This is a genomic window from Amycolatopsis sp. M39 (assembly GCF_001651785.1).
Classification (GTDB): Bacteria; Actinomycetota; Actinomycetes; order Mycobacteriales; family Pseudonocardiaceae; genus Amycolatopsis; species Amycolatopsis rubida.
The window spans coordinates 57,672-115,342 of the sequence record NZ_LWSF01000003.1 but is presented as its reverse complement, the minus strand read 5'-3'; the positions used below and the strand labels follow the sequence as shown (position 1 = coordinate 115,342).

The following is a 57,671-nucleotide window of genomic DNA, read 5'->3' as shown; positions in this document are numbered from 1 at the left end:
CCGTACGTCACCTCGTACCACGGACCCAGCTGGTTCCACGCCCGAGCGCGACGACGCAGTTCCGGCGTGACCTCGTACTCCGTGGAGAACGCCGCGACGCACTCCGCCGAGGTCCAGTGCAGCAGCCACGCCAGGTCCCGCGCGGGGTCGCCGAGAGACACGTCGGTCCAGTCGATCACCCCGCTCAACCGGCCGTCCTGCCTCAGCAAATGCTCCGGGCCGAGGTCGGCATGGATGACGGTGTCTGCTGGATAACCCTGGACTTCCGCCAGCAGCGCCCGCCCGCGATCGGCCAGGGGGCCAAGCAACGGCGGAACGGCATCGAGCGCCACAACTTCGGGCTCAGCACCGAGTTCACGCGCCTTGGCCACGCCCGCACTGTGCAAGGCGCGAAGGAACCGACCGAGCACGCGACCGTCGTCAGCGGTCAGTTCACCCGGCTCGCCCGGCACCAGTTCATGCCGGACGACCAACGGATTTTCCCGCCACACCAACGGAATCGGCACCGAAAGCGGTAACTGCGGAGCCAGCCAGGGCAACACCCGCGTCTCGCGCAGCAGCCACGCGCGCACCTCGTCCCGTTTGGGCCGCCGCTCGACCCAGCGCCCGTCGACGAGAGTCGCGACGCTGTCCCAGCCCTCGCCCAGTTCCTCGCCGCTCACCTCGGAAGCCCAGCCGCGAACGCGATCTCCGAAACCGGCCCGCGGTCAAGGGAAAGCGTGTCCAGCAAGCCCGCGATCCGTTGCTGCTGCGCGGCAGTCGGCCGGAAATACATCGGCAGCACCTGCCGATCCCACGCCGCCCCGAACTCCAGGTCGGCGATCACCGCTTCCCATCCGCCGAGGCTCCGGTGCAACCACCATCCCCGACGCCGAATCACCGGGTCCGGGGAATCCTTCAGCACAGCCAAATCCGCCAGCGACCACAGCTGCGGACTGCTGCCGAGCACATCCCCGGCCAACCGGGCCACCGTGGGCTCCCCGCCGCCCATTTCCCGGAGCAGCCAAGGAACTTCCGCAGCGACCGCCTTGCCGCGAAGCAACGACAACCCGATCTTCTTCAAGGCCACATCCGCACTCCGCGCAACCTCGGCGATCTCCGCACGGTCCAGCTCGGTCCCGGTTTCCGCGAGGCCGGCGTACGCGCGAGCCCGCACCGCCGACCGGGCAGCAGAACGCGCGATCGCGGCATAAACCTCGACCGGGTCCCGTCCCATTTCTTGCCAGCGCAGCCGCGCCCACAACCGAACCAGCACCGACCGGTCGACCAGAAGTTGTTCCACGTCAACGGAATCGAGCTGCGCCGCGGTCAGCTTCACCAACCCCAGCACCCGGCTCTCCGCGGACCGCCCGCGAAGCAACGACCCGGCGACGACCTCCGGCGTACCCGAGTCCGCGATCACCTGGATCAACTTCCGCCGGACGACCTGGTCCCGTTCCCGCGGCAGCAACCCGACCGCGTCCGGCAAGCCGAGCAATCCATTCTCGAAGCTGTGCCGGAACGCGGTCCGCCGTACGTCGAAGTCCCCGGAACTCCGCAAGCACGCCCACACTGACTCCTCGCCCTGCGCGGCGACCAGCACCCGGAGATAGCGCCCAAGCACCTGCGAACCCCGCCAGCGCTGCGAAATCCGCTGCAGCAGCGGCACGATCCGCTCCGCCCGCGCCACCGTCGTACGCCGCAGCACCTCTTGTTCAGCCAGCTCGCGGACCACCTCGACATGGTCAGTAACCCGCACCGCCAGCGCCCGATCGCTCACCGCACCAACCGAAGCGCACAACACGCGAACGGCCTGCTCCCGGAGGCGACCGTCTGGGTGCATCGAAGCCAGCGCGGCGACAACCGGCGTGGCGTTCTTCAGCTTCCAGTCCTTCGCCCGTCCCAGCACCGGCACCGGGTAGCGGGCCTGGCGGGCGTAGTGGTCGATCCGCAGCAACTCGCGCGCAGTCGCCGACACGAGCCAGGCCTCGGTTTCGGCAAGGCCAGACTGAGCACGCCCGGTGGCGAGGCTCAGCTGCTCACGGATCTGCGCGGGGGTCTGCATACCGCTGATTCTGGCGAGAACACCGCCTGGCAGTCATCCGAAATACTCGAAAGGCCGGTCCGCAGCTGCGAACCGGCCTTCCGGGAAATGTGGGCCCACCAGGACTTGAACCTGGGACCTCTTCGTTATCAGCGAAGCGCTCTAACCGCCTGAGCTATGGGCCCGTCGAACGAGGAGAACTCTACCGGACTCCCCATCCGCCCTCGCAACCGGGTTACTCTCGCTCCGAGAGCGTGACCTCAAGGCCGCCCGCGAGGTCTGCCGACACGTTGTAGATGAACGCGCTCACCGTGGCCAGCGCGGACACCAGCACGATGTTGATCGCCCCGAGGATGGCCGCGATGCCGAACACACGACCGGCGCTGATCAGCGGTTCGGCGGACGCGTTCGCGCCCTCGCCACCGACCAGGGACGAGTACGTGCCGTTCAGCTTGTCCCACACGCCCATGCCGTCGAGCACCGTGTAGAGCACGCCGACCGCGACCAGCCAGACGAAGAACATCGCGACGCCGAGCACCAGTGCCAGCTTCAGCACCGACCACGGGTCGAAGCGCTTGATCTGCAGGCTCGCCCGCCGCGGGCCACGGCCGGGACGGCGCAGCGCGCTCGGCGTCGGCCGGGTGCGGCCCGCGGGCGGCACGTCGGCCGCCGGTGGCGGTGCCTCGCCTCCGAAGAGCCGGGGCGCCGCCGAACCGGTCACCGGGTAGTCGTTCTCGGCCGCGGCCGGTTCCGGAGCCGCAGTGGGCACGTCCTCGGTCGCGATCCGCGCCGTGGCCATGGCCTCGGAGTCGCCGCCGCCGTCCTTGGCGGTGCGCTGCCAGGGCGGGTTGGCCGACGCGTCGTCGGCCTTGTCGGATGGTGCCACGTTGAGTCAGTCCTTACCCGTGCGTGGGGCGCCGATCACTGCTCCGGCGCCGTGCCGTCTTCTGCTGTGGGCTCCTCTGGCGTAGCCTCCGCCGCTTCCTCCGAAACCGTCTCGGACGAGACTTCCGGAGTCTCCGAAGCCTCGGAAGCTTCCTCGGCGGAGTCCTCGCCACCATTGGCGACGTCCGAACCCTCGTCCGCGTTGCGTGCGACCGCGAGAAGAGTGGTTCCGTCACCAAGGTTCATCAGCCGAACGCCCTTGGTCTGCCTGCTCGCCTTGCGCACGTCCCGCGCCGGCGTGCGGATGACCCCGCCGCTGGACGTGATGGCGAACAGCTCGTCGTCCTCGTCGACGATGAGTGCCCCCACCAGCCTGCCACGTTTGCTGTCGTGCTGAATGGTGAGCACGCCCTTGCCGCCGCGGCCCTGTACCGGATAGTCCTCGATCGGCGTCCGCTTCGCATACGCGCCGTCCGTGGCGACCAGCAGGAACTTGTCCGGTTTGACCACGCTGATGCCGAGCAGTTCGTCGCCGTCGTTGAACCGCATGCCCAGCACGCCCGAGGTCGGCCTGCCCATCGGGCGCAGCGCCTCGTCGGTGGCGTGGAAGCGGATCGACTGGCCGCCTGCGGACACCAGCAGCAGGTCGTCCTCGGCCGCGGCCAGCACCGCGCCCATCAGCTCGTCGCCCTCGCGCAGGTTGATCGCGATGAGGCCGCCCGCGCGGTTGGAGTCGAAGTCGGTGAGCTTCGTCTTCTTCACCAGGCCGCGCTGCGTGGCGAGCACCAGGTACGGCGCGACCTCGTAGTTCGGGATCTCGATGACCTGGGCGATCTGCTCGTCCGGCTGGAACGCGAGCAGGTTCGCCACGTGCTGGCCGCGCGCGTTGCGGTTGGCCTCGGGCAGGTCGTAGGCCTTCGCCCGGTACACCCGGCCCTTGTTCGTGAAGAACAGGATCCAGTCGTGCGTGGAGCACACGAAGAAGTGCTGGACGATGTCGTCCTGCTTCAGCGTCGCGCCCTGCACGCCCTTGCCGCCGCGCTTCTGCGACCGGTACAGATCGGTTTTCGTCCGCTTGGCGTAGCCCGTGCGGGTGATGGTGACGACGACGTCTTCCTGCGCGATCAGGTCCTCGACCGACACGTCGCCGTCGAACGGGATGATCTGCGTGCGCCGGTCGTCGCCGTACTTGTCGACGATCTCCATCAGCTCGTCGCGGATGATCGACCGCTGCCGCTCGGGCTTCGCGAGGATGTCCTTGAGGTCGGCGATGTCCAGCTCGATCTCGGCCAGGGTGTCGATGATCCGCTGCCGTTCCAGCGCGGCCAGCCTGCGCAGCTGCATGTCCAGGATCGCGGTGGCCTGGATCTCGTCGATCTCAAGCAGCGACATCAGGCCCGGCCGGGCCTCGTCGGCCGAGGGCGACCGCCGGATCAGGGCGATCACCTCGTCCAGCATGTCCAGCGCCTTGACCAGGCCGCGCAGGATGTGGGCCCGTTCCTCGGCCTTGCGCAACCGGAACCGGGTGCGCCGCACGATCACGTCGACCTGGTGCTTCACGTAGTGCCGGATGATCTGGTCGAGCCGCAGCGTGCGCGGCACGTCGTCGACCAGCGCCAGCATGTTCACGCCGAAGTTCTGCTGCAGCTGGGTGTGCTTGAACAGGTTGTTCAGCACCACCTTCGCCACCGCGTCGCGCTTGATCGTGACGACGATCCGCATGCCGGAGCGGCTGTTGGACTCGTCCGCGATGTCCGCGATGCCGGTGATCTTGCCGTCGCGCACCAGGTGCGCGATGTTCTCCACCAGGTTGTCCGGGTTCACCTGGTAGGGCAGCTCGGACACGACCAGGATCGTGCGGCCCTTCGCGTCCTCTTCGACCTCGACGACCGCGCGCATCCGGATCGAACCGCGGCCGGTGCGGTAGGCGTCCTCGATGCCGGACGTGCCGAGGATCATCGCCTTGGTCGGGAAGTCCGGGCCCTTGATCCGCACGAGCAGCGCGGCCAGCAGTTCGTCGTCGGTCGCTTCCGGGTTCTCCAGCGCCCATACGACGCCTTCGGACACCTCGCGCAGGTTGTGCGGCGGGATGTTCGTCGCCATCCCGACCGCGATCCCGGAACCGCCGTTGACCAGCAGGTTCGGGAACCGCGACGGCAGCACGTCGGGCTCCTGGGTGCGCCCGTCGTAGTTGTCGCGGAAATCGACGGTGTCCTCTTCGATGTCCGCGAGCATCTGCATCGCGAGCGGCGCGAGGCGGGATTCGGTGTACCGCATCGCGGCCGCGGGGTCGTTGCCCGACGAGCCGAAGTTGCCCTGTCCGTCGATCAGCGGGTAGCGCAGCGACCACGGCTGGGCGAGCCGCACGAGCGCGTCGTAGATCGCCGAGTCGCCGTGCGGGTGGTAGTTGCCCATGACGTCGCCGACGACGCGGGAGCACTTGTTGTACCCGCGGTCCGGGCGGAACCCGGAGTCGAACATCGAGTACAGGATCCGGCGCGCCACCGGCTTGAGGCCGTCGCGCACGTCCGGCAGCGCCCGCGACACGATGACGCTCATCGCGTAGTCGATGTAGGAGCGCTGCATCTCCTGCTGGATGTCGACCGGTTCGATCCGGTCGTGTTCCGGCGGCAAGGTTTCCGTCATGGGGTCCTTCTCGGTGAGCAGTCCTGGGGAAGCGGGTTAGCAGGGGACGCCTACACGTCCAGGAAGCGCACGTCCTTGGCGTTGCGCGTGATGAACGAGCGGCGCGCTTCCACGTCCTCGCCCATCAGCACGGAGAACAGTTCGTCGGCTTGCGCAGCGTCGTCGAGGGTGACCTGCCCGAGCAGCCGGTTCGCCGGGTCCATCGTGGTCTCCCACAGCTCCTCGGCGTTCATCTCGCCGAGACCCTTGTACCGCTGGATCGCGTCGTCCTTCGGAAGACGGCGGCCGGACTCGACGCCTGCCTGGATCACCGCGTCGCGTTCCTTGTCCGAGTAGGCGTATTCCGGCTCCGCCCGCGGCCACTTGATCTTGTACAGCGGCGGCCGCGACAGGAACACGTGGCCGTGCTCGATCAGCGGCGTCATGAACCGGAACAGCAGGGTGAGCAGCAGCGTGGTGATGTGCTGGCCGTCGACGTCGGCGTCGGCCATCAGCACGATCTTGTGATACCGCAGCTTCGAGAGGTCGAAATCGTCGTGGATGCCGGTGCCGAGCGCGGTGATCAGCGACTGGACCTCGGTGTTTTTGAGGACGCGGTCGATGCGGGCCTTCTCGACGTTGATGATCTTGCCCCGGATCGGCAGGATCGCCTGGTACATCGAGTCGCGGCCTTCCTTGGCCGAACCGCCAGCCGAGTCGCCCTCCACGATGTAGAGCTCGCACTCGCCGGGGTCGTTGGAGCGGCAGTCCTTCAGCTTGCCCGGAAGGCCGCCGATCTCCAGCGCGCCCTTGCGCCGCACCAGGTCGCGCGCCTTGCGGGCGGCGAGCCGGGCCTGCGCCGACGAGATCGACTTGTTGATGATCGTCTTGGCTTCGCTCGGGTTGCGCTCGAACCAGTCGCCGAGCCATTCGTTCGACTGCTGCTGCACGAACGTCTTGGCCTCGCTGTTGCCCAGCTTGGTCTTGGTCTGGCCCTCGAACTGCGGTTCGGACAGCTTGATCGACACGATCGCGGCAAGCCCCTCGCGCACGTCGTCGCCGGTCAGGTTGGCGTCTTTCTCCTTGAGCAGCTTCTTCTCGCGCGCGTACGCGTTGACCACGCGGGTGAGCGCGGCCCGGAAGCCCTCTTCGTGCGTGCCGCCCTCGTGCGTGTTGATCGTGTTGGCGAAGGTGTACACCGACGGCGTGAACCCGGTGTTCCACTGCATCGCGACCTCGACCTCAAGGCCGGAGCCCTTGGCGTCGAAGGAGATGACGCTCTCGTGGATCGGGTCCTTGCTGCCGTTGATGTGCTTGACGAAGTCCTCAAGCCCGCCCGGGTAGCAGTAGACGACTTCCTTGACCCTGGCCTGCTTGCCCGCCGCGTCCTCTTCGGTCTCCTCGTCGGCGACGCGCTCGTCGCGCAGCGACAGGGTGAGGCCCTTGTTGAGGAACGCCATCTCCTGCAAGCGGCGCGAGATGGTCTCGAAGTTGTAGGTGGTGGTCTCGAAGATGCTGCCGTCGGCCCAGAAGGTGATGGTGGTGCCCGTGTCGCTGGCCGGGCCAAGGTCTTCCAGCGGGCCGGGAACCTGGTTCGTGTACTCCTGGCGCCAGCTGCGGCCGCCGACCTTGATCTCCGCGAGCAGCTTCGTGGACAGCGCGTTCACCACCGAGACGCCGACGCCGTGCAGGCCGCCGGAAACCGCGTAGGAGTCGCTGTCGAACTTGCCGCCCGCGTGCAGGATGGTGAGCACGACCTCGAGGGTCGGCTTCTTCTCCTTGGGGTGCATGTCCACCGGAATGCCGCGACCGTCGTCGACTACCCGCACCCCGCCGTCCGCGAGCAGGGTAACCTCGACCTTGGTGGCGTACCCCGCCATCGCCTCGTCCACGGAGTTGTCCACCACCTCCTGGACCAGGTGGTGGAGACCGCGCTCACCGGTGGAACCGATGTACATGCCGGGGCGCTTGCGAACTGCTTCGAGGCCTTCGAGCACGGTGATGGACGACGCGTTGTACTCGCTCTTGTTCTCGGTCACCGGCGTTGATTCTCCTCGTCTCGCCCGAGCGGACGCCCGCTACTACAACAGTGTACTTGCCCGCACGCGCTCACATGCGGCTAGGACACCCCTCAGCCGGTCGCAGAGGGACGAAATCACCCTCAGTTGAGTCATCTCGTATCTGAACCCGCGCGGCCCGGTTCTCGGGGAACTCATCCGCCAGAGCGCAACCCCCGTCAGCCGTACGTGTCACGCGGCCCGCGACCAGGCACATGCCGGGGCCCTTTCCGCCAGCTCGGAGCGGTCGGGCCCTGGATCCGCATCCGCTTGACCACGCCGTTCCCGACGCCCGCGGCGATCTTCGCCAGCAACTTGCCCTGCAGCAACCGCAACTGCGTCGCCCACGCGGTGGAACTCGCGCGGACGGTCAGCTCGCCGTCTTTCAACGCCACCGGCTGGGCGTGTTCGGCGACGTCCTCGCCCACGAGCCGGGCCCATTGCCCGAACACGCGCGCGTTGGTCATCGTGTCCTGCCAGCCGCTGTCGGAAATCAGCCGCGAGACGAGGCGACCGAGCGGCTGCGGGTCGCGCGGATCCGCGCCGGGACCGGACCAGCGCCTGCGCGCCCGGTTCTGCCCGCCGCCCCCGCTGATCCGGCCGCGCCGGAGGTTCGGCGGGGCTCCGCGCTCGCGGGCTTTCGCCTTCGCCGCTTCGAGCGCGGCGTGCGCGAGGTCGCGGCCGCTCGGTTTGTCCCCAGCGGGCCTCTCGTTCGGCCCAGTGGAACTGTCACGCTCCGTCGCGCCGCGCGCGGGATTTCCGGAAGTGTCGCCCGCTTCCGGGGTGTCAAGACCGCCATCCGGCCGGTTCGTCACGCGGGGCGATAACCCGGCTCCGGGTTTATCCACACTGTCCACAGGTTTGTCCCCAGATCGGTGGGCAACCCGCGTGACTCCGGTCACCCCGCGTGGTCGTCGTGGCTGTTCAGGCACGGTTCACCTCCCCGTCGGCCACCGTGAACCTCGCGCCGGCCAGCTCCTCGGGCACGTCCTCGGCCACCGCCGCGGTGATGAGGACCTGTTCGGCGCTCGCGGAGACCTCGGCCAGCCGAGCCCGGCGCTTGCGGTCGAGTTCGGCGAACACATCGTCTAACAACAAGACCGGTTCACCCGCTTCGGCGCGCAGAAGTTCGTAACTTCCGAGCCGCAACGCGAGCGCGAACGACCAAGACTCGCCGTGGCTCGCGTACCCCTTCGCCGGCACTTCGCCGAGAATCAGCTCCAGTTCGTCCCGATGCGGACCGACCAGGCTGATCCCTCGCTCCAGTTCCTGCCGCCGCGTGCCAGCCAACGCCTTCAGCAACAGCTCGCGCAGTACCTCTGTCTCAGCACGCTCGCCGCCAGGCACTCCGTACGAGGGCGGCAGCGCTTCGCCGAGCGAAGACTTGTACGCGATCTTCGCCGGGCGAGAGTCGGGCGCGACCCCCATATAGGCGTCGGCCGTGTACGGCGCGAGGTCTGCGATGAGGTTCAACCGCGCCGCCAGCAGCTGCGCGCCAGCCACCGAGAGATGGTCGTCCCACACGTCGAGCGTCGACAGTGCGTACGGGTCTTCGCGACCAGTACGGCGTTTGCCCGCGGTCTTGAGAAGCGCGTTGCGCTGCTTAAGCACCTTCTCGTAGTCCGCGCGCACGCCTGCGTACCGAGGCGCGCGAAGCACGAGCAGTTCGTCCATGAACCGACGGCGTTCGCTCGGATCGCCGCGCACGAGCGAGAGGTCCTCGGGAGAGAACAGCACCGTACGCAGAATGCCGAGCACGTCGCGCGGTTTGCCGACCGCACCGCGGTTCACTCGGGCACGGTTGGCGCGACCAGGCGTGATCTCGAGTTCGACCGTCAGCTCGCGGTCTTCGTTGACGACCGCGACCCGGACGAGCGCGCGCTCACAGCCGTGCCGGACGAGCGGGGCGTCCGTGGCGACCCGGTGCGAACCGAGGGTCGCCACATAGCCGATCGCTTCGAGCAGGTTCGTCTTCCCCCGGCCGTTCTGGCCGACGAGCACGACCGGCCCCGGTTCGAGGGCGAGGTCGGCCAGCGGCCAGGACCGGAAGTCGGTGACCTGGAGATGTCGCAGATACACGGGCAGGGACCGCGGGAGGCTAGCTCCCGGCCTTCTTCACAGCGTGGCCGCCGAACTGGTTGCGCAGCGCGGCGACGGCACGCATCGCGGCGGAATCCTTCTGCCGGGAGGAGAACCGGGCGAACAGCGCGGCCGAGAGCACCGGGGCGGGCACCGCGTTGTTGACCGCTTCCTCCAGCGTCCAGCGGCCTTCGCCGGAGTCCTCGACGTAGCCTTCCAGGTCGTCCAGGTCCGGGTCCTCGTCCAGCGCGCGCACCAGCAGGTCGAGCAGCCAGGAGCGGACCACGGTGCCGCGCTGCCAGCCCTTGATCACGGCGGGCACGTCATCGACGGTCTTCGCGGCTTCGAGCAGTTCGAAGCCCTCGGCGTAGGCCTGCATGATGCCGTACTCGATGCCGTTGTGGATCATCTTCGCGTAGTGCCCGGCACCGACCGAGCCCGCGTGCGAGAAGCCTTCCTCGCGCGGGCCTTCCGGACGCAGCGCGTCGAAGATCGGCATCGCACGCTGGACGTCCGACGCCGCCCCGCCGACCATCAGGCCGTAGCCGTTGTCCTTGCCCCACACGCCGCCGGAGACGCCGCAGTCGAGGTAGCCGACGCCGTGCGAGGCGAGCAGATCGGCGTTCAGCTTGTCGTCGGTGAACTTCGAGTTCCCGCCGTCGATCACCAGGTCGCCCTCGGACAGCAGCTGCCCGAGTTCGGTCACGGTCTGCCGGGTCGGCTCCCCGGCCGGGACCATGATCCACACGATGCGGGGACCGGACAGCTGGGAGACGAGGTCTTCGAGCGAGGTCGAGTCGCTCACGTCGGGGTTGCGGTCGTAGCCGACCACCTCGTGCCCGGCGGCGCGCAGCCGCTCGCGCATGTTGAAGCCCATCTTGCCCAGGCCGACGAGACCCAGCTGAACCATGAGATCCCCTTTGGATTGGATCGGTTTTCCTCGGTTGGACGCGCGGCGCTCAGCCCGGCAGCCGGACCGGCATGAGCAGGTAGAGATATCCGGGGACGACGTTGCCTTCGGCGTCGGCGGGCTTGATCAGCGCCGGGCGGTTGGGCGTGGTGAACGTCAGCTCGGCCCGGTCGCTGTGCAGTGCGCCGAGCCCGTCGACGAGGTAGCCGGGGTTGAACGCGATGGTGACCGGCTCGCCCTCGTAGTCGACCTGGAGTTCTTCCTCGGCGCTGCCCTCGTCGTCGCCGCCTGCGGACAGCCGCAGGGAGCCGTCTGCGAACTCGAGCCGCACCTGGGTGCCGCGCTCGGCCACTAGCGACACACGCTTGATCGACTCGGTGAGCGCGCTGACCTCGATGACCGCGCGCGAGGTATGGTTCGCGGGCAGCAGCTGGCGATACGGCGGGAACTCGGCGTCGAGCAGCCGGGTGGTCGTGTAGCGGCCGGCCCCGGACAGGCCGAGCAGCCCGTCGCCGGAAGCGAGCGCGAGCTGCACGGTGGTGCCCGCGCCGCCGAGTGTCTTGGCGGCTTCGGCGAGCGTGCGCGCGGGGACGAGCACCGCGGCGTCGGACAGGCCCTCGGCGGGCTTCCAGGTGAACTCGCGCATGGCGAGCCGGAACCGGTCGGTGGCGACGAGGGTGAGCGTCTCGCCGGAGATCTCCAGGCGCATGCCGGTGAGCATCGGGAGCGTGTCGTCCTTGCCGGCCGCGGTGGCGACCTGGGTGACCGCCTGGCCGAAGACGTCGCCGGTGAGCTCACCCGCACGCGCGGGCTGGGACGGCAGCTGCGGGTAGTCCTCGACCGGCATGGTCGGGAGGCTGAACCGGGCGCTGCCGCACGTGATGGTGGCGCGGGCGCCGTCGACGGAGATCTCCACCGGCTGCGCGGGCAGCGCCTTGGTGATGTCGGCGAGGAGGCGACCGGAGACGAGCAGCCGTCCGCCGTCGGCGATGGTCGCGGGAACGCCGACCGTGGCCGAGACCTCGTAGTCGAAGCCGGAGACCGTGAGCGCGTCGGACTCCCCGCCGGAGCCCGCGTCGAGGAGGACGCCGCCCAGGACCGGCACCGGAGGCCGGGAGGGGAGGCTTCTGGCCACCCACGCGACGGCGTCGGCGAGCCCGTCGCGCTCGACGCGGATCTTCATGCGCGCTTCCTTTCGACAGCCGAGCCCCTCGGCTCGTGAAGGGGTCGCCGGGCACCAGTCGTGAGCACCGCGCGCGACCGGGTCCCCGCCGGTCCGGTCCGCCCCGCGCGGGAACGGACCAGCTGCAGACATCCACGTTAGGCCGTCGCCGGGGGTGCCGTCACCTCGGCCTCCCCTTCACTTTGTCGACAAGACGACACGAATCTCGGGTTGTCCCCAGTTTCGTCCTCCGCCTGTTTTTGTTCTGTTCTTTCTAAGAAGAGAACAAAAACCAGTAGCAGTAATAGGGGCTGTGGATTGTGTGGATAGCGCCCGTTCGCGCTGGTCGTGGCGCGCGGCGGCTTGTGGGCAGCCCTGGTGGCGGATCGGTGGATGGTTCGGGCGATCCGTGGATGGTTTCGAGCCGTCCCCGATTCATCCACAGTCGGGCCCAGTTGTCCCCAGGGTTGTCCCCAGGTTGGGGCCGAGTTGTACCCAGGTTCTGGGGGCAGCCGAAGCGGCCGGGATCGCCCTGGTGAGTGACGACCCACAGTTGTGGATGACCTGTGGGCAACCTGGGGAATCCGCGTGGACAACCCTGGGGACAACCTGTGGATTCGGTGTGAGCGGGATGTGGATCGAATCCGGGTCATCGCAGCTCCGAGATCTGTTGGCACTGTGGGCAAACTGCCCACACCCTGGGGAAAACCCCTTGTGTATCAATAAGTTTGAGAAATTCTGTGTACACAGGCTGTGGACGTCTGTGGATGCGTACGCGTGCTTCGTTCCGCTGCCGACCCGTACGCACGCTTCAGCTGCGTACGCGCGAGAAGCCAGTCATGGCAGCAAAAAGGGCACCACGGAGGTCCGTGGTGCCCTTGGCGTCGAAACAGAACTGTCTACAAGAGAGTGTCCAAACGCGGCAGCCGGCTACTGCCGGGCGCGCTGCTTGATCCGTGAGGTCAGCTCCTGCACCTGGTCGTAAATCCGCCGGCGCTCGGCCATCTCCTTGCGGATCTTCTTGTCCGCGTGCATGACGGTCGTGTGGTCGCGGCCGCCGAACGTCTGCCCGATCTTCGGCAGCGACATCTCGGTCAGCTCGCGGCAGAGATACATCGCGATCTGGCGGGCCGTGGCGAGCGCCTTCGTCTTGCCAGGGCCGCACAGCTCGTCGAGCGTCACGTCGAAGAACTCGGCGGTGACGCCCATGATGGTCGGCGCGGTGATCTCCGGCGTGTGCGAATCCGGGATCAGATCGCGCAGCACGATCTCGGCGAGCCCGACTTCCACCGGCTGCTGATTCAGCGACGCGAAAGCGGTGACGCGGATCAGCGCGCCCTCCAGTTCGCGGATGTTCGCCTCGACCCGCGACGCGATGAACTCCAGCACCTCGCCGGGCACCGCGAGCCGGTCCTGCGCCGCCTTCTTGCGCAGGATCGCGATCCGGGTCTCCAGCTCCGGCGGCTGGATGTCGGTGATCAGGCCCCATTCGAACCGCGTCCGCAGCCGGTCCTCCAGCGTCTCCAGCCGCTTGGGCGGCCGGTCGGAGCTGACCACGATCTGCTTGTTCGCGTTGTGCAGCGTGTTGAAGGTGTGGAAGAACTCCTCCTGGGTGCCTTCCTTGCCCTCCAGGAACTGGATGTCGTCCACGAGCAGGATGTCGATGTCGCGGTAACGCCGCTGGAAGGCGACCTTGCGGTCGTCGCGCAGCGAGTTGATGAAGTCGTTCGTGAACTCTTCGGTCGAGACGTAGCGCACGCGCATGCCGGGGAACAGCCGCTGCGCGTAGTGCCCGACGGCGTGCAGCAGGTGCGTCTTGCCGAGCCCGGACTCGCCCCAGATGAACAGCGGGTTGTACGCCCGTGCCGGTGCCTCGGCCACGGCGACCGCGGCGGCGTGCGCGAAGCGGTTGGACGCGCCGATGACGAAGGTGTCGAAGTTGTACTTCTCGTTCAGCTTCGTCTTCGAGGTCTGCGGCTGCGCGGGAGCGGTATAGGGCTGGCCCGCGATCGGCTGCCCGGCGAACCGGGGCCAGATCTCGTTGGCGGTCGCCAGCGCTTCGCCCTCTTCGTCGACTTCCTCGTCCGGGTCTTCGAGGTCGTCGAGGCCCGGGTGCACCGGCTGCTGCGGAGGCGGTGGCGGCGGCTCGACGCGCGCGGGCGGAAGACCGGCCGCGTCGACCTGAGGCCGGCGCGGCGGCGGCATCGGCTTCGGGCGCTCCGCACGCACGTGGTCGGCCTGGCCGTTGTCCGTGTGCGGGCTCGCCTGCGGAACCGGCTCCGGCCGGGGGACATCGTTTTCCACCCGGGCGGGTGACGCCGCATAGCGGGGGGCGGGCGCGACCGGTTCGGCGCTGTCGACCTTCACCGCCAGCGACACCGGACGGCCGAGCCGCCGGGACAGCGCTTCGGTGATCGAGGTGCGCAGCGCGCGTTCGATGGCTTCCTTCGCGAAATCGCTCGGTGCGGCGAGCAGCGCGGTGCCGTCGAGGAGACCGATCGGGCGGGTCACCCGCATCCAGGCTCGTTGCTGCGGGGAGAGGGTGCCGTTGGACAGCTCCCGCACCACCTGCTCCCAGATGACGCCCAGATTGTGCTGGTGCTCCGACACCGGTCTGACTCCCCTCCCCTCGTCGGCGCGCACGCCTCGGACCCACCCCGAGCACGTCTTGGAAGCTCGCCTCGAGCCCGCGGTCCGGACTCACCCGCGCGACGGCACAGCGATATCCACAAAGTTGTCCACAGCTGTGCACTAATGTACGGCCGTCCGCAGCCAGGCGACCTGCGGGCTCGGCGTACTCCCCGGGCGCCTCCACACCCCCCGGCGCCGGCGAGGCCGGATCAGTCCTGGCCGGAGGCCGAGAGAGGCACGCTAACAAGCCCTGCTCGATGCCACAAGACGTGGTGCTGCGCAAGCATTTCACGGTGTACGGCGTGTTGCCATTCGGTGCCGCGCCGTGCCGGAAGGCAGTCTCGCCGGTCGGTCGCCGAGGGTGGCGGAGGGGCGCCTGCGGCGTTCACGACCGGGGTGCGTACCCTCGTAAGGTCTCCCGTATGCGACGGGTGCGTTTCGCGTGCCTACGTATGTCGTCGCTCGTCGTGACGAGGCCACCCGGTGGTAGGAGACAGCACGAACTTCCGTGCGACCCGCACGACACGCCGGGCGCCGGGGAATCCGCCGTCGCCCGACGGCCGAGACACAGGAGAAGCAGTGAGCAAGGGCAAGCGCACCTTCCAGCCGAACAACCGTCGTCGCGCGAAGACCCACGGGTTCCGCCTGCGCATGCGGACCCGTGCGGGCCGGTCGATCCTCGCGGCGCGCCGTCGCAAGGGCCGCGCCGAGCTGTCCGCCTGATCCGGCTCCGCGGGACCGCGTCGTGCTGCCCGCTGGCGCACGTCTGCGGCGGAGCGAGGACTTCCGGGTCGTCCTCCGCCGGGGGTCCCGAGCCGGCAGGCGCCGCCTCGTCGTCCATGCGTTGACCACGGACCCGTCCGTGGCCGCCTCGTTCGCGGCCAGGGCGGGTTTTGTGGTGAGCAAGGCCGTCGGGAACTCGGTGGTGCGCCACCGGGTGACCCGGCGGTTGCGGCACCTGGTTTCCGCGCGTCTCGGAACACTGCCCGCGGGCAGCTCGTTGGTGGTACGGGCATTGCCTCCGGCCGCGTCCGCGTCGAGCGCTGAGCTCGGCGCGGATCTCGACGCCGCACTGCGCCGGCTCGGCCTCGCGCCGTCCGGCCGCCCGGCCGGGGCCAATGCTCCCCGGCAGCCGCGCCAGCAGGGCGCGGCACCCGACCACGGATCAGCGGTGTAAACGGCTATGGACGCCACCTCCGAACACAGCACCACCGAAGTACCCGAGGAAGAGTCGCCGCCCCGGCCGGGACCGGTCGCGTGGGTGCTGCTCCTTCCCGTGCGGTTCTACCGCAAGGCGATTTCGCCCTTCCTTCCTCCGGCCTGCCGGTTCTACCCGAGCTGCAGCGCGTACGCAGTCGAAGCCCTGACCCGCCACGGCGCGGCCAAGGGCTCCTATCTCGCGCTGCGCCGGCTGCTTCGCTGCGGCCCGTGGACCCCGCCCGGCCGCGACCCGGTGCCCGAGAAGTTCTCGTGGCGGCACCGCACGCCTGAAACACCGATCGAGGAGTAGCTCAGTGCTCGATTTCATCTACTACCCCGTGTCCTTCATCTTGTGGTGTTGGCACAAGGTCTTCGGGTTCGTCTTCGGGGAAGCGACCGCGATCTCGTGGATCCTCGGCATCATCTTCCTGACGTTCACCGTCCGCGGCATCATGTTCAAGCCGTTCGTGAACCAGGTCCGGTCGATGAAGAAGATGCAAGACTTCGCGCCGGAAATGAAGAAGATCCAGAAGAAGTACGCGAACGACCGGCAGCGCCAGGCGCAGGAGATGCAGAAGCTCCAGCGCGAGCACGGCGTCAACCCGCTCGGCAGCTGCCTTCCGATGATCCTCCAGATCCCGGTCTTCATCGGCCTGAACCACGTGCTGCGCGCGTTCACCATGTCGCCCGCTGGCGGCGGTCCGAAGACCGAGAACTACTTCTTCAACGCGCAGGACGTGAACTCGTACGTCAGCGCGAAGCTCTTCGGCGTCAACATGGGCGAGGCGGTCAACAACGGCGTCGGCGCCGTCGCCGGGCACGTCGCGAACGGCGGGTGGCACTGGGAGGTCCTCCCGGTCGCGCTGCCGCTGATGATCATCGCCTCGATCGCCACGCACCTCACCGCACGGCACTCGGTCTCCCGGCAGAACGCGTCGGCCGCGGGCACCGCGCAGACCGCGATCATGAACAAGCTCACCATGTACGTCTTCCCGCTCGGCGTGCTCGTGTTTGGTGCCTTCTTCCCGCTCGGCCTGCTCTTCTACTGGCTGGCGAACAACGGCTGGACGCTCATGCAGCAGCGCCTCGTCTACACGAAGATCGACAAGGAAGAGGCGGCCCGCAAGGCGGAGGCGGCCGAGAAGCGCGCGTCGCTCGGCCCGAAGCCGGGCCAGAAGCCGACCGCGCCGAAGGTCGGGCAGAAGCCGGTGCAGCAGAAGAAGAACCAGCAGCAGGGCCAGCAGGGCAAGGTGACCAAGGCGGGTTCGGCGCACGGCTTCGCGCAGACCTCGTCGGCAGGCAAGTCCGGCGGCGTCGCTTCCTCGGAGAAGAAGGCGGCCGAACCGGCGGAGAGCGCGCCGGAGCAGACGTCGACCCAGAACGGATCGAAGGAGAACGGCACCGGGGTGCCCGGACTCCTCAAGGACTCGAACAGGAAGTCGGGCCGGAAGCGTCGCTGACGCTTCGGGTTCGGAGAGGAGACGAAAGATGTCGGAGACGGTCGACACGATCGACGCCGATCAGGAAGAGACGAGCGCACCGGCCGAGCCGAAGGCGGGCGGTGACGACGCTCTCGTGCAAGAGGGCGACATCGCCGGCGACTACCTTGAGCGTCTGCTGGACCTGCTCGACTACGACGGCGACATCGACCTGGACGTCGAGGCGGGCCGCGCGATCGTCAGCATCGACGGCGGCGACGACCTGGAGAAGCTGGTCGGCCCCCGCGGCACGGTGCTCGAAGCGCTGCAGGAGCTGACTCGTCTCGCGGTCCAGCAGGAGACCGGCTCGCGCAGCCGGCTGATGCTGGACATCGCCGGCTGGCGCGCGGACCGTCGCGAGGAGCTCCGCGAACTCGGCCGGTCCACCGCCGAGTCGGTGCTGTCGAGCGGCGAGCGGGTTCGCCTGCAGCCGATGAGCCCGTTCGAACGCAAGGTCGTCCACGACGCGGTCGCGACGGTCAAGGGCGTCACGAGCGAGAGCGAGGGCGAGGACCCGAAGCGCCGCGTGGTGATCTTCCCCGAGGACTGAGCCCTCGGACGCGATGATCCGCGTTGAGCACTGAGCCGAAGCGGCCCACCGGAATTAATCCGGTGGGCCGCTTTTTTTGTGCCTGCTTCCGACTCGTCGGCGGAGATGGGGCACGCCGTCTCAGCCGACTGTCTCAGCCGACTGTCTCAGCCGACTGTCTCAGCCGACTGTCTCGGTCGGTCCCGCTGAACGGCCCGGCCACTCGGCGCTGGCTTCCCTCCGGACCACTCCGTCTCCGGCCGCACCGCTCGGTGCCTCCATCGCTCGCCTCCGGCTTCGCGTACTCGGCCGGTGGCTGCGGTCTTCCGTTCGGTGGGTTCGTGCGCCGAGCTGGCTGATCTCGTTCGTCGTGCCGCAACTCGTCTGCTCCTCTCTCCCGGCCTCTCAGGCTTCCGGCGCGGGTGCCGCGGTGGCTCGGCGGCGGAGCGAATTACACGCGTGGCGTTTCACGTGAAACTCCCCGCCCTTGCCGCACCCGGGCGATCGCGTTTCACGTGAAACGACCTGTGGATCGCTCGGCGTCTGAGTGGAGTTGTCCACAGTTGCGGTCTGTCGGCTCGATTTGGCGTCGGCATCAGGGACAATCAAGCGAGCGCGTTTCACGTGAAACGCGCGGAGCGAGGAGTGGGAGTAGTGAGCTTGGACGGCGCCACCGGGACGGTCCGGACCGCGGCGGTGGAGGTGTTCGGGGAGCGCGTCGAGCAAGCCGCCGGGTACGTGGAGCTGCTGGCGACTCATGGGGTCGAGCGAGGCTTGATCGGACCGCGTGAGGTCGAGCGGCTGTGGGAACGGCACGTGCTGAACTCCGCGGTGATCGGCGAGCAGATCCCGTCCGGGGCGCGCGTGGTCGATGTCGGGTCGGGCGCGGGGCTTCCGGGAGTACCGCTGGCGATCGCTCGACCGGACCTCGATATCGTGCTCGTGGAACCCATGGCTCGCCGGATTGACTGGTTGGCCGAGGTCGCCGAGAATCTGGAACTCCCGATCACCATCGTCCGTGGACGCGCCGAGGAGCGGTCCGTACGCGAGCAGCTGAGTGGCGCAGACGTCGTCACCGCCCGCGCGGTCGCCCCTCTTGCTCGGCTCGCGGGCTGGTGCCTTCCCCTGGTTCGTCCCGAAGGTCGACTGGTTGCCCTCAAAGGCGCCAGTGCTGCCGAAGAGATCTCCCGTGACCGCGACGCGGTGCGCAAGGCTGGTGGTGCCGAACCACAGGTCGCGGAATGCGGGAAGGCGGTTCTCGAAGTCCCCAGCACGGTGGTCCTGATCCGTCGCCTGCCGCCGAAGCCGAACCGGCCACGCGGCAGACGGAGCTAGCGAACGACAACAGCCGCGCCGTTCCACGTGAAACATCGCGGTGTGAACGCCCCGAATCGTCTACCAGGAGGAGGTGTCGAGACCGGTGAATCCCCCGCCGTCCGACTCCGCGGAGGCCAGCCAAGAGATGGGCTGGACGCCGATCGCTGAAGAAGCCGTTCGCGCCGCGAGCGTGCTCCACCCCAAGGAAGGGGTACTCCCCCGGCCGTCTCGCCGCCGGGTGCTTACCGTCGCCAACCAGAAGGGCGGGGTCGGCAAGACGACGAGCACCGTCAACCTGGCCGCGGCGCTCGCCGTGCACGGGCTGAAAACGTTGGTGATCGACCTTGACCCGCAGGGCAACGCCAGCACCGCACTCGACATCGACCACCGTTCCGGGACGCCCTCGATTTACGAGGTGCTCATCGGCGAGGTCTCGATCGCCGAGGCCGCGCAGCAGAGCGAGCAGTCCCCCAACCTCTACTGCGTGCCCGCGACGATCGACCTCGCCGGTGCCGAGATTGAACTCGTCTCCATGGCGAACCGCGAGACGCGGCTCAAGGAGGCGCTGTCGTCCGGGGCGCTCGACGAGCTCGGCGTCGACTACGTCTTCATCGACTGCCCGCCGTCGCTCGGTCTCCTCACCGTCAACGCGATGGTGGCTGCGCAGGAAGTGCTCATCCCGATCCAGTGCGAGTACTACGCGCTCGAAGGTCTCGGGCAGCTCCTCAGCAACATCGAACTCGTGCAGCAGCACCTCAACCGCGAACTCAGCGTGTCGACGATTCTGCTCACCATGTACGACGGTCGCACCAAGCTGGCCGACCAGGTGACCAACGAGGTCCGGAACCACTTCGGCGACACGGTGCTGAAGACCGTCATCCCGCGCAGCGTGAAGGTGTCCGAGGCACCTGGCTACGGCCAGACTGTCCTCTCCTACGACCCCGGTTCACGTGGTGCCATGAGCTATCTCGACGCGGCGAAGGAGATCGCCGAGCGGGGTGTGAACGAGAGGAGCAGCACCACATGACTGAGCGCAGAGGAGGACTCGGCCGCGGACTGGCGGCCCTGATTCCCACCGGGCCGGCGACGTCTCCGGCCGCGAGCGACACCAGCGCGCCCGCGGCCGCAGAGGCGGCGCGCGAGGACAAGGGCTGGTTCGCGGCGAACGGCGCGGCGGGCCAGCCAATCGCGGGCGGCGAGGTCGCCGGCGCGGTCTATCGCGAGATCCCGGTCAGCTCGGTCAAACCGAACCCGAAGCAGCCTCGCCAGGTTTTCGACGAGGAAGCGCTCGCCGAACTCGAGCATTCGATCCGCGAGTTCGGGCTCATGCAGCCGATCGTCGTCCGAGAACTCGGCAACGACGAGTACGAACTCGTCATGGGCGAGCGTCGGCTGCGCGCCTCGCAACAGGCGGAACTAGAGGCGATCCCCGCGATCGTCCGGCAAACCGCCGACGAGTCGATGTTGCGGGACGCGCTGCTGGAGAACATCCACCGCGTGCAACTGAACCCGCTCGAAGAGGCGGCGGCTTATCAGCAACTGCTCGACGAGTTCGCGGTGACACATGAGGAGCTGGCCGGTCGCATCGGCCGCAGCCGTCCGGTCATCACGAACACCATCCGGTTGCTCAAACTCCCCCTCCCCGTGCAGCGGAGGGTGGCCGCCGGGGTCCTGTCGGCCGGGCACGCGCGGGCGCTGCTGTCGTTGGAGGATCCGGAAAGCCAGGAAGAACTGGCGGCGCGGATCGTCGCGGAGGGCATGTCGGTGCGTGCCACCGAGGAAGCCGTCACGCTGAAGAAGAGCGAGAAGCCGGCGAAGCCGAAGGCCGCCCCCCGCAAGCCGATGCAAGCACCCGGATTGCAGGAACTCGCGAACCGGCTGTCCGATCGATTCGACACCCGGGTGAAGGTCGACCTCGGCCGGCGCAAGGGGCGCATTGTTCTCGAGTTCGGGTCGGTCGACGATCTTGAGCGGATCGTCGGGATCATCGACGCGAATTCTGGGGAAAAATCGGCGAATCAGAGCGACGAAACCGATTAGGGATCACCCAGGGTCGTTTCGTCACGGTGATGATTGCGGATCGAGGCAGCCATGGTTACCCGGAGTGGCCGCTGGAATCGACCGGCGCGGGGAAGGGCGGCAGTCCGCCGCCCGCCCCCGTCCGCCTGGTTTTAGTTCGCGCGGGCGACGGCACGCGCGACGAGGTCCGCGAAAACTGAGCCGAGTGTGGTGCCGGCGGCTTCGACCGCCATCGGCACCGTCGACGTTTCGGTGAGACCCGGCGAGAGATTCACTTCGAGGAAGTGGACTCCCCCGTCCGGCGTGATCACCGCGTCGGTGCGCGAGATGTCGCGCAGCCCGAGCCACCGGTGCGCGCCGACTGCGAGTTCGCTGACTGCCTTCGCGGCCTCGTCGGAAATCCGGGCCGGGGAGAAGAAGTCGGTGAGACCCGCGGTGTAGCGCGCGGTGTAGTCGTAGACGCCGCTCTCCGGCACGATTTCGACCGCGGGCAGGGCCACGGCCCCGTTCTCCCCTTCGATGACCGTGACGGCCACTTCAACGCCGTCCACGAACCGTTCCGCGAGCACGGTGTCGCCGTAGGCGAAGCAGCCGACCATCGCCGCGGGCAGCTCCGCCGCTTCCCGGACCACCTGCGTGCCGAGCGCCGACCCGCCCTGATCCGGCTTGAGGATCAGCGGCAGGCCGAGCCGTTCCACCATCGCGTCGAGCACTGACTGCGCGCCCAGCTCGCGGAAAGTGCTGTGCGGCAACACAATCCAGTCCGGCGTCGAGAATCCGGCCTGCTGCACGAACGCCTTCGCGGTCGGCTTGTCCCAGGCGCGGCGGCAGCCTTGCGAGTGGGTGCCGACGAACGGCACGTCGAGCATCTCCAGCACGGTCTGCACCGAGCCGTTCTCGCCCTCGCCGCCGTGCAGGGCGACGACAACCGCGTCCGGACGCTGCGTGCGCAGCCGTTCCAGCAGCCCGGCGTCGGTGTCCCACTCCTCCACCGTGAGGCCCTCGGCCCGCAGCGCGGCGGACAGCCTGCGTCCGGAGCGGAGCGAAACGTCGCGTTCGTGGGAAAGCCCGCCGGCGAGCACGGCAACGGTACGGTCGACCACCGTGGGAACTCCTTAGTGTTGCTGGGCCGGTCAGACCGTGTCCGGAGACGGGGTCTCGGGCCCCGGGATGGTGCGCGCCTTCACGCTACCGAAGGTGCGGCTGAGGTCCATTTCGGACTCAAGCACCGCGGCGAGCCGGCGCACGCCCTCGCGGATGCGCTCCGGCGTCGGATAGCAGTAGGACAACCGCATCTGACGGGAGCCGAAACCGTCAGCGTAGAAACCGGTGCCGGACGCGTACGCGACCCGAGCGGTGACCGCGCGCGGCAACATCGCCTTGGTGTCAACGCCTTCCGGCACGGTGACCCACACGTAGAAGCCGCCGTCGGGGTTGGTCCAGGAGCAGCCGGGCGGCAGATACTGTTGCAGCGCCGACAACATCGCGTCGCGGCGTTCGCGGTAGTTCTCCCGGAACTTCTTGATCTGGCCCTTCCAGTCGTGCGTCGTGAGGTAGCGCGAGACGATCATCTGGTTGAAGGTCGGCGGGCACAACGTCGCGGATTCCGCTGCCAGCACAAGCTTTTCGCGCACCGCGTGCGGCGCGAGCACCCAGCCGACGCGCAGCCCGGAGGCGAACGTCTTCGAGAACGAGCCGAGGTACACGACGTTGTCCGGGTCGAGCGAGCGCAGCGCCGGGTAGGTCTGGCCGTCGAAACCGAGCAGGCCGTACGGGTTGTCCTCGATGATCAGCACGCCGTGCTCGCGGCAGATCTCCACGATTTCCGGACGCCGCTCGACCGACAGCGTCACGCCGGCCGGGTTGTGGAAATTCGGGATCGTGTAAAGGAATTTGACCCGCTGCCCGGCCTTTTCGGCTTGGCGCAAGGCTTCCCGCAACCCTTCGGGCACGAGACCGTGCTCGTCCATCGCGACATGCACGACGTTCGCCTGGTAGGCGGAGAACGAGCCGAGCGCACCGACGTACGACGGGCCTTCGGCGATCACGACGTCACCCGGGTCGCAGAAGAGCCGGGTCACCATGTCGAGGCCCATCTGGGAACCGACGGTGACCACGACGTCGTCGGGGTGCGCCTTGATCCCCTCCAGAGCCATGATTTCGCAGATCTGGTCACGCAGTGCGGGGATCCCGTGCGCAGACCCGTACTGCAGGGCGACGAGCCCCTCCTCGGCGATGATCTCGCCGACCTGAGCCGAGAGGGTGTCGAGCGGCAGCGCGGCGAGGTTCGGCATGCCGCCGGCGAGCGAGACGACCTCCGGCCGGCTTGCCACTGCGAAAAGCGCGCGGATCTCGGATGCGGTCATCCCGGCGGTACGTGCTGCGTACCGGTCGAGGTGCGGGTCGAGATTGTGGCGGCCGGTCTGCGGCTTTGCTGGGCGGTTCTCGGTCATCGGACACCTGAGGGCTCGGTGGTACCTGCTGGTAGATCCATCGAGTGTAACCGCGGCCTCTTCCGGCTCCCCGCTCTTCCGGCGCTTGTCACATCGGCCTATCCTCGGGATGGTTCTTCCGGCGCTGCCTGCGCTCTTGCGGGCGCGGATGCCGGAGTTGCGGGGTTCAGGGAGGTTTCAGGTGTCACGTCGCGTGGTGGGCGTCACCCTGGACAATCTTGAGCACCTGCCGAAGAGCTGCCGGCAGTGCGTGTACTGGGAGCTCGCGCCGCATCTGAAGGCCCAGGCCGAGGAGTACGGCTCCACCGAGGTCGAGAAGGAAGCCTGGGTGTCCAGCGTGCTGCTGGAATGGGGTTCCTGCGGCCGCATCGTCTACAGCGACACACTGCCGGTCGGGTTCGTGCTCTACGCCCCGCCGAACGCGGTGCCCCGCTCGCTCGCCTTCCCGACGTCGCCGCCGAGCGCCGACGCCGTCCTGCTCACCGCCTCCCAGGTCCTGCCGGAATTCCGCGGCGGCGGCCTCGGCCGGATGCTGGTGCAGGCCGTGGCGAAGGACCTGACCAAACGTGGCGTCCGCGCGATCGAATCCTTCGGCGACGCCACCCCTGACGACGAGGATCCGCTGGGCCAGCACTCGTGCGTGCTGCCCGCGGCTTTCCTGCAAAGCGTGGGCTTCAAAACGGTGCGTCCGCACCCCAAGTACCCGCGACTGCGCCTGGAACTGCGCTCGGCGATCAGCTGGAAGGAAGACGTCGAAGCCGCGCTGGAACGTCTGCTGGGCCAAGTGACGATCACGACCGCGGAACCGAGCCTCGGCCGCGCCTGACCGGAGCTTCGCGCCTGACCGGAGCTTCGCGCCTGACCGGAGCTTCGCGCCTGACCGGAGCTTCGCACCTGGGCCGGGCAGATCAGCCAGAATGACCTCGCTGACACCCACCATGAACGACCCGCCTGGCTAGCCCGCAGTGCCCCGCCACTCCCCGGCCGGCCGGTCACTCTCCGTGCCGACCGCCGCGCCAGCTACCGGGTCTCGTCCGCTTCATGCGCTCCGCAATCCACCCATTCCCGACCCGGTACGCAGCCGCTCGAACCGCATCGCCCGAGGTCAGCCCCAGCCTCTCCGCCGCCGACTCGGGTGGAGTTCCGTTGCAGCCAGACCGCGCCCGACGAGCTCTATACCACTTCCGATTCGCTCGGAAAACACCCACTCCCGGTACCTGTGCACAACTGTGGAAGAGTCCCCGAGTTATCCACAGATTGCAGATAGAGGCCGTGGAAAAGCTGTGGATGGATAGAATGGATCTGGGGACGCCCCCCCGGGAAGGGTGGGGGCTGCCCCCAGGTGTGGTGGGTGTTGTGGCGGTGGGGCGCAAGTTCTTGTGGCGCCGGTTAAGCGGTGTGGTGGCTCCGGTTGTTTGGTGTTCTGGGTGCGGATGGCGGGGTGTGGGGGTGGGGCTGGAGTCGTGGGGAGACTCGGCCGAGGGGGAGGCGGCTGGCGGTGACTGTGGGTAGTGGTTGGTAGAGGTGAGTGCGGGTCAGCACGGGTAAACGGGAGCAGGCGGGGGCTGAGCGGGCGGTGGGGCGTCGGGGCGCGCTGAGCGGGGCCCTGGCGGTATTCGCGGGCAAGGGCCGGGGCAGGGCGAATCAGGGCGTAGCTAGGGGCAGGGACGAACCGCGAGGGTGAATAGCGAGAGCTATTCGGCCTTGGCCAGTTCGTGGGCCAGGACGTCGGCGAAGGTGAACGTGCCGGTCGGCTGGTCGCCTTCGCCGAGGAGGTAGAGGCGCTTGACCGCGATGAGGATGCCCTCGGCCACGACGTCGCGGAAGGCGGGGTCGCCGAGGCGGGCGGCGTCGTCCGGGTTTGTCAGGTAGCCGATTTCCACGCGGACCGCCGGGCAGCGCGTGCGGGTGAAGATCTCCCACGTCTTGTAGTGCGTGCGGCAGTCCAGCAGGCCGGTACGGGCCGCGACCTCGCGCTGGATGAAGCCGGCCAGCAGTTCGCCGACGGTGGACGTCGTGCCGTTGCCGGTGCCGAAGTGGAAGCTCGCCACGCCCTGCGCGCGCGGCGACGGGTTGCTGTCGTTGTGCAGCGACAGGAACAGATCCGCGCCGGCGTCATTGGCGAAACGGGCGCGTTCGAAATCCGTCGGGCTGTGGTTCGGGCCCCGGCTGATCAGGGCCTCCATGCCGGTGGCCTGCATCCGGCCTTCAAGCCGGCGCGCCAGGTCCCAGGCGATGTCCGCTTCGCGCAGGCCGCCGGCGACCACGCCGAGGTCTTCGCCGCCGTGGCCCGGGTCGATCACGATGCGCTTGCCGCGCAGACGCGGGCCCGCCTGGCGCACCTGCTCCTGCTCGCGCAGGAAAACCGGGCGGCCGCCGCGGGCGCGCGGCGACGACAGGCGGTGCAGTTCGCGGATGGTGGCCGGGCCGCAGATACCGTCCGACGTCAGCCGCATGTCGCGCTGGAAGGTGCGCAGGGCGCGCTCGGTCTGGGGACCGAAGTAGCCGTCCGGGCGGCCCGCGTCAAAGCCCAGCTCGGTGAGCCGCTCCTGAAGAGTGAAAACGTCGTCGCCCTGCACCGGCGACGACAAAAGGTACTGGAGCGGGCGGCTCCCGAGGTGATAGCTGGCGCCCTTGAGCGCCTGGTACGTCGCCGGGCCCACCACCCCGTCGGTGATGAGCCCGCGGCGCTGCTGGAACGCGCGCACGGCCTGCTCCACCGCGACGTCGAACGTGTTGTACCGCTCGGTCCCCGCCACCGGCGGGAGCAGATCCATCCCGGCAAGGATCGACCTGATCTCGGCGACGTCGGGACCGGCGTCACCGCGGCGGAGTACCCGCATGCACTCCTCGCTCTTCCTCAGGCACCGAAACCGGCTCGATGCGAAACAGAAACCCGGGTAGGGGTGTACCCAGGCACCCATTGTGCCCTGTGAACTCTCGGTAAGGACGCAGGCCCGGTCGGTGCGCCATCGGAGGGGTGCGCGCCGGTTGCCGGGACACGCCGGGCGTACCTGCGCGCACACCCCCGCGCGGGTGGTTCCCGAACGAGCGAGAACCCGGACCGGCGAGTCGATCGCCGCTGGCCCGGGTTCTCAGCAGGTGGACCGCTCAGAGCACGTCGGCGAGATCGGACAGCAGCGCGGCCTTCGGCTTCGCGCCCACGATCTGCTTCACCGGCTTACCGCCCTGGAACAGGATCAGCGTCGGAATCGACATCACCTGGTAGTCACGCGCCGTGTTCGGGTTCTCGTCGATATCGAGCTTCGCGACCTTGATCTTGTCGCCGTTTTCCTTCGCGATCTCCTCGAGTACCGGGGCGACCATCTTGCACGGCCCGCACCAGGTCGCCCAGAAATCGACGAGAACGGGCTTCTCGCTGGTCAGGACGTCGTCCACGAACGACTTGTCGGTCACCTTCACGGGTTCGGACATCGCTTGCTCCTTCAACTCGGTGGAAAAGTCAGTGCTCGCCGACGCCGTAGCCGCCGCCGACCAGCTCCGGTGCTTCGTTCGCCTCGGTCTCGCCGTGCTCCGCGAGCCATCGTTCCGCGTCGATCGCCGCGCTGCAGCCGGAACCGGCCGCGGTGATCGCCTGCCGGTAAGTGCGGTCCACCAGGTCGCCCGCGGCGAACACCCCGGGCAGGTTCGTGTACGACGTGCGGCCCTGGGTGAGCACGTAGCCGTCCTCGTCCACGTCCACCTGACCGCGCACCAGTTCGCTGCGCGGATCGTGGCCGATCGCGACGAAGAACCCGCTCACGTCGAGCGTCTTCTCCTCGCCGGACTTCGTGTCGCGCACCTTCAGGCCGGACACCGTCCCGTCGCCCTCGACCCCGGTGATCTGCGAGTTCAGCTGCCACTTGATCTTCTCGTTCGCGCGAGCGCGCTCAAGCATGATCTTCGAGGCCCGGAACTCGTCGCGGCGGTGCACGATCGTCACGGACTTGGCGAACTTCGTGAGGAAGGTCGCCTCCTCCATCGCCGAGTCGCCTCCACCGGCCACCGCGATGTCGTGGTCGCGGAAGAAGAAACCGTCACAGGTCGCACAGGCGGACACTCCGTGGCCGAGCAGCTCCTGCTCGCCCGGCACCTTCAGGTACCGCGCGGCGGCGCCCATCGCCAGCACGACGGCGCGCGCGGCGTAGCGCTGGCCGTTCGCGACGACGTACTTCACCTCGCCGGTCAGCTCAAGCGACTCGACGTCTTCCGCGCGCAGCTCGGCTCCGAACCGTTCGGCCTGCTTGCGCATCTCCTCCATCAGGTCCGGGCCCTGGATCCCGTCGCGGAAGCCCGGGAAGTTCTCGACCTCGGTGGTCGTCATCAGCGCACCGCCGAACTGCGTGCCCTCGAACACCAGAGGTTCGAGCTGTGCGCGTGCCGCGTAGACCGCTGCGGTGTAACCGGCAGGACCCGACCCGACGACGATCAGGTTCCTGATTTCCTCGGCAGCCACCCGTCAACCCTCCGCTCGTCATGACCTGTGCTCCAGGCTCAACACGATCGTAGGTGGAGGTGTTCCCGGCGGTGACGCCCGCTACGTCCGGGCGCTACTTCTTGCCGACCACCTTGTCGAACAGCTTGTCCGGGTTCCCCGGCCCGCAGTCCGCGCCGAAGGCGACCAGCCGGAACTGCGCGAGCTTGCCGGTGGTGTAAATCGCCACCACGCCCGGCTTGCCCTCGACGGTCACCGGTCGCACGCCTTCCGGCCGCACCGCCGGATCCATGCCTGCCGCGGCGACGCACGCGTCGAAGCGTTTCGAGTCCTGCAACGGGCCGTAGTTCCGCACGCCGAGACCGCCGCCCAGCAGCGCTTCCGCACCGCTGCCGTCGCTTCCGACGGACGGGCCGCCGACCGCGGACGGTGCGGGAGCGGCGACGCCGGACGTGTCCGTCTTGGTCGCACCGGGAACTGTCAGGGTGATCGCTACCGCCGCGGCCGCGGCGGCGGTCAGGATCCCGGCGCCCCAGCCGAGCTGCCGGTTCCGCCGTTTCCGCGCCGCCGACAGGTCCACCACCGGCGCGACCGGCGGCTCAGCGGACTCCGGTGCGGCCGCCGGAAACGTCGCCTCCTGCCGGGCCGCCGACTCCGCGGCGAGCGCGGCGTCGAGCCTGGCCGCGAACTCGGCGGGCATCGGCGGGGCCGGTGCCGCGGCGAGCGCGGACAGATCGGCGGTGGTCGCCTCAAGCGCCTCGATGATCGCGCGCGCCTCCGGATCCGCGTTCACCCGCGGCCACAGCTGCGCTGCCTCCTGGTCGTCGAGGACCCCGGCGTGGAGGTCGGCGAGCAGGTCGACAGACCAGGGCGGTCCGATGGTTCCGCCTGCCCCCCGGCTCTCGTCCGTCATCGTCCCTCCCCGTTCCCCGGCGAGCGCTGGGCTCGCCCGGCACTCCGGGACTCCTCCGAAGTGGCGTGCTTGCGTTTGCTTTCGTTAGTTGGGACGTCGCCACCCCCGTCCGGGTTCCGCAGATGCCCGAGAACCTTCGCGAGTTTCCCCCGCCCGCGCGCGCACCGGCTCTTGACCGTGCCCTCGGCGATGCCGAGCATTTTCGCGGTCTCGGCCACCGAATAGCCCTCGACGTCGACGAGCAGGATCGGCGCGCGCTGGTCTTCGGGCAGCTCGTCGAGCGCCTTGCGGACCAGCAGGCTGGTTTCCTTCTCGGCCATCGAATCGCCGGGCGCGGCCGGTTCGTTGTACTCGCCGGTCTCGGGCAGCGGCACCGTCGGCCGGGCCTGCTTCCGCCGGATCCGGTCGAGGCACGCGTTCACCACGATCCGGTGCAGCCACGTCGTGACCTGCGACTCCGCGCGGAACTTGCCCGCCGCGCGGAAGGCCGAGATGAACGCCTCCTGCAGCGCGTCCGCCGCCTCTTCCGGATCGCGCAGCGTGCGCAGCGCTACCGCCCACATGCGGTCTCGATGCCGCCGGACCAGTTCACTGAACGCATGCGGATCGCCCGCGGCGTGTGCCGCGATCAGATCCGCATCCGTGGGAGCTGCAGCCGTCACCCGGCAGAGCCTACTGAGTCGTGCTCGCAGCTCACGCCGCAGGCAGGAAGCTCAGCTCTCCGANCTCCGATCTGGGTCAGGAAGCCGTCGCCGCCGTTGTCGCCCAGCTGGGTGATCCAGACGATGAAGTACTGGCTTTGCGTCGGCTGCTGCAGGGTGATCGTGGTGTCCGGCCCGTTCAGGTCGCCGCTCCCGACCACCTTGGTGTCGTCGAGCTGCGGATTCTTGCTGTCCGCCGACCGGATCTCGACCTTCGTGCCCGGGCTGTTCGCGCTGATTTTCACCTGCGCGAGGTTCACCGGGTTGTCGAACGAGACCGCGATGCCGACGCCGGGCTTCAGCGCGGGCAGCTGCTGCTGGTACTGGTCGGTCTTCCAGACCGTTCCCGGATCTCCGTCGATCGTGTTCTTCGCCCGGCCCGGGTTGTCGCCGGAGCCCTGCGGGTTGTAGACCGACGCCGACTTCGGGGCCACCGGGTCGCCGATCTTCGGGCCGGCCGGCGGCTGGTTCGACGGCGGTGGGGCCTGGTTGCCCGGGTTGGCCGGGGCCGAGCTGGGCGGTGCCGCGACGTTGATCGCGGGACCGGTCGGCTTGCCGTCGCCCTGGAACAGGTTGATCAGCATCAGCCCGCCCCACGCGAGGATCACCACGGTGGCGACCACCAGCACGGTGACGCCGAAGGCCAGCTTCCGCCGCCGCGCGACGTCCTTCACCGGCTTCTTCGTGGTCCAGATCGTGCCGTCGGTCTCCGCCGCCGCCTCGTCCTTGCCGACCGCGTTGATCAGCTGGGTGCGTTCCTCCTGCTCGGCGACCTGGCCGAGCACGCGAAGAATGGCCGAGCTGGTGCGGATCCCGCCGCTGCCGCCGTCCTCGATCGTGCGCACGGCCAGCGAGGACAGCTCCGGTGGCACCGCGGGCACCAGCGACCGCGGTGGCACCACGTGCCCCTGCGGCGTGAGCGGGGCCGCGGCAATCGCGGGCGGTCCGCCCGGCAGCGCCCAGCGTCCGGTGAGCAGCAGATACAGCACCGCGCCGAGCGCCTTGACGTCGTCGCGGAGAGTGGCTTCCGGCAGCGGGCCGGGGAAGGCGAGTTTGAGCGCGCCGCCCGGCGTGAGCCGTAGCCGCTGCGGGTGGTCGAGGCCGAGGACGAGACCGTTCTGGTGGGCATGGTCGACCGCTTCGGCGAGCGCCTGCACCATCCGCGCGGCCGCGGCCGGGGCCACCGGGCGCTGCGCGACCAGGTCCACCAGGTCGCTGCCCTTGGTCCACTCCGCCACCACGACGCCGAGCAGCCCCTCGCTGGAGGTGACCCCGCTGCCGAGGCTGAGCACGTCCAGCACCCTGGCGACGCCGCCGTGCCCGAACTTCGACGCGTGCGCGGCCCGTTCCAGGGTGCGCCTCGCCTGCCGCGCCGCCTCCGGATCGGCCGGATCGCCGACCAGCAGCGTCAGTGCGACGTCCCGTTTGAGCTGCCCGTCCCGCGCGCGCCACAGGTGCGCGGCGGCCCGCTCGTCTACCCCGAACTGGGCAAGCAGGCGGTACCGGCCGTCCCCTACGACGCGTCCGGGCGCGAGCGATCCGCCCCGGGCGCGAATGCCCGCGGCGTCCCCCGCCTGCTCGCTTCGTCTCGTGTCCACGCTCTCTCCCGCTTCGCTCCCGGCACCGAGGGTACCCGGATCATCAGCCGTAGAAGCGTCGTGAGTCGTGAATCAATCGTTACCCGCGCTTGATCAATCGGGTGAACCTCGATGTTACGGGCTTCAGCTCCTCGACCTTCAGCGCCATGAGCACCCCGAACGAGACCACGATCCCGACGACTCCTTGCAGGACGAGCTTGATCCAGGCGTGCGGAACCGGGCTGAGGGACGAGGGCACGATCAGCCCGACGACCCACGCGGCGCCGACCCCGAGGACACTCGCCACGACCGTGAACAGGATCACCCCGATCACCCGCTTGCTGCGCAGGTTGCCGAGCGTCACCCACAGCCACACCTGGCCGAGCATCGCGCCGATCACGTAAGTCAGCGCGTTCACCATCATGACGCCGAGCACGACGTTCTCCGGGTTCAGCAGCACCGGGCACAGGAACAGCAGCGGCACCTTGACCACGGTCATCACGATCATGATCAACGTCGGCGTGCGGGCGTCCTTCATCGCGTAGAACACCCGCATCTGGAGCATCACCAGCGCGTACGGCAGCAGCGCGAACGCCGTGATCGCCAGCGCCTGGCCCATCCGCTGGGCGTCTTCCAGCGTGCCCTTGCCCATCGCGAACAGCGCGACGCCCATCGAGGTGCCGACGATCGTCATCACCGCGGAGATCGGCACGAGGGTCACCGTCGAGATCCGCGAGGCATACGACAGGTCGCTGACCAGCTTCTTCGTGTCGCCGTCGGCGGCAGCGCGGCTCAGCCGCGGCATGATCGCGGTCAGCAGCGAGACCCCGAGCACGCCGTAGGGCAGCTGGAACAGCAGCCACGCGTAGTTGTAGGCGGTGACCCCGCCCGAGGTGCCCTTGGTGAGCACGCGGGTGGTGATCGTGAGGCCGACCTGGCTGACCGCGACATAGCCGACGACCCACAGGGCCAGCCCGCCGAACTCCTTCATCCGGCTGTCCAGGCCCCAGCGCCAGCGCGGGCGGAAGCCCGAGCGCAGCAGCGGCGGGATCAGCATGAGCGCCTGCGCGGCGATGCCGCCGGTGACGCCGAGGCCGAGGGTGAGCACCTTCGGATCGGTGATCGACGGATTGCCGGTGTCGATCGAACCGGGCATCAGCCACACCACGAGGATGGTGAAGATGACCACCAGGTTGTTGATCACCGGGGCCCACGCGGTCGGCCCGAACACGTGCTTGGCGTTCAGCATCGCCGAGACCAGCGCGAACACGCCGTAGAAGAAGATCTCCGGCAGCAGCAGGTAGGCGAACGCCGTGGTCAGGCCCGCGCTCGCCTGCCCGGACGAGTCGATGTAGAGCGAGGTGAACGCCGGTGCCGCGAGCACCGCGATCACGGTGCCGATGAACAGCACGGTGACGCCGGTGGTCAGCAGCCGTTGCGCGTAGGCCTGGCCGTGGTCCGGATCGTCTTGCGAACGCACCAGCAGCGGCACCACCACACTGGTGAGCACGCCGCCGAGCAGCAGTTCGAAGATGATGTTCGGCATCGTGTTCGCGACGTTGAACGAGTCGGTCGCGACCCCGGAACCGATCGCCGCGACCAGCAGCACCTTCCACAGGAAGCCGGTGATCCGGCTGATCAGCGACGCGATCGCCATCCGGCCGGATGCCTTGGCGACCGACGGACCCTCGTCCTTCGGCTGTTCGGGAGCCTCGGCCGGACGCGCGAGCGGCGCGTCCTTGATCCGCGGCATGACCTGGGTGGCCAGCGCGTCGTACGGGCGCAGCACGTCCGGGTCGGCGGTCGGCCAGCGCGAGGGGGCCGCCAGCGGGACGCCCGCGGTGCGCGGGATGAACCGGGTGGCGTCCGGGTCCCGCATCGCTTCTTCCTGCCACGGCCGGATCGGCGCGCCGGGACGCGGGCCGCGGCCGCGATGCACCGGCGGCTGCGGGCCCGGCACGTTCGCGGGCGGCGGGGTCGGTTGCGGAAGCTGGCCGCGGTTCGGCGGCTGGTTCGGCGGGATCGGCTGCGGGCCGGAGGGCGGGAGTTGCTGCGGACCGGAAGGCGGCCCGGACTGCCTCGGCGGGGGCGGCCTGCGCACTGGCGGCATGGCGGCCCTGGTCGGGGCCGGACGCTGGCCGTTCGGCGGTGGCGGCGGGACCCGGCGCGGCGCGCGGTCCCGAGGTTCGCGAGGATCCCGGTGATCACCGCCGCGCGGGTCGATCCGGCGCGGCTGGGCTCGGTCGGAAGGCGCCCGGTCGGCGGGCGGACGTTCGGCTGGCGGACGTTCGTCGGGCAACGGCATCCGGCGGGTGCCGCCCGGCGGCGGCTGCCTGCGGTCGGCGGCCGGCGGCGGCGGAGGCTGGCGACGGGCGTCCCGCACCGCGCGGCGAGGCTGGTCGCTCCGCCTCGGCGTCGCGCCGTCCCGCCGAGGACGACCCGCACGCTCGGGTGGTTGACCCGGCTCTTTGTCCAACGCGTGCCCAATCCTCGGCGGTCCCCTTGCCCCTGCCATTGTGGCAGCGCCGACCCAGGGTAATCGGGAACGGGCGCGAGCACCCGGCCCCTTCGGATGTCAGGGCGTGCCGCCGCGGCTTTCCTTGATCCGCCGGTAGATCCGCCGGGACGCCAGCAGCAGCAGCGCGCAACCAGCGACGACGGTGACGATAATGGTGATCGGGCCGTATTCGGTCGAGGTCAGCTCGAACCGCGCGGTCGCGCCGAGATCCGTGCCCGATGGGGTGGTCAAGGACACATCGACCGACAGGCGCCCGGCCCGCAGCGCCTCGATCTGCACGTACTTGGTCTGCCCGCCCTTCGCCGGGAAGAGCAGGTTCTTGTCCGCTTGTTCCGGCCGGACGCCCATGTTGTTCCTGAGCGCGATCTGCGCGGTGACGCCGACCGGCAGGTCGTTGTGCACGTACACCGGCAGCGGCGAGGATCCGGACGCGAGCGCAATCGTTTGCTTCGGCTGTTCGACGGTCACCTGGTCGCGGATCGCGGCGAGCTCCGCGGTGGCGTTCGCCGAGGCGGACGCCACCGCCGGCGGGCCGAACGCGGTCGAGCTTCCGCGGACCAGTGCGTCGCGCACCGGCCCGACGATGGCCTTCGGTTCGACCTGGTTGCGCGGGTCGATCTGCATCGCCGAGACCAGGCCGGTGGCGTCCTGGTCGAGGCCGGACAGCTGGCTGGCGACCGCCGCGCCGCCGTCCGAGCGGGTGTCCGCGGCCAGCGAAGCGCTGCCTTCGGGGGTGCTCCCCAGCAGGTCGTCGAGCGTCGAACCGGCCGTCACCCCCGCGTTGGTGAGCTTGCCGAGCCCGGACAGGAAGGCGTTCAGCTCGTCGGTGGTGGCGTCCCAGCGCCGCGGCGGAGCGACGAGAAGAGGCCCGCCGGTAGCTCCTTCGGTACGGCCGAGCCCGGCTTCGAAGGCGACTGCGGCGAGACCGTTCTGCGTCGAGACCGCGCGCTGCGACGCTCCGCTGTAGGTGGTCGGCGTTTGCGGGCTCGGGGTGAATCCGGTGAGACCGGCGGTGGCCATCGAGTTGGTCGGCTGCGCGCGCAGGCCGTCGGACAGGGTCGCCGCGCCGGTGACGGTTTCGTCGTCACCGCCCGCCCGCAGCTTGCCGCTGTCGGTGAGCACGGTCTGGAAGCCGCCCGACGAAATCGCCGACAATGCCTTCTCGTCCGGCGTCCCGCCCGGCCACAGCACCCCGCTCTTCGACTCGACGCCGAGCACCTGACGGATCGTCGCGGTGCCGTTCAACGCCGTGGTCATGAGGCTGGCATCAGGGTTGCCCTCGGCGCCGCGGATCTTGCCCAGCGTCGTGAGGTCGGCGTCGGCGAACGGCAGCGGGATCACGCATCGGCCGGTGACCAGCGCACGCAGCGCCGCCAGCCAGTTCGTCGCGGCGTCCGCGCCCTTGCCCGCCGCCCCGCCGCTGACCCGGTAGCCGTTTCGCATCGCGTCCACGGTGCGCAGCAGGTCCGGATCGAGGGCGAAACACAGCGAGCCGCCGACCTTCGGATTGGTCTCCTGCGCCGCTCGCGCCGCCGAGACCAGCGAATACAGCCGTCCGCCCGGGCTCAGCTCGTCGGCGAGCGAATCATCGGTGAGCGTCATCGGCACGCCGAACGGGGCGGACTGGATGTGCGGGGTGCTGTCGGTGACCGGCCACAGCACGGCCAGTTTCGCATGCCGCTGCGTCGCCTGGTTGCTCGTGTGCCCCGGCGTCGACAGCACCGGCATGAGCAAGCTCACCGCGGCGAGCCGGGCCGGACCGCCGTACTCCGGGGTGCCGTTCACGTTCACCAGCAGCGGGTACACACCCGGCCGGAGCGCCGCGCCGCGTGCTCCGGCGAGCGGCACGGTGATGGCCAGCCGGGCACTCTGGCCCGGCTCCAGTTCCTCGGCGAGCGAGGTGAACTCGGTGAGCGGGCTGTCCTGCACCGGGTTCCCGGCCAGCACCGAATCCATCGCGCGCGGGCTGGCGAGGCGTTCGCCGATCTGCAGCCGGGCCATCGGCTTGACGATCCGCCGGGATCCGGTGTTGGTCACCGTCCCGGTCACCGTGAGCGCCTGGTCCGAGCTGGTGATCACGCGCGGGTTCAGCTGGCCGAGGTCAAGCCGCAGCCGGGCCGGTTCCGGGGACGGATTCTCCTGCGCGCCCGCCGGCGCACCGAACAGCGCGGTGGCGGCGGCGATCAGCAAAGACAGCAAGAAGGCGGCGGGCCGCTTCACTCGGGTGCTCCCTCTCAGCCGCGCTCGTCGGGCGCGAAAAGTTCTGCTGCCCCGCGAACCAGCTTGCGCTCGTCCGCGTAGGCGAGGGTGGTCTCCAGCTCGGCCAGCGGGACCCAGGCGACCTCGGTCACCTCGACGTCCTCGTCCGACAGCTCGCCGCCGGTGGCTTCGAGCAGGAAATGGTGCACGGTCTTGTGCACCCGGCGCTGCTGCGCGACGAACCAGTAGTCGATGGTGCCCAGCGGGTGCAGCACGCGCGCGGAGATGCCGGTTTCCTCCTTCACCTCGCGCACCGCGGTCTGCTCCACCGTCTCCCCGTCCTCGATGTGGCCCTTCGGCAACGACCACAGCAGTCTGCCGTGTCGGTCGAGCCGCCCGATCAGCACCGCGCGTTCCCGCTCCGGATCGACGACCAGTCCGCCCGCCGAGGTCTCGTCGACCGTGGTCAGCCGCCTGCCGCGGTGGCGCCGTCGCCGCCGGCGCGGCGTCGGCGGCCCGGCGCGACCGGCGGATCCAGACATGCTGCGATGCTAGAGCAAACGGTCGCCCGGGTACTCTGGCTCTCCGTGTCCGTGTCCGGCGGCGTCCGCGGTGGTGGCGCCATTCTCGTGGTGGGATTCGAGTGAACAACCTGGTCGCCCAGCAGAACGCGGTGACGGAACTGATGCGAGTGTCCCCGTTGGCCGATGAGCTGGCCGAGCGCTTCGCCCGCGCCGGCCACAGCTTGTACCTGGTCGGCGGCAGCGTGCGCGACGCGCTGCTCGGCAGGACGACGAACGACCTCGACTTCACCACCGACGCGCGCCCGGACCGGGTGCTGCAGATCGTGAGCGAGTGGGGCGACGCGGTCTGGGACGTCGGCATCGCGTTCGGCACCGTCGGCGTCACCAAGAACGGGACGACGCTGGAGATCACCACGTTCCGCGCGGACAGCTACGACCGCGTCGGCCGCAACCCCGAGGTCACCTTCGGCGACACCATCGAGGGCGACCTGCTGCGCCGTGACTTCACCGTCAACGCGATGGCGATCGACCTGGTCGGGAAGACGTTCATCGACCCGCACGACGGCATGGACGCGCTCCGGCTGAAGGTGCTCGACACCCCGGCGCTGCCGCAGGAGTCGTTCGCCGACGACCCGCTGCGGATGATGCGCGCCGCCCGGTTCTCCGCGCAGCTCGGTTTCACCGCCGCGCCGCGCGTGGTCGAGGCGATGACGTCGATGTCCGAGGAGATCGACCGGATCACCGCCGAGCGGGTCCAGACCGAGCTGTCGAAGCTGATGCTGGCCCCGGACCCGCAACCGGGCCTTGAGCTGCTGGTCGACACCGGGCTGGCCGACCGGGTGCTGCCCGAATTGCCCGGTATGCGGCTGGCGATCGACGAGCACCATCAGCACAAGGACGTCTACCAGCATTCGCTGACCGTGCTCGCGCAGGCGATCGCGCTGGAGAAATCGCACGAACCGGCCAGCGGGCCGGACCTCGTGCTGCGGCTGGCCGCGCTGCTGCACGACATCGGCAAGCCGGCCACTCGCGAGTTCACCCCCGGCGGCGGCGTGAGCTTCCACCACCACGAGGTGGTCGGCGCGCGAATGACCCGCAAACGTTTGCGGGCACTGAAGTACTCGAAGGAGATCGTCGAGCAGGTCTCCCAGCTCGTGTTCCTCCACCTGCGGTTTCACGGGTACGGCGGCGGCGAGTGGACCGATTCGGCGGTCCGCCGCTACGTCACCGACGCCGGCGACCTGCTGACCCGGCTGCACAAGCTCGTCCGCGCCGATTCGACCACGCGCAACAAGCGCAAGGCGGCCGCGCTGCAGGCGACCTACGACGATCTTGAGGCCCGGATCGCGCGGATCAAGGAGCAGGAGGACCTCGACCGGGTCCGGCCCGATCTCGACGGCAACGAGATCATGCGGCTGCTCGGCCTCCCGCCGGGCCCGCAGGTCGGGCAGGCCTGGAAGTTCCTCAAGGAGCTGCGCCTCGACCGCGGTCCGCTGGAGCACGACGAGGCGGTCGCCGAGCTGAAGAAGTGGGCGGCGGCGGAGGGCCTCGGTTCGGGCCAGCCGCCGCAGAACTGAACCGCGGGATCGCGGACTTAACGGCGATCCCGCCGCGGCGGCGAAGCCGACGCCACATTAGAGCCACGATCCCCCTTTGGGCCCTGGATCATCGCCCGGGCAGCCGAGATACTCCCTGTCTCGAACCGAACAGGGGGATCGATGACGCGGCAGCAGGACGGGGACCGGCGCGGAGCCAGCTTTCTCGTCATGCTGCTGCGGCGCGGCACGCCCGCGCTGGCCACGGCGACGACCGGGCTGACCGACGAGATCGGCGATCCGACCCCGGTGCGCGCCTTGCAGCGGATCTCGCGGATGGCCGGTCCGGTCGACGAGCGGCAGCGCGACGGGCTGCTGCTGCGTGCGGCCCGGTATGTGGTGCTGGTTCCGCTTGTCTACCGGCTGCTGGTGGTGCCCGCGACGTTCGCGTCGTACGCGGTCAAGCACGGGTCGGCCGGGCTGGCGTCGGTCGCGGTCGTCGCGGTGTGCTCGGTGGCGCTGAGCGCGTTCGGCCTGTTCTGGATGATGCGCCGGGCCCCGTTCCGCAGCGATCTCGCGGGCCGGCTGCTGGTGGCCGACCTCGTGGCGACGCTCGCGTTCGAGCTGTTCATGGGTGCGACGGTGTCGCCCGCGGTGTTCCACGACGCGGTCGGCGTCGCGGACAAACACCTGCTCGGCAGCGTTGCCCTGGTCACCCTCGCCGTCGGCATCCCGTCCGGGATCGGACTGGCGGCGCTCAGCCTGCCGGTGCGGTTGCTGTCGGACCTGCTCAACCACGGCACCTTCGATTTCGCGCAGGCCGCGTCGCTGTACCCGACGATGTTCGGCGTCCTGTTCACCGCGGTCGGCGCGCTGATCCTGCTCGGGCTCGGGATCCGGCTGGCGCTGGCGTACGGGATTCGCAACGGGCGGCTCGCCGAACGCGCACGGCAGCACCGGATGCTGCACGACACGGTGCTGCAGACGCTGGAAGCGATCGCCCTCGGCGGTCCAGGGGATTCGGATCAGCGGCTGGTCGAGGTGCAGCGGCTGGCTCGCGCGCAGGCGATCGAACTGCGGCAGACGATCGAGACCGCCGCCGCGCAGCGAGCCGAGGAGGGCGCGCGGCCGCTCGGCGAGAAGCTCGCGGCGCTGGCCGCGGAGATGGCGCGGGACGGGCTGCGCGCGCAGCTGGTGATCGCCGAGCTGGACAACGACACGCTGTCCGAGGTCCGGCAGATCGCGATCCGCGACGCGGTGCGGGAAGCCATGCGCAACACGATGAAGCACGCGGAGACGGACAAGGTCGTGGTACGCGTGGAGGAACGCAACGGCGGGATCGCGGTGATCACGCGGGATCACGGCACCGGCTTCAGTCCGCAGGACCGGCCGGCCGGATTCGGTATCAGCGAGTCGATCACCGCGCGGTTGTCCGAGGTCGGCGGGACGTCGTTGGTCGAATCGAGTCCGGGGAGCGGAACGCGGGTGACGTTGTGGGTGCCGCTGTGAGCGGGGTGGCCGGAGCGCTGGCGGCGTACCGGGACGGCGATGTCGAGCGGGCAGGTGCGCTTGCCGCCGCGGCGGCAACGCCGTTGGGTGCTGAGCTGGCGACGTATCTCGCGGCGGGTCCGAGCGCTCCGGTGTACGACCAGCCGGCCGCGTTCACGGCGTTCATCCGCGGTGGCGGGAACGTCGAGTTGTACCGGCGGTTGAGCGAAGAACTGGCCGCGCGGTACGACTCCTGGCGTCCGGCCGCGTTGCTGGATCTCGGGTGCGGCGACGGGTCGGCGATCGAACCGGCGTTGGCGCGGGCCTCGTTCCGGCCGGAGCGGATCGACCTGGTGGAGCCGTCGGAGGCGCTGCTCGCGGACGTCGAAGTTCCTGGTGCGCGCCGGTTTTCGTTGACCGCGCAGGACTTTCTCGCCGCGGACGGTTCCACGTGGAACCTCACGCAGTCGACCTTCGCGCTGCAGTCGATCGAGCCTTCCGTCCGTGCCGCGGTACTGAGTGCGTTGCGGGGGCGGACGGAACGGTTGGTGCTGGCCGAATTCGACGTGCCGGACACCGCCGATCTGGAATCGCTCGTGCGGCGGTACGAACGCGGCGTCGCCGAATACGGCGAGCAGGCTTCCCTGGTGGCGCAAGGATTTCTGCTGCCGGTGCTGCTCGGCGTCGCCGCCGGGACGGCGCGGACGAACTGGGAGCATCCGGCCGCGCAGTGGACCCGGCAGCTCGCGGTTGCCGGGTTCGCCGACGTGACCGTGGAACCGCTGGCGGACTACTGGTGGGCGCCCGCCGTGCTGATCACGGCTTCACAGCCGGGATAGCGCTCCCTGTTCGAGGTGCTGCGCGATCGGCCGCGGCAGCAGGTACGCGGTGGCCCCGCCGGGCTGCTGGCCCCACGGCGTGGTGACGCCGGTCAGCACCCGGATCGTCCGCTGCACGCGGTACTCGTGCCGGTCGCGTTCGCGGTCCGGCGTCAGCGAGGTTTCGAGGAACCGCACCGCATTCGGGTGCACCAGGTTCCCGGCCTCGGGGCCGAACCGGACCACCGTCGTGCCGGCGGGCAGCGCGACGACCCGCTTGCCGCGGAAGAACGACAACGGCGGCTCGCCGCGCATCGGCAGGATCGGCCAGTCCGCGGGCTGATCGGATTCGTCCGGGGCCTGCGGCGGCAGCATCAGCAGCGTGCCGAGGAGGAACCGGGCCGCGTCGGCGAGATTGGCGAACGCCACCGGTTCCACCGCGGGCGGACGCGACACCTCCCAGCCGTTTTCCGCGCGGCGCAACGTCCACACGCCTTCGGCGGGCACCTCGTTCGCGCCGATCCGGTACGCCGACGACGGCACGCCGTGTTCGACGAGCCGCTGCTGCAACAGCGCCAACGTCTCGGCCCCGCGCAGCCCAAGGGTCGGCTCGCCGCGGACCGCGCGGGCGAGCGAACTGTCGTCCGGGATGTCGGCCTCGGTACGGCCCGGACGCGGTTTGCCGAGCACGTCCGCCTCGGCGGTCGCGCGCACCAGATCGCGCACGATCGGCGGCCGGAACCCGGCGGCGCGGATGTGCTCGACCAGCTCCGGCTCCGGCGGGACCCCGTATTTGCGCAGGTAGTGCGGTACGGCGGCGGGCCAGATCCAGGTGCCGTCGGTGTGGAAGGCCTGCGGCACGTCCGGCGGCGCGCCGGGCGCGAAGATGTCCGGCTGCGGTACGGGCCGGTGCAGCACGACGGGCGAGCGGAACAGGTAGTCGAGCACGCCGCGGACCTGGTCCGGCGGCACCGGCGGGCGGTTCACCACGGGTCGCTCGCCCTCGTTGTACGCGTCGACCGGATGCGCCTGGCGGAACCCGACGGTCAGCGGCAGCCCGGCCTTCGCGCCGAGCCAGTCCGGCAGGTGCTTGTCCGGGCGCGGGAACCGGGTCAGCTCCACGAGGTAGGACTCGCGGGCGGGCTCGCCGCCGGCGTTGGGCGGCAGCCGCCAGTCCGGCTCCTGGTCGGCGTCGAAGTCGAAATCGAACTGCGAATCGGCGTCGAGGGTGAAGGTGCCCTGGAACCAGGTGCCGGTCTCCGGCTGGTACATCGCGGCGCGCAACTGAGAGAACAGCGTGGTCAGCTGCGGCGTGCCGGGCAGCGCCACCGAAACCGGGCCGTTCTCGTCGCCGACCGCGCGGACCTCCAGCTCGGAGTAGTCGCCGATCTGCCGGAACTGCGCCGCCACCCGCGACCATCCGCCGGGCACCTGGCGCAGCGTGCGGCCGATCCCCCGCAGGATCCGGGTCTGGTCGCCGCCCTCGGTCTCGGCCTTCGGCTCGCCGTAGTCGTGCCGGGTCAGCCACAGCCCGGTGAGCTGCTTGCCCGGGACGCTCACCGAGAAATCGGTGAGCCCGAGCTGTGCCGCGCGCACCGGATCGTGCCGCGCCCAGCGCAGGGTCAGATTCGCCTGGTCGCCCGGCGCGACCTCGAACAGCTCGTCGTCGTACTCGACGTAGGTGCGCAGGTCGAACGTCGCGGGCACCTCGTTCGCGAGCACGACCCGCGCCGGCTTGCCCTCGTGCTCGCGGTCGAACCCCTCGGGCGCTTCCTCGTCGCCGACGACGGTCAGCAGCAGCGTGCCGTCGGTGGTGGAGCGTTGTGCCGCGAAAGTGCGATCGTCGAGCGTCGCGTACAGGCCGTCTGGGCGTTCTCCCGATTCCACCCGGTACCGCACGTCTGGTTCCTCCCCGAAGTCCCCCGTGTAGCCGCAACGAACTTATCTGACCGTGTCACGACCCGACCATCGGTCACCGGAGACGGGAGAATATGCGCCCACAAATACCTGCTCGGGTGACCGATCAGTGCCGTGGGTAGCGCTGGACCCAGGCGTCGCCGAGGGCGTTCCGCGCCGAATGGCGGTCGAAATGCCACAGCGCGTCGGTCGCCACCTGTTCGATCAGGTGATGCAACTCAAGCTGTTCGACCCACTTCCGGGGCAGCCCGGGAACGCCCACCCGCGCGCCGAGCAGCGCACCGGTCAACGCGCCGGTGAGCGCGCTGCGGCCGGAGTGGTTCACCGCGCGCAGCATGGCCTGCTCCGGGTAGTTCTCGAAACCGGACAGTGCGGCGAACGCGCGGCCGAGGACGGACAGTGTGCTGTGTCCGTCGCCGATCAGCTCCGGCATCCGCAGGTCCGGCAGGCCGTGCTCGCCGAAGAACGGCACCGCTTCGGCCACCAGATCGCGCACCGGTCCCCACTCCGGGCCGTCGTGCTCGTCGAGGACCTCGCGGGACAGGTTCCAGACCGGGTAGCTGAACGAATCCTTCGTGAGCGCCTTCTCGAACACCCACGCCAGATAGGTCGCGGCGGCCACGTCGTCCGGCTGATGCGTCACGCCGGCCAGATCGCGCACGACCTGTCCGATGCCGCCGCTGAACCCGGTGCCCGGACCCGCCGCGGTCAGCACCGCGGGCAGCGCGCCGAGCAGCGCGGCCGGACCCGACAGCGGCGCGGCCTGCGGATCGCCGGTGACCAGCGCGTGGTACGCGTTGAGCTCGGCGTCGTCGATCGCGCGGCGGGCGTGCAGTTCGGGCACCTTGACCAGGAAACCGTCGGCGTTCTGGATCGCCGCGCCCTGGGTGTGCAGCCAGCGGCCCAGCGCGCCGCGGACCACGCCGGGGAACAGTTTTTCGACGTCGCGCGACTCCGGCTGTTCGCGGTGCGGGCTGCGGATCACCGCCTCGGTCAGGAAAAGCAGCCGCTGCGTCATCGAACCGATCCGGCCCGGCTGGTCGAACGCGAGCGGCAGGTCGCGGACGCCGTCTGGACCGTAGGTCGAGACGATCTCGTCCAGCCGCATCCGGTCGACGGCCGATCCGAGCGCCTCGCCGAGCGCGAAGCCGACCCACGCGCCGGTGACCCGCTGCCAGCCGTAACGGAAGTTCTCCAGGCTGATCTCGGGATACTTGCCGAACGTGTCGAGCTTCGGGACGATCCGGCCGCCGTTGTCCCAGGACGGCACGAGCCCGTTGGCGCGCAGGTCGTTCGGTCGCGAGCGGCTCGGCTCGGGCTGGTCGAACCGGCGCAGCCACGACCGGCCGAGGACGGTCTTGCGGCATTCGTCCGCGGTCAGCTCGAACCCGTGCCGCCGCGCGCGTTCCGCGGCCGCCTTCGGCACGTCGACCGGCTTGTCCAGCCCGATCCGGGCGGCGGTTTCGACGGCGAACTTCTCCAGGTCTTCTTCGATTTCCGGGCAGCGGCCGTTCTCGTCGACCCGCGGTTCTTGCCGGGGGAACCGCTTCGCGATCGTGGTCAGCTCGGCGCCGGCGACGTCCTCGAAGGTCGCCGGACCGCCGTTGATCACCAGGTTCGGCGGGTGTTCGAACTCGGCGAGTGTCGCCAAGTCGACCCGCCACCAGGCGTGCTCGCGGGCGGGCAGATGCCGGGTCGCGCTGAAGACGCGCAGCTCGTTGCGTTCCTCGGAGAAGTAGAACCGGTCGGTCGCGCCGGTTTTGAGGTCGAACGGCACGAAGACTTCGCAGCGCAGCAGGCCGATCAGCAGCTGTTCGCGCGAGAGCCAGCCGACGCTCGCGAACGCGAGGAGGGTTTCCAGCGGGTTTTCCGGCTTCGGGTAGCCGCGGCGGATCGGACCGGCCTTGTACTCGGGGTTCTCGCGTTCGTCACCGGTCTGGTGGCCGTCGTTGTCGACCTTCACCCAGCCCGCGACCGCGGGCAGCGGCACGCCGAGTTCGCCCAGCCCGGCCTTCGCGTACTCCGGGTCGACGACCTCGCGCCAGCTCTCCTGGCCCGGGTACGCGACCGGGGTGCTGAGCCCGCCCGGATGCGGGTGCGCCTGGCGCAGCTCCCCGTCCGGCTCGCGCACGAGCACCGACGGGGCGGGGAACAGCTCCTTGTCCGGACGGCCGTCGTCGAGGAACGCGACGGTGTTGTAGGGGATCGACCAGCCCTCGGGGACCCGCAGCACGCGGTCGCGGTCGACCCGGAGGCCGCCCGGCCCGGAGACCTCGGGGCCGTGCACGGCGCGCAACCACTTCCCGACCTTCTCCACCGCTTCCGCCGCTTCCACCTACTCGATCCTCTCCAGGCTTCCGTCGGACTCGTGTTCCGCGATCGGCTTGGGCAAGACGTACGCCACCGCGCCCCCGGGAAGGTTCGCCCAGGGCACCGTCACCCCGGTGATCACCTGGAGTGATCTTCGGAGGCGAAAAGTGCTGGTCATGCGCTCCCGTTCGAGTGGCAGGGACGTCGTCGCGAACCGTACCGCCTGGTGGTGGACCAGGTTGCCGGGTTCTTCGCCGAATCGCAGAACGACGGTACCTTCCGCCAACCGAGTGAGTCTCTTGTTCCGCAGCAGCGTGAGGGGAGGGTCACCCGGCGCGGGCTGGACCGGCCAGTCGGCGACTTCCCGCGCCGTTTCCAGCGGAGTTTCGCGGCCGCCGGTCGCGCGGGCAGGATGCATCAGGAGTGCGCCGAGCAGCTGCTGAGCGGCGTCTTCGAGGCGGGCGAAGGTCTGCTCGCGACCGTCCGGTGCGACGACTGCCCAACCGGCTTTGACCTGGTAGAGGCTCCATTTCCCGGCTTCCCGGTCGCCGAGGCAGCGGACGTCGGGCCAGATGCCGAAGGAGTCGAGCCGGTGGCTGAGGTGGGTCAGGAGGTCGGTGTCGGACAGGACTGGGTCCGGGTTGGTCTCCCGCTCCGCGGCGACGTCGCCCGCAGTCCGCTGGAGGTCCTTCGAGGCCGGTCGCGGGCGGGGCTTCCCAGCGAGGTCGGCTTCCGCCGTGCGGCGCACCAGATGGTCGACGTACGGCGGGTGAAAGCCCAGGTCGCGAATGTGCTGGAGCAGTTCGGGCTCGGGCGCGGTCCCGTGTTCGCGCAGCTGCTCGGCCACCTCGACCGGCCAGATCCAGGTGCCGTCGGTGCGGTGTCGTTCGCCGACCTCAGCCTCGCGTTCGAGGTACCGCAACACGAGGGGCAGTTCTTCCTCCGGCAGCCGTTCTCCGGTTCCGGAGGTGGCGTGCCGGAATTCGACGCCGAGCGGGAGTCCGACGTGCAGCCGCCACCAGTCGGGAAGGTGCTCGTCGTCGCGGGGAAAGGTGGTGAGTTCGGCGAGGTAAGCGGACGAATCGGGCGGCGTCGTCCACGGGGGCTCATCGTCGGTGAAGTAGTCGAAGTCGAACGCGCCGTCCGGGGTGAGCACGTAGCGCGCCTGAACCCAGGTGCCCCGGCCCGCTTGATACATCTCGGCGCGCAACGCGGTGAGCCGCTGGACCACCTCGGTGCTGGCGACGGTATTGCGGGCCTGCACCTCGAAATGGTCGCCGAGCTGGGCGAATCCGATCCCGGCCGGCGCGTCCGGATCGGCCCGGTGCGCCTTGATCAGCCGACCGATCTCGACGAGCACCCGCTGACCGGTACCCGTTGGTTCCACGTGAATCATTTCGTCCGGAGCGGACGACATCAGGACCCGCGACGGCGGTTCTGCGGAACCGTTCCGCGCGGACGGACGCGGCGCGGGGTCGGCCGCGGGGCAGGCATCGAGGAGCTGTGCTGCGGTTCGGGTGCGTCGGCCAGGTGCTGCACGAGCGCCTGGACGGTCAACGCGAGCTGCGCGGGGGTCGTCCGCTCGAAGGCGTCCGGGGCGAATTCGAGCCGCCCGAGCGTGCCGGCCGGTCCGGCGGTCGCGCGGACGAGTCCGTCCGGCGAGGTCAGGACAGCTGGAGCGGCGTCGAGACGGGCACGGTCGTCGCCGATGGTGCTCACGGTGGCCCCCCGTGTCGGTTGCGCGTGCCGAGATTAACTCGACCGGGTCACAAGTCACCCTAATGCCAGACGGTGAGTTACTCCCCCGTTTGGGTTCAACGGTTTGCGGCAGCGAATCGCCGGGACGTCGGCGGGCCAGCAGATATCCGGCCCCGCCCAGCAGATAGAGCGCGGTCGCGACCACCAGGAGCTCAGGCGAGTACTCGTTGTCCTTGACGAAGAGCGCCGCGAGCGAGACCGCCACCACCTGGGTGATGTTGAACAGCGTTCGTACAGCGCGAAGACCCGCCCCCGAGCCTCGTCCGCGACATCGAGCTGCACCGACGAGTCAACGGACAGCTTCACGACCTGCCCGGTCCCCACGATCAGGAACGACGCGATCAACGCCAACGGCAGCAGCATCGGCAACCCCAGCGCGGCCTGCGCGACCGCCGAAACGAGCAGCGATGCCAACACCGCCCGCGTCCGCCCAACCGACCGAATCAGCCGAGCCGTCACCAACCCCGCGACGAGAATGCCCGCCCCCGCACAAGCGACCAGTTGCCCAAGCCCAGGCAACCCCGCGCGGAAGATCCCGTCGTCGGCGAAGTAATTGCGCATCAGCAACACTGAGCAGCAACGAAATCCCATACGCCGCCCGGTGCGCGAACAACGCCACAAACCCAGCCGTGACCCGAGGCGCCCGCCACGCATGCCGAGCTCCGTCAGCAAGCCCCCGCGCAACCGCCACCACCGGATTGGCCGGCTCATCAACAACAGCCGGCCCCAGCGCTCCCTTGGCGAACCGATGCGCGAGAAACGCCGACCACAACGCCCCTGCCGCCGCGAACGCCGTAGTCTCCGCCGACCCGACATTCCCGGACCCGAACACCGCTCGCAACCCGATCGCGCACCGACCGCAATCGCCGACCCGAGCGTCGCCGCGACCGCATTAGCCGAAACCACCGCCGACGGCTTCACCCCATGCGGCAAGGCAGCAGACAACCCAGACCCGATGAACCGGCTGATCCCCTCGGCAAGCAACGCAAGCGAGAACAACCCGATCCCGCCTGCTCCAGCCCCCACCGCGACGACCGACGCCAAGATCGCCACCGCCCGCCCCCAGACTGGCGAGCACCAGCACCCGCCGCACAGTCGCCGACAACTGCACCCGCAAGAGACCCGAACGCACCACAGCGCCCCAACGAGACCGCAGATCGACAGGCGAGTGCACCGGATGTGGTGAGTTGTTGCTGACTAGCGGACCCGGACAATCGCAGCGCCCCGAAGCAACCAACGCCCACCCGCACCCGTGCAGGTCAGGCCGCTGGCCGCCAAGCCAACAGCGCCGCCCCGAAGCAACCAACGCCCACCCGCCCCGTTCGGGCCAGGTCGCTGGCCGCCGAGCCAACAGCGCCGCCCGAAGCAACCAACGCCCACCAGCGCCCGTGCAGGTCAGGTCGCTGGCCGCCGATTTGCCCTGCCGAACCAACAACGGAACCGACGCAACAAACCTCCACCAACACCAGCTCCCCAACCAAAGGGGCTTCCGCCCCCCGCCCACCCCGAAAGCCAAAAGGGGGCTCCGCCCCCACCCACCCCGAAAACCGCACCAAAGGCACCGCGGGGGCTCCGGGGGCTCGGCCCCCGGGCAACATGGCGCCGGTGACGGGGAAAGGTGCCGAAGGCACCGAACAGGAGGAGTGAACACCGGCGCACTCGTTTCGCCTCTCGGCGGCTTGGCGCAGTGCGGCTCCGGCCGGACCGGTATTCCACAAAGGCGGTTCTTCAGTGAGCCCGGGGGACACGAGTGCGCCGGCTCACTGTTCTCAACGGGGCGGGTGGTGCTGGTGTTCCCGTGCCGGGAGGATTTCCCGTGGCGGGTGATGGGATCATGGGTGGCGTGCCAGCGGACGCCGAGGTTGAACCGGGAACGCTCCTGGTCGCCGCACCCACGATGTTCGACCCGAACTTCAAGCGGACCGTGGTGTTCGTGATCGATCATCGGGCGGAGGGCACGCTCGGGGTGGTCTTGAACCGGCCGTCCGATGTTCCGGTGAACGACGTCCTGCCGGGGTGGGGCGCGCACGTCGCGGAGCCGCAGTCGGTGTTCGTCGGCGGGCCGGTCGACAAGAAGACCGCGCTTTGTCTCGCCGCGTTGCGGACTGGGGAGACCGCTTCCAGCGTGCCGGGAGTCGTCGCGGTGCGGGGGCCGGTCGCGCTGGTCGATCTGGACAGCGATCCCGAGGTGCTCGTGCCGAAGGTGCGGGGCGTGCGCGTGTTCGCGGGTTATGCCGGGTGGGATTCGGGGCAGCTCGCGGGCGAGATCGAGCGCGAGGACTGGGTGATCGTTCCCGCGTTGCCCAGCGACATTCTCGCGCCGCCCAGCCGTGATCTGTGGGGGCAGGTGCTGCGCCGCCAGGGGGTGCCGCTCGCGTTGCTGGCGACCCATCCTGGCGATTTGCAGCGGAACTGAGTTACGACTCGCTAGAGCTCCGCAGCACTCCGCAGCCGCCCGCGCCGCACGCGCAGCCGCTGCACCCGGCCGGTACCGGCGACGGAGCGGGCACGGTCAGGGCGGCTCGCGCACCCATCCGGGCTCCGGCGACGACCATCACCAGCAGGCCGAGCAGTCCGACGACCGCGGCGGCGACCAGGCCCGCGGTGGCGGGGATCGCGAGTCCGGCGAGTCCGCAGACGACCGCGGCCGCGCCTCCGGCCAGGGTCGGGATGCCTGCCACCCGGTTCGCCAGTTTGAAGGCCTCTTCGCTGCGCATCGAGGCTTCGGTCCGGACTCCGGCCCCGCTGGCCCTGCTCAGCCGTCCGCGCACGCCGAGGAAACCACCCCAGCCGACGACGACACCAAGGACGATCGGAACGAGCGCGATAGCGAACACCTCCTGAGGATAAGCGTGACCTCGCGGCAATGTCCCGGATACCCTCGTCGGCTGTGCTACGGGCCATGTCTTCGTCCACGCGACACCGGCTGCTCGCCGCCGCCGGGATCGTCACGCTGTCCTTGTTCATCCCCGCAACCGCGGCCGCCGCGCCGCGGCCGGTCCGGCTGCTCGGCGAGCAGCGGGTACCGCACAACTTGCAGTTCCAGCGCACCACCGTCGGCGGGTTGTCGTCGATCGACTTCGATCCGCGCACCGGCGGTTACGCCTTCGTCTGCGACGACCGGTCCGCGATCAACCCGGCGCGTTTCTACACCGCGAAGTTCGACGTCAGCGCGAAAGGTGTGGGTCCGGTCACCTTCACCGGCACGCATCCGCTGCTGCGCCCGGACGGCACGCCGTACCCGCCGCTCGCGAAGAACGACCCGGCCGCTCCCCAGAACGAGCAGACGATCGACCCCGAGGAACTGCGCGTCGACCCGAGGACCGGGCATTACGTCTGGTCGCAGGAAGGTGACCGGCTCGCCGATCAGCACCTGATCCAGCCGTCCATCCGCGAGGCCACCCGCGACGGGCACTACGTCCGCGACCTGCCGCTGCCCGCCAACGAGCGGATGACGCCGGAGGCCGGTCCGCGCCGCAATTACGTCCTCGAAGGTCTCGCCTACACCGGGTTCGGCACGCTGCTGGCCAGCGAGGTCGAGGCCCCGCTGCTGCAGGACGGGCCGCCGCCCACACCGACGTCGGGCGCGTTGTCGCGGATCACCCTGCAGAGCCGCTTCGGGCCGGTGCTCGCGCAGTACGCGTATCCGCAGGAGAAGCTTTTCGCCGAGCCGAAGCCCGCCACCGGGTTCGCCGACACCGGGGTTTCCTCGATGCTCGCGGTGAACCAGGCAGACCCGACGAAGTTCCTGATGATGGAGCGGTCCTTCGTCACCGGCGTCGGCAACAAGGTGCGCATCTTCGAAATCGACACCACCGGTGCGACGAACGTCCTCCACGCCTCGTCGCTGGCGACCGCGAAGCACGTCAAGCCGGTCAAGAAGAAGCTGCTCGCCGACCTCTCCGACCTTCCTCTCTCCACTGTGGACAACATCGAGGGGATGACCTGGGGCCCGGCGCTGCCGTCCGGGGAACGCAGTCTCGTGCTCGTGAGCGACAACAACTTCTCCGAGTCGCAAGTCACCCAGGTCGTCGCTTTGGCGGTCCCGTCGGAACGGCTTTGACCAGCGCGTTACGATGAGTGCGTGAACATGGCTCGGCTGCTCCTTGGCCTGCCGCGCTGACCTGGTCCGATGACCGGCTCGGCGCGGCGACCCCTCATGCCTTCTGGCTTGGGGGGTCGAGTTGTTTCTGGAGTGGCTCGACACGGAGGAAGACGGCGATGACAGGGTCTGACGAGGCCACCGGGGCCGCGGCGAAGAGTGCCGCGGACGCTGAGCACGCCCCGCCGTTCCGCTACACTGCGGAGCTGGCCGGGCAGATCGAGCAGCGCTGGCAGGACCACTGGTCCGACCATGGCACCTACCACGCGCCGAACCCGGCCGGCCCGCTCGCGGAAGCGGGCGAGCCGGTGCCCTCGGACAAGCTGTTCGTGCAGGACATGTTCCCGTACCCGTCCGGTTCCGGCCTGCACGTCGGGCACCCGCTGGGCTACATCGGCACCGACGTCTACGCGCGCTACCACCGGATGATCGGCCGGAACGTGCTGCACACGCTGGGCTACGACGCGTTCGGCCTGCCCGCCGAGCAGTACGCGGTGCAGACCGGCACGCATCCGCGCACCACGACCGAGCAGAACATCGCCACGATGCGCCGCCAGCTGAAGCGGCTGGGACTGGGCCACGACGAGCGCCGGTCGATCGAGACGATCGACCCGGACTACTACAAGTGGACCCAGTGGATCTTCCTGCAGATCTTCAACTCCTACTACGACTCCGACGCCCGCAAGGCGCGTCCGATCGAGGAGCTGGAGAAGGCGTACGCGGCGGGTGAGCGCGCGACGCCGGACGGCCGTCCGTGGGCCGAGCTGAGCGCCGTCGAGCAGCGCAAGATCATCGACGACCACCGGCTGGTCTACATCTCCGAGGCACCGGTGAACTGGGCTCCCGGCCTGGGCACCGTGGTCGCGAACGAGGAGGTGACCTCGGACGGCCGCAGCGACCGCGGCAACTTCCCGGTGTTCCGCAAGAGCCTGCGCCAGTGGATGATGCGGATCACCGCGTACGCCGACCGCCTGGTCGACGACCTGGACCTGCTGGACTGGCCGGACAAGGTCAAGTCCATGCAGCGCAACTGGGTGGGCCGCTCGCAGGGCGCGCGGGTCTCGTTCGCCGCGGGCTCACCGGAAAAGACTGAGAAGATCGAGGTCTTCACCACCCGTCCGGACACGCTGTTCGGCGCCACCTACATGGTGGTCGCGCCGGAGCACCCGCTGGTCGAAAAACTGACCGCGGCGCAGTGGCCGGGCGAGCACCCGGAAAGCTGGACCGGCGGTGCGGCCACGCCCGCCGAGGCCGTCGCCGCCTACCGGGCCGCCGCCTCCCGCAAGTCCGATCTGGACCGGCAGGAGAACAAGGAGAAGACCGGCGTCTTCACCGGCAGCTATGCGGTGAACCCGGTCAACGACAAGGAAATCCCGGTCTTCGTCGGCGACTACGTGCTGATGGGCTACGGCACCGGCGCGATCATGGCGGTGCCCGCACAGGACCAGCGCGACTACGACTTCGCGAAGAAGTTCGAGCTGGAGATCGTCCGTACGGTCGACCCCGGCGAGGGCTTCGAGGGCGAGGCGTTCACCGGCGACGGCCCGGCGATCAACTCCGCCAACGACACCGTCGACCTGAACGGCATGGGCGTGGCCGACGCCAAGAAGACGATCATCGCCTGGCTGGAGGACCGCGGCGCGGGCGAGGGCACCGTGCAGTACAAGCTGCGCGACTGGCTGTTCGCCCGCCAGCGCTACTGGGGCGAGCCGTTCCCGATCGTCTACGACGAGAACAACCTGCCGATCGCGCTGCCCGAAGACCAGCTGCCGGTCGTGCTGCCGGAGGTCGACGACTACTCGCCGAAGACCTTCGACCCAGACGACGCCGACTCCGAGCCGTCGCCGCCGTTGTCGCGTGCGAAGGACTGGGTCGAGGTGACCCTGGACCTGGGCGACGGGCCGAAGAAGTACCGCCGCGACACCAACGTCATGCCGCAGTGGGCCGGTTCCTGCTGGTACCAGCTGCGCTACGTCGACCCGACGAGCCAGGACGTGTTCTGCGCGCCGGAGAACGAGGCGTACTGGCTGGGCCCGCGCCCGGCCGAGCACGGCGGGGACGACCCGGGCGGCGTCGACCTGTACGTCGGCGGCGTCGAGCACGCGGTGCTGCACCTGCTGTACTCCCGGTTCTGGCACAAGGTGCTGTACGACCTGGGCCACGTGTCCTCTAAGGAGCCGTACCGCCGCCTGTTCAACCAGGGCTACATCGAGGCGTTCGCCTACACCGACAAGCGCGGCGTGTACGTGCCTGCTGAGGACGTCGTCGAGCGCGACGGCAAGTTCTTCTTCGGCGACGAAGAGGTCAAGCAGGAATACGGCAAGATGGGCAAGAGCCTGAAGAACGCCGTGACGCCGGACGAAATGTCGGACACCTACGGCGCGGACACCTTCCGCCTGTACGAGATGTCGATGGGTCCGCTGGACATGTCGCGGCCGTGGGCGACCAAGGACGTCGTCGGCGCGCACCGGTTCCTGCAGCGGCTGTGGCGGCTGCTGGTCGACGAGCAGACCGGCGAGCTGCGGGTTTCCGCGGACGAGGCGACCGAGGTGGACCGGAAACTGCTGCACCGCACCATCGCCGGGGTCCGCGAGGACTACGCGGAGATGCGGTTCAACACCGCGGGCGCGAAGCTGATCGAGCTGAACAACCACCTGACCAAGGCGTACGGCTCGGCCGCGGCGACCCCGCGCGAGCTGGCCGAACCGCTGGTGCTGCTGCTGGCTCCGCTGGCCCCGCACGTCGCCGAGGAGCTGTGGCACCGGATGGGCCACGCCGACTCGCTGGTGCACGGGCCGTTCCCGGTCGTGGACGAGAAGTACCTGGTCGAGGACTCGGTCGAGTACCCGATCCAGGTCAACGGCAAGGTCCGCTCGCGGATCACCGTGGCCGCGGACGCGAAGAACGACGCGGTGCGGGCGACCGCGCTGGCGGACGAGAAGATCGCCGCGCTGGTCGGCGACAAGACGCCGCGCAAGGTGATCGTGGTGCCGGGCCGGCTGGTCAACATCGTGCTCTGAGCTGACTCCGCACACCCGGCCCGGGACCGCACAGTCCCGGGCCGGTCGTGTCTCCCCGACCGTCACGGCCGAAAGACGCCAGCTTCGTCCGTCCCACCCCGCTTCTATTGAGGGGCAAGGGAAACACACCGAAAGGACGGACATGGACCTCGACGGCAAAGTGGCGCTGGTGACTGGTGGGAGCCGCGGAATCGGTGCGGCGACGGCACTGCGGCTCGCCGAGGCTGGGGCGGACGTGGTGCTCACCTACGCGGTGAACGCCGAGCAGGCAGCGGGCGTGGTCGACCGGATCAAGGCGCTCGGCCGGCGCGCGCTCGCGGTCGGTGCGGACAGCGCGGATTCGGCGGCGGTCGAAGCCGCGGTGGAAGCGGCGGTCGCCGAGTTCGGGCGGCTGGACGTGCTGGTCAACAACGCGGGTGTCGGTTTCGTCGGGCCGCTGGAGCAGACCGGGATGGACGATGTCGACCGCGTGCTGGCGGTGAACGTGCGCGGCGTGCTGGCCGCGACCAAGGCGGCGGCCAAACATCTGCGCGAGGGCGGCCGGGTGATCACCATCGGCAGCTGCGTGACCGATCGCGTGCCGGGGCCGGGGATGGTGCTGTACGCGGTCAGCAAGTCCGCGATGGTCGGGCTGACCAAGGCGCTGGCCCGCGAACTGGCGGCGAACGGCGTGACGGTGAACCTGGTGCACCCGGGGCCGACCGACACCGAAATGAACCCGGCCGACGGCCCGTACGCCGCGGACCAGGCGTCGATGACCGCGGCCGGCCGGTACGGCAATCCGGCGGAAGTCGCTGCCGCGGTGGCCTTCCTGGCCTCGCCGGACAGTGCCTACATCACCGCCGCGACCCTTTCGGTCGACGGCGGGCACGCGGCCTAGTCCGAGTAGAGGCCGACGTCGCGGGCGAGGTCGGTGAGCATGGCCTCGAACAGGACGTCCGGTTTGGACACCGGGATCGGGTAGTTGCCGAACACCTCAAGGGTGACGTGGCCGTAGAGCCGCGCCCAGAAGGTGATCATCAGGTAGGTGAGCCCGAGATCCAGCTTCTCCGGCGGGATTTCCCGCCCGGACTCCTTGAGCACCGTCAGCAGATCCTGCTGGAACGCGGTGAGGTCGTCGCGGAGTTCGGGCGGGACCACGTCGTTCGGCGGCATGACCAGGTCGTGCTGGGCGAGCACATGTCCGGCCGCGGCGAGGAAGATCCGGCCGAACGGCTCGTCGAGCCTGTGCAGCGCGCTGCCGGTCGCGGTGCCGGTGGCCCCGGTCGGCGACGCGAACACCAGGGTGAATTCCTTGGTGTGGGTCAGTGCCCAGCGGCGGAACCCTTTGCAGATCTGGAACAGCTGCAGCAGGCCCTCGTCCTTCAGCTCCGCGATGTCCTCGGCGATTTCGGCGGCGAGGTCGGTGCAGACGTCGAGGCGGAGGCTTTCCAGCAGGTCGTCGCGGGATTCGTAGTAGCGGTAGAGAGCCGGTGCGGTGATCCCCAGCTCCCGGGCGATGGCCCGCAGCGTGACGGCTTCCGGGCCCTGGCCGACCAGCAGGTTCCGCGCGGTCCGGCGGATGTCGGATTCGGTAGCCGCTCGCGCGCGACCCCTGCGTGTGGGGCTGCTCATCTGGGCAGTCTAGGTGGTCTGGACACCGATTTCGGCACTTGGCGCGAGAACCGGGGCGCCGCCGACGCCGATCACTCGGGGGGCTACGTGATCGGCGCCGGCGACCCGATGCCCTCTCCGGTGCGCTTCCGGTCGGGGCAACGTCATCGGCTCAAGTCCGGTGACGCTCGAAGAAGAGCGAAGCCCGCCGCAGAAGTGACGCCTGGGGGATACGGATCCCCCGATCGAGTGACGGACAGCCGCTGTTCCGCCTGATTGTCGCACTGAGCGCCAAGAAAGTTACAAACGCTTTCACTTTCGGGCACAGATGGCGGAAAGGACGGGTCGTGGCAGAGTGGCGGCCATGAGTGCTGCGGTGCTGGTGGTCGGGTCCGCGAATGCTGATTTGGTGGTGCCGGTCGACCGTCGTCCTGGCGGCGGCGAGACCGTGCTGGGCGGCGACACCNGGCGACACCGCGTTGTCCCCCGGCGGCAAGGGCGCGAATACCGCGGTCGCGGCGGGAAAACTCGGTGCGGACGTCGCGTTGCTCGGTGCGGTCGGCGACGACCCCTATGGCCGATTGCTGCGGGATTCGTTGTCGAATGCGGGTGTCGATACGCAATTCGTTCGGACTGTCGATCGGCCTACCGGAATCGCCTACATCACCGTGACTCCGGACGGGGAAAACTCCATCCTCGTCTCCCCCGGCGCGAACTCCGCGCTGGAACCCGGCGACATCACCGACGAAGCACTGGACGGCGTACGCGTGCTCGTCGCCTCGCTGGAAGTGCCGCTGCCGACGGTCGAACGCGCGGTGGTGCGGGCGCGGGAAAACGGCGTGCGGGTGCTGCTGAACCTCTCCCCGGCGGCCGAGGTGTCGCCGGAAACGCTGGCCGCGCTGGACGTCCTGCTGGTCAACGAGCACGAGGCCGCCTACCTGCTCGGTTCGGAAGACGCTGACCCGCGCAAGCTGCTCGAACTCGGCCCGCGCGCGGCCGTGGTCACGCTCGGAGCCAAGGGCGCGGCGGTGCTTGAAGGTGACAAGTCGACAACCGTCGAGTCGCCCAAGGTGGAAGCGGTCGACACGACGGGTGCGGGCGACGCGTTCGCGGGTGCGCTGGCGGCGGCCCTCGCTGATGGCGCTGACCTGGTCGAATCCGCTGGGCGGGCGGTGAAGGTCGCTGCGGTCACGGTGACCCGCCGTGGCGCCCAGCCGTCGTATCCGACCGCCGCCGAGCTGGAATGAGTCACGTCCAGGCCGTGTTGCAGATCACGTGGGCGATTCGTTCGGTTCGGCGTGGTGGCAGGGGTACGCGACCCGGTTGCGGAGGATCGCGGCAGCGCGTGATCCGCTCGCGTTGATGCCGCTCGACGAGACGCTCGCCGCGTTGGGGCGGACAGCGGAAACCTACGAGGGGCTCCGCAAGGTCCCGGTCGAGGGCGTCGTGGGATCTCTCGCGCGTGCCGGGGATTTCGACCGGTTGTTCCGGCCCCGCAACCGCGCGCTGCGGGTGCGCTGGCGAGCGATCGCCGACGCCGTCGGGGAGCTTCCGCCGGTACGGCTGGTGCGGTTGGGCGACATGTACTTCGTGGAGGACGGACATCACCGGATCGCGCTGGCCAGGGCGCGCGGGGCGGAGGCGGTCCTCGCCGAGGTGCGGTCAGTCTGCACAGTCGCGTTCGCGATGCGCTGCCTGACGCTGGCGGATCTGCCGTCGAAGCGGGCCGAACGGATGTTCCTGGAGCGGATCCCGCTCGCCGACGCCGACCGGACCGACCTGTGGCTGGACGACCCAGCGGACTGGTTCCGGCTCGCGGACTCGGCGGAGGCATGGGGTTTCCGGCAGACTTTGCGGGGCCGGGTGCTGCGCGACCGCGCGGAACTGGCCCGCGCGTGGTGGCACGAGGAGGTCCGGCCGGTGGTCGAACGGGTGCGAAATCGGGAAACGGGTGCGGTGCCCCGGGAGATCGCCGTTTACGTGAGCTATGGTCTAGACCATGTCTGAGAGTGCCGCCGCTCCGGCCGAGTCCGCTGCCGGTTCCTCGCTGACCGGGGTCGCGGTGAGCCCCGGACGCGCGAGCGGACCCGTCGTACGGGTCGCCGAGCCGCTCGGGGAACCAGCCAGCACGCCCGCGCCCGACGATCCGGCGGCGGAGGCGGCCAGGATCGAACCCGCCGCGCAGGCGGTCGCCGCGCGGTTGGAAGCGCAGGCCGAGGCCGCGACCGGCGAAGCCGCGACGATCCTGATCACGACCGCCGCGATGGCCGCCGACCCGGCGCTCGCCGCTCAGGCTCACCAGCTGGTGACGGCGCGGAACCTACCCGCGGCCCGCGCCGTCTACCAGGCCGCCGAAGGGTTCGCCGACGCATTGGCGGCCGCCGGCGGGTACATGGCCGAGCGGGTCCGCGACGTCCGGGACGTGCGCGACCGGCTCGTCGCCGAACTGCTCGGCGTCGCCCCGCCCGGGGTGCCCGAGCTGACCTCGCCGAGCGTTCTCGTCGCCCGCGACCTTGCCCCGGCCGACACCGCGGGGCTCGACCCGGCGAAGGTGCTCGCGCTGGTCACCGAGGAGGGCGGACCGACGAGCCACACCGCGATTCTCGCGCGGGCGCTGGGGATTCCGGCGGTCGTCGCGGTGCGCGGGCTGCTGGCCTCCGACGCCAAGGCGCTGGCGGTCGACGGCGACACCGGCGTGATCGAGGCGGTAGACCCGTCCGCGCCGATCGTCACCGCCGCCGCTTCCGGGCCTGCTGAGTGGAACGGCGTCGGCGAACTGTCCGACGGGCACCGGGTGAAGGTGTACGGCAACGTAGGCTCCCCGGCCGACGCGCAGGCCGCCGCGGACGCGGGCGCCGAGGGCGTCGGGCTGTTCCGCACGGAGTTCTGCTACCT

The 57,671-nt window shown here is 69.6% G+C and carries 45 protein-coding genes, 1 tRNA gene and 2 pseudogenes (2 of these 48 cut by a window edge); 19 read left to right on the top strand and 29 right to left on the bottom strand.

Features of this window, described 5'->3' with window-relative positions; all coding sequences use genetic code 11:
- The 11 genes from A4R44_RS09310 to dnaA form a co-directional block, all read right to left on the bottom strand.
- On the bottom strand, positions 1–662 hold the 5' portion of the coding sequence (locus A4R44_RS09310) for a phosphotransferase (protein WP_067578338.1). The gene continues 109 nt to the left of window position 1, outside the view; 662 of the gene's 771 nt are visible here — the first part of the coding sequence; the start codon lies at positions 660–662; its stop codon lies beyond the left edge, outside the window.
- Positions 659–2,044, bottom strand: a complete 1,386-nt coding sequence (locus A4R44_RS09305; RefSeq protein WP_067578336.1) for a hypothetical protein — start codon at positions 2,042–2,044, stop codon at positions 659–661. The genes A4R44_RS09310 and A4R44_RS09305 overlap by 4 nt, the downstream gene beginning before the upstream one ends.
- Before the next feature lie 90 nt (positions 2,045–2,134).
- Positions 2,135–2,208: transfer RNA gene (locus tag A4R44_RS09300), tRNA-Ile, on the bottom strand.
- Between the two features lie 50 nt (positions 2,209–2,258).
- Complete coding sequence (locus tag A4R44_RS09295) at positions 2,259–2,909, bottom strand: DUF3566 domain-containing protein (RefSeq protein WP_067578334.1); 651 nt, start codon at positions 2,907–2,909, stop codon at positions 2,259–2,261.
- A 35-nt stretch (positions 2,910–2,944) separates the two neighbouring features.
- Positions 2,945–5,554, bottom strand: a complete 2,610-nt coding sequence (gene gyrA, locus A4R44_RS09290; RefSeq protein WP_067578332.1) for a DNA gyrase subunit A — start codon at positions 5,552–5,554, stop codon at positions 2,945–2,947.
- Between the two features lie 50 nt (positions 5,555–5,604).
- On the bottom strand, positions 5,605–7,572 hold the full coding sequence (gyrB, locus tag A4R44_RS09285) for a DNA topoisomerase (ATP-hydrolyzing) subunit B (RefSeq protein WP_067578330.1): 1,968 nt from the start codon (positions 7,570–7,572) through the stop codon (positions 5,605–5,607).
- A gap of 197 nt (positions 7,573–7,769) precedes the next feature.
- Positions 7,770–8,405: a DciA family protein gene (locus tag A4R44_RS09280; RefSeq protein WP_067578328.1), complete on the bottom strand. Its 636-nt coding sequence runs from the start codon at positions 8,403–8,405 to the stop codon at positions 7,770–7,772.
- A 109-nt stretch (positions 8,406–8,514) separates the two neighbouring features.
- Positions 8,515–9,669, bottom strand: coding sequence for a DNA replication/repair protein RecF (gene recF, locus A4R44_RS09275; RefSeq protein WP_067578326.1), 1,155 nt, complete (start codon positions 9,667–9,669; stop codon positions 8,515–8,517).
- Between the two features lie 19 nt (positions 9,670–9,688).
- The gene (gene gnd / locus A4R44_RS09270; protein ID WP_067578324.1) at positions 9,689–10,579 is read right to left on the bottom strand and encodes a phosphogluconate dehydrogenase (NAD(+)-dependent, decarboxylating); all 891 of its coding nucleotides are present in this window, start codon (positions 10,577–10,579) and stop codon (positions 9,689–9,691) included.
- 49 nt (positions 10,580–10,628) lie between these two features.
- A complete protein-coding gene (dnaN, locus tag A4R44_RS09265; protein ID WP_067578322.1) occupies positions 10,629–11,762 on the bottom strand; it encodes a DNA polymerase III subunit beta in 1,134 nt (377 codons plus the stop codon).
- Between the two features lie 909 nt (positions 11,763–12,671).
- Entirely contained in the window at positions 12,672–14,351 is a 1,680-nt protein-coding gene (dnaA, locus tag A4R44_RS09260) for a chromosomal replication initiator protein DnaA (RefSeq protein ID WP_067578320.1), read from the bottom strand.
- 600 nt (positions 14,352–14,951) lie between these two features.
- Here dnaA and rpmH point away from each other — a divergent pair.
- From rpmH to A4R44_RS09220, 8 genes are all read left to right on the top strand, one after another.
- Positions 14,952–15,095, top strand: a complete 144-nt coding sequence (rpmH, locus tag A4R44_RS09255; RefSeq protein WP_067578318.1) for a 50S ribosomal protein L34 — start codon at positions 14,952–14,954, stop codon at positions 15,093–15,095.
- A 22-nt stretch (positions 15,096–15,117) separates the two neighbouring features.
- Positions 15,118–15,549, top strand: coding sequence for a ribonuclease P protein component (rnpA, locus tag A4R44_RS09250; protein WP_067578316.1), 432 nt, complete (start codon positions 15,118–15,120; stop codon positions 15,547–15,549).
- 6 nt (positions 15,550–15,555) lie between these two features.
- The gene (gene yidD, locus A4R44_RS09245) at positions 15,556–15,882 is read left to right on the top strand and encodes a membrane protein insertion efficiency factor YidD (protein ID WP_067578314.1); all 327 of its coding nucleotides are present in this window, start codon (positions 15,556–15,558) and stop codon (positions 15,880–15,882) included.
- Positions 15,883–15,886: 4 nt separating this feature from the next.
- A complete protein-coding gene (gene yidC / locus A4R44_RS09240) occupies positions 15,887–17,032 on the top strand; it encodes a membrane protein insertase YidC (protein ID WP_067578312.1) in 1,146 nt (381 codons plus the stop codon).
- Between the two features lie 28 nt (positions 17,033–17,060).
- Positions 17,061–17,600 carry a R3H domain-containing nucleic acid-binding protein gene (locus tag A4R44_RS09235; protein ID WP_067578310.1) on the top strand — a complete coding sequence of 180 codons (540 nt, stop codon included), beginning with the start codon at positions 17,061–17,063 and terminating at the stop codon, positions 17,598–17,600.
- A 633-nt stretch (positions 17,601–18,233) separates the two neighbouring features.
- Positions 18,234–18,914, top strand: coding sequence for a 16S rRNA (guanine(527)-N(7))-methyltransferase RsmG (gene rsmG / locus A4R44_RS09230; RefSeq protein ID WP_067578308.1), 681 nt, complete (start codon positions 18,234–18,236; stop codon positions 18,912–18,914).
- An 85-nt stretch (positions 18,915–18,999) separates the two neighbouring features.
- The gene (locus tag A4R44_RS09225) at positions 19,000–19,923 is read left to right on the top strand and encodes a ParA family protein (protein ID WP_067578306.1); all 924 of its coding nucleotides are present in this window, start codon (positions 19,000–19,002) and stop codon (positions 19,921–19,923) included.
- Positions 19,920–20,936 carry a ParB/RepB/Spo0J family partition protein gene (locus tag A4R44_RS09220; protein ID WP_067578304.1) on the top strand — a complete coding sequence of 339 codons (1,017 nt, stop codon included), beginning with the start codon at positions 19,920–19,922 and terminating at the stop codon, positions 20,934–20,936. The genes A4R44_RS09225 and A4R44_RS09220 overlap by 4 nt, the downstream gene beginning before the upstream one ends.
- A gap of 131 nt (positions 20,937–21,067) precedes the next feature.
- Here A4R44_RS09220 and A4R44_RS09215 read toward each other — a convergent pair whose 3' ends face one another.
- Both A4R44_RS09215 and A4R44_RS09210 read right to left on the bottom strand, forming a co-directional pair.
- Positions 21,068–22,018 carry a D-alanine--D-alanine ligase gene (locus A4R44_RS09215; protein WP_067578302.1) on the bottom strand — a complete coding sequence of 317 codons (951 nt, stop codon included), beginning with the start codon at positions 22,016–22,018 and terminating at the stop codon, positions 21,068–21,070.
- Positions 22,019–22,048: 30 nt separating this feature from the next.
- Positions 22,049–23,368, bottom strand: coding sequence for a PLP-dependent aminotransferase family protein (locus tag A4R44_RS09210; protein WP_067578299.1), 1,320 nt, complete (start codon positions 23,366–23,368; stop codon positions 22,049–22,051).
- Positions 23,369–23,549: 181 nt separating this feature from the next.
- Between A4R44_RS09210 and A4R44_RS09205 the strand changes: the two genes are divergently transcribed.
- Positions 23,550–24,194, top strand: a complete 645-nt coding sequence (locus tag A4R44_RS09205) for a GNAT family N-acetyltransferase (protein WP_093572290.1) — start codon at positions 23,550–23,552, stop codon at positions 24,192–24,194.
- An 868-nt stretch (positions 24,195–25,062) separates the two neighbouring features.
- On the opposite strand, the gene A4R44_RS09200 is transcribed toward A4R44_RS09205, so the two are convergent.
- From A4R44_RS09200 to A4R44_RS09160, 9 genes are all read right to left on the bottom strand, one after another.
- The gene (locus tag A4R44_RS09200; RefSeq protein ID WP_067578297.1) at positions 25,063–26,211 is read right to left on the bottom strand and encodes an N-acetylmuramoyl-L-alanine amidase; all 1,149 of its coding nucleotides are present in this window, start codon (positions 26,209–26,211) and stop codon (positions 25,063–25,065) included.
- Positions 26,212–26,479: 268 nt separating this feature from the next.
- Positions 26,480–26,803 (bottom strand): thioredoxin, encoded by a 324-nt coding sequence (gene trxA, locus A4R44_RS09195; protein WP_067578295.1) that lies wholly within the window; start codon positions 26,801–26,803, stop codon positions 26,480–26,482.
- Between the two features lie 28 nt (positions 26,804–26,831).
- The gene (trxB, locus tag A4R44_RS09190) at positions 26,832–27,824 is read right to left on the bottom strand and encodes a thioredoxin-disulfide reductase (RefSeq protein ID WP_067578294.1); all 993 of its coding nucleotides are present in this window, start codon (positions 27,822–27,824) and stop codon (positions 26,832–26,834) included.
- 94 nt (positions 27,825–27,918) lie between these two features.
- Positions 27,919–28,716: a hypothetical protein gene (locus A4R44_RS09185; protein WP_067578292.1), complete on the bottom strand. Its 798-nt coding sequence runs from the start codon at positions 28,714–28,716 to the stop codon at positions 27,919–27,921.
- The gene (gene sigM, locus A4R44_RS09180; RefSeq protein ID WP_067578291.1) at positions 28,713–29,378 is read right to left on the bottom strand and encodes an RNA polymerase sigma factor SigM; all 666 of its coding nucleotides are present in this window, start codon (positions 29,376–29,378) and stop codon (positions 28,713–28,715) included. The genes A4R44_RS09185 and sigM overlap by 4 nt, the downstream gene beginning before the upstream one ends.
- Positions 29,375–31,015: a hypothetical protein gene (locus A4R44_RS09175; RefSeq protein WP_369805859.1), complete on the bottom strand. Its 1,641-nt coding sequence runs from the start codon at positions 31,013–31,015 to the stop codon at positions 29,375–29,377. The genes sigM and A4R44_RS09175 overlap by 4 nt, the downstream gene beginning before the upstream one ends.
- 79 nt (positions 31,016–31,094) lie before the next feature.
- A complete protein-coding gene (gene murJ / locus A4R44_RS09170) occupies positions 31,095–32,873 on the bottom strand; it encodes a murein biosynthesis integral membrane protein MurJ (RefSeq protein ID WP_161269300.1) in 1,779 nt (592 codons plus the stop codon).
- 696 nt (positions 32,874–33,569) lie between these two features.
- Positions 33,570–35,732, bottom strand: a complete 2,163-nt coding sequence (locus A4R44_RS09165) for a DUF6049 family protein (RefSeq protein WP_067578289.1) — start codon at positions 35,730–35,732, stop codon at positions 33,570–33,572.
- A 14-nt stretch (positions 35,733–35,746) separates the two neighbouring features.
- Positions 35,747–36,253 carry an NUDIX hydrolase gene (locus A4R44_RS09160; protein ID WP_009085315.1) on the bottom strand — a complete coding sequence of 169 codons (507 nt, stop codon included), beginning with the start codon at positions 36,251–36,253 and terminating at the stop codon, positions 35,747–35,749.
- Between the two features lie 101 nt (positions 36,254–36,354).
- Here A4R44_RS09160 and A4R44_RS09155 point away from each other — a divergent pair, with 101 nt between their 5' ends.
- The 3 genes from A4R44_RS09155 to A4R44_RS09145 all read left to right on the top strand — a co-directional run bounded on the left by A4R44_RS09155 (position 36,355) and on the right by A4R44_RS09145 (position 40,097).
- Complete coding sequence (locus A4R44_RS09155; RefSeq protein ID WP_067578287.1) at positions 36,355–37,812, top strand: CCA tRNA nucleotidyltransferase; 1,458 nt, start codon at positions 36,355–36,357, stop codon at positions 37,810–37,812.
- A gap of 141 nt (positions 37,813–37,953) precedes the next feature.
- Positions 37,954–39,279 carry a sensor histidine kinase gene (locus A4R44_RS09150; RefSeq protein ID WP_067578285.1) on the top strand — a complete coding sequence of 442 codons (1,326 nt, stop codon included), beginning with the start codon at positions 37,954–37,956 and terminating at the stop codon, positions 39,277–39,279.
- Positions 39,264–40,097 (top strand): hypothetical protein, encoded by an 834-nt coding sequence (locus tag A4R44_RS09145; RefSeq protein WP_067578283.1) that lies wholly within the window; start codon positions 39,264–39,266, stop codon positions 40,095–40,097. The genes A4R44_RS09150 and A4R44_RS09145 overlap by 16 nt, the downstream gene beginning before the upstream one ends.
- Here the strand turns inward: A4R44_RS09145 and A4R44_RS09140 are convergent.
- From A4R44_RS09140 to A4R44_RS45435, 5 genes and pseudogenes are all read right to left on the bottom strand, one after another.
- Positions 40,083–41,975: a TNT domain-containing protein gene (locus A4R44_RS09140; RefSeq protein WP_067578281.1), complete on the bottom strand. Its 1,893-nt coding sequence runs from the start codon at positions 41,973–41,975 to the stop codon at positions 40,083–40,085. The genes A4R44_RS09145 and A4R44_RS09140 overlap by 15 nt on opposite strands.
- 124 nt (positions 41,976–42,099) lie before the next feature.
- On the bottom strand, positions 42,100–44,328 hold the full coding sequence (locus A4R44_RS09135; protein WP_067578279.1) for an ADP-ribosylglycohydrolase family protein: 2,229 nt from the start codon (positions 44,326–44,328) through the stop codon (positions 42,100–42,102).
- Entirely contained in the window at positions 44,329–45,699 is a 1,371-nt protein-coding gene (locus A4R44_RS09130) for a TNT domain-containing protein (protein ID WP_067578713.1), read from the bottom strand.
- Between the two features lie 20 nt (positions 45,700–45,719).
- Positions 45,720–46,022 carry a hypothetical protein gene (locus tag A4R44_RS09125; protein ID WP_067578276.1) on the bottom strand — a complete coding sequence of 101 codons (303 nt, stop codon included), beginning with the start codon at positions 46,020–46,022 and terminating at the stop codon, positions 45,720–45,722.
- A 124-nt stretch (positions 46,023–46,146) separates the two neighbouring features.
- Positions 46,147–47,151: pseudogene (locus tag A4R44_RS45435) on the bottom strand (MFS transporter); the annotation flags it as partial.
- Between the two features lie 744 nt (positions 47,152–47,895).
- Here A4R44_RS45435 and A4R44_RS09120 point away from each other — a divergent pair.
- A complete protein-coding gene (locus A4R44_RS09120; RefSeq protein ID WP_037809108.1) occupies positions 47,896–48,477 on the top strand; it encodes a YqgE/AlgH family protein in 582 nt (193 codons plus the stop codon).
- A 1-nt stretch (position 48,478) separates the two neighbouring features.
- On the opposite strand, the gene A4R44_RS09115 is transcribed toward A4R44_RS09120, so the two are convergent.
- The gene (locus A4R44_RS09115) at positions 48,479–48,898 is read right to left on the bottom strand and encodes an SdpI family protein (protein WP_067578274.1); all 420 of its coding nucleotides are present in this window, start codon (positions 48,896–48,898) and stop codon (positions 48,479–48,481) included.
- Between the two features lie 65 nt (positions 48,899–48,963).
- On the opposite strand from A4R44_RS09115, the gene A4R44_RS09110 reads away from it, so the two are divergent.
- The 3 genes from A4R44_RS09110 to A4R44_RS09100 all read left to right on the top strand — a co-directional run bounded on the left by A4R44_RS09110 (position 48,964) and on the right by A4R44_RS09100 (position 54,063).
- The gene (locus tag A4R44_RS09110) at positions 48,964–50,124 is read left to right on the top strand and encodes an esterase-like activity of phytase family protein (protein WP_067578272.1); all 1,161 of its coding nucleotides are present in this window, start codon (positions 48,964–48,966) and stop codon (positions 50,122–50,124) included.
- A 158-nt stretch (positions 50,125–50,282) separates the two neighbouring features.
- Positions 50,283–53,183: a leucine--tRNA ligase gene (gene leuS / locus A4R44_RS09105; RefSeq protein ID WP_067578270.1), complete on the top strand. Its 2,901-nt coding sequence runs from the start codon at positions 50,283–50,285 to the stop codon at positions 53,181–53,183.
- Positions 53,184–53,325: 142 nt separating this feature from the next.
- On the top strand, positions 53,326–54,063 hold the full coding sequence (locus A4R44_RS09100; protein ID WP_067578268.1) for a 3-oxoacyl-ACP reductase family protein: 738 nt from the start codon (positions 53,326–53,328) through the stop codon (positions 54,061–54,063).
- Here A4R44_RS09100 and A4R44_RS09095 read toward each other — a convergent pair.
- Positions 54,060–54,797 carry a TetR/AcrR family transcriptional regulator gene (locus A4R44_RS09095; protein WP_067578266.1) on the bottom strand — a complete coding sequence of 246 codons (738 nt, stop codon included), beginning with the start codon at positions 54,795–54,797 and terminating at the stop codon, positions 54,060–54,062. The two genes, A4R44_RS09100 and A4R44_RS09095, sit on opposite strands and share 4 nt — an antisense overlap.
- 343 nt (positions 54,798–55,140) lie before the next feature.
- Here A4R44_RS09095 and A4R44_RS09090 point away from each other — a divergent pair.
- From A4R44_RS09090 to ptsP, 3 genes and pseudogenes are all read left to right on the top strand, one after another.
- Positions 55,141–56,023, top strand: a pseudogene (locus tag A4R44_RS09090) (ribokinase).
- 28 nt (positions 56,024–56,051) lie between these two features.
- Positions 56,052–56,783 (top strand): hypothetical protein, encoded by a 732-nt coding sequence (locus tag A4R44_RS09085; protein WP_067578265.1) that lies wholly within the window; start codon positions 56,052–56,054, stop codon positions 56,781–56,783.
- Positions 56,776–57,671: the 5' portion of a phosphoenolpyruvate--protein phosphotransferase gene (ptsP, locus tag A4R44_RS09080; RefSeq protein WP_067578263.1), read on the top strand. It continues 778 nt past the right edge of the window; 896 of the gene's 1,674 nt are visible here — the first part of the coding sequence; the start codon lies at positions 56,776–56,778; its stop codon lies off the right edge, out of view. Before A4R44_RS09085 ends, ptsP begins: the two co-directional genes overlap by 8 nt.

Coding starts and splice junctions, on each gene's coding strand:
- A4R44_RS09100 (WP_067578268.1), top strand. CDS start 53,326: ATGGACCTCGACGGCAAAGTGGCGCTGGTGACTGGTGGGAGCCGCGGA.
- A4R44_RS09185 (WP_067578292.1), bottom strand. CDS start 28,716: ATGACGGACGAGAGCCGGGGGGCAGGCGGAACCATCGGACCGCCCTGG.
- gyrA (WP_067578332.1), bottom strand. CDS start 5,554: ATGACGGAAACCTTGCCGCCGGAACACGACCGGATCGAACCGGTCGAC.
- A4R44_RS09095 (WP_067578266.1), bottom strand. CDS start 54,797: ATGAGCAGCCCCACACGCAGGGGTCGCGCGCGAGCGGCTACCGAATCC.
- A4R44_RS09235 (WP_067578310.1), top strand. CDS start 17,061: ATGTCGGAGACGGTCGACACGATCGACGCCGATCAGGAAGAGACGAGC.
- A4R44_RS09220 (WP_067578304.1), top strand. CDS start 19,920: ATGACTGAGCGCAGAGGAGGACTCGGCCGCGGACTGGCGGCCCTGATT.
- A4R44_RS09110 (WP_067578272.1), top strand. CDS start 48,964: ATGTCTTCGTCCACGCGACACCGGCTGCTCGCCGCCGCCGGGATCGTC.
- dnaN (WP_067578322.1), bottom strand. CDS start 11,762: ATGAAGATCCGCGTCGAGCGCGACGGGCTCGCCGACGCCGTCGCGTGG.
- A4R44_RS09160 (WP_009085315.1), bottom strand. CDS start 36,253: ATGTCTGGATCCGCCGGTCGCGCCGGGCCGCCGACGCCGCGCCGGCGG.
- A4R44_RS09210 (WP_067578299.1), bottom strand. CDS start 23,368: ATGACCGAGAACCGCCCAGCAAAGCCGCAGACCGGCCGCCACAATCTC.
- murJ (WP_161269300.1), bottom strand. CDS start 32,873: ATGCGGGACCCGGACGCCACCCGGTTCATCCCGCGCACCGCGGGCGTC.
- A4R44_RS09200 (WP_067578297.1), bottom strand. CDS start 26,211: ATGCGGGTACTCCGCCGCGGTGACGCCGGTCCCGACGTCGCCGAGATC.
- trxA (WP_067578295.1), bottom strand. CDS start 26,803: ATGTCCGAACCCGTGAAGGTGACCGACAAGTCGTTCGTGGACGACGTC.
- yidD (WP_067578314.1), top strand. CDS start 15,556: ATGGACGCCACCTCCGAACACAGCACCACCGAAGTACCCGAGGAAGAG.
- A4R44_RS09150 (WP_067578285.1), top strand. CDS start 37,954: ATGACGCGGCAGCAGGACGGGGACCGGCGCGGAGCCAGCTTTCTCGTC.
- gnd (WP_067578324.1), bottom strand. CDS start 10,579: ATGGTTCAGCTGGGTCTCGTCGGCCTGGGCAAGATGGGCTTCAACATG.
- A4R44_RS09305 (WP_067578336.1), bottom strand. CDS start 2,044: ATGCAGACCCCCGCGCAGATCCGTGAGCAGCTGAGCCTCGCCACCGGG.
- leuS (WP_067578270.1), top strand. CDS start 50,283: ATGACAGGGTCTGACGAGGCCACCGGGGCCGCGGCGAAGAGTGCCGCG.
- A4R44_RS09120 (WP_037809108.1), top strand. CDS start 47,896: ATGGGTGGCGTGCCAGCGGACGCCGAGGTTGAACCGGGAACGCTCCTG.
- A4R44_RS09130 (WP_067578713.1), bottom strand. CDS start 45,699: ATGATTCACGTGGAACCAACGGGTACCGGTCAGCGGGTGCTCGTCGAG.